We start from the raw sequence: 47,870 nt of genomic DNA, 5'->3' as shown, positions 1-47,870 counted from the left end.
GGAGGCCATTCGCCGGTTCATCGACTTCTGCGGTCCCGCAGTGTATGTGGTGATGTTCATGCTCTGCGGCTACCTGATCTGGAAGGCCGGCTGGAGTGCAATCGACCTCAACCTCGGTTCGGTGGAATACACCGGCTGGGACTCGGTGCCGATCATGCTCGGCGCGATCGCCCTGGTGGTCTCCTACTTCTCCGGACCGATGCTGAACTTCGGTGACTTCTCCCGGTACGCACGCACATTCGGCACTGTGAAGAAGGGCAACTTCCTCGGGCTGCCGGTGAATTTCCTCGTCTTCTCGCTGCTGGTCGTCGTCACCGCTTCACTCACCGTGCCGGTATTCGGCGAGTTGCTCACAGATCCGGTCCAGACAGTCGCCCGGATCGACAGCACGTTCGCAATCGTCCTCGGCGCATTGACATTCAGCGTCGCGACGATCGGTATCAACATCGTCGCGAACTTCATCTCCCCCGCGTTCGATTTCTCCAATGTCAGCCCGCAGCGGATCAGCTGGCGCGCCGGCGGCATGATCGCCGCGATCGGGTCGGTCCTCATCACGCCGTGGAACCTCTACAGCAATCCCGACGTCATCCACTACACCCTGGAAACACTGGGCGCCTTCATCGGTCCGCTCTTCGGGGTGCTGATCGTGCACTACTACTGGGTGCATCGTCAGAGCGTCGTGATCGATGATCTGTTCACGATGTCAACCGAGGGCAACTACTGGTACAGCAAGGGTTACAACCCGGCGGCTGTGATCGCGACCGCGATCGGTGCGGTACTCGCTGTGGTTCCGGTGCTGGTCGGCGGGCATATGTACGGCATGCACACCGCGGCGCAGTACAGCTGGTTCATCGGCTGCGGTGTGGCGGGCCTCGTGTACTACGCGCTGGCGCGCGTCGGGACCTTCACGGTCGCGATGCCGGTGGTCGCAGCGCCCGTCGCGGACCGGGTTGCCGAATCGCAAGCGGCAGTCACGGGCTAACGCGATGCGCCTGCGCGTCGTCAATCCCAACACCACCGCGGCGATGACGGCAAAGATCGAACAGTGTGCCCGGGCCGTCGCCGGTCCGGGCACGCTCGTCGAGGCGGTGCATCCCGAGATGGGCCCGCCGTCGATCGAGAGCCACTACGACGAGGCCCTCAGCGTGCCAGGGCTGTTGGCCGAGATCGCGTGGGGCGAGGAAGCCGGCGTGGACGGCTACGTCATCGCCTGCTTCGGCGATCCCGGTCTCGATGCGGCACGCGAGCTGGCCCGCGGCCCGGTGGTCGGCATCGCCGAGGCGGCCATGCACGCGGCGAGCTTCCTTGGCCGCCGGTTCGCCGTGGTGACAACTCTGGGCCGGACTAGCGGTCGGGCCTGGGACCTCGCGGAACGGTATGGCATGCAACGGTTCTGCGCGGGAGTCCATGCATGTGAGATTCCGGTCCTCGAACTGGACACCAATCCCGATGCGCGCAAAATCATCATCGAAGCCTGTCGGGAGGCACTAGCCGTCGACGATGCCGATTCGATCGTGCTTGGCTGTGCCGGAATGGCGGACCTGTGCCGAGCTATTTCGGCAGAGATCGACGCACCGGTGATCGACGGCGTCGCGGCGGCGACTCTGACGGTGGAGTCGTTGGTGCGGCTCGGGCTACGCAAGTCGGGGCGCGGGGAGTTCGCGACGCCGCCGCCGAAGGCGTACAGGGGGTTCCTGCGGGAGTTCGGGTTGTAAGCGAAGCGGATTCCGGTCAGGGCGAGCAGTGCGACATCTACACCGGGATGCCGAACTCGGTCCGAATCGAGTCGAGAAGCGAATCGACGTGCTCGGCATAGGTCGCGCAGGCGTGAGACAGCGCCTGGAACGCTGCTACTACCGGGCGCGGATCGGTGGCGCTGAACAGGGCGGGGATCGCGTAGTAGGGGCGGTTGATCGGTCCGTTATCGAATTGCTTTCTGGCCAGAGACCTTTCACCGCCGCCGTCAACTGCACTCGAAGGGCGATACACGCCACCCTTACCCTCGGCGGGAAGATCCTTCTTCCCGAGTCGGCGAAACGCGGAACCGAGCGTCTCGAATGGCACCGGCAACGGGTCACTGTCCCGGAGAGCCTCGAGCGCCGGTCGAACCCAATCGCAGTCGGCGAGTCCGGCGAACTCGAAGGCGCGGATCGCGGCAGACCTGGCCAGTTGACGTTGCGTCTGGGGATCCATGGCCACGATCGCGGCGGCTACGTCCGGGGCGCACGTGTCGAAAGCGCGCAGTCCGAGCAGTCCCTTCAGTTCGGGATGAGCATCGAAATCGATCGCCGACGTTCGTGTCTCAGGCGGGGTTGTCGGCGGGAGGGACTGAGCCGACACGGAGTCGGGAGCGGGTTCCTGGCGCGGAGTGTTCGCCGGGACGCCGAATCCGGGCATGTCCCACATCTGGGCCGGGAACGGGGCGATCCCGTCAGACGGCCACAGTCGGACCCGCCACACGTCACCCGGCCTCGTCGAACCGGGCCAGCCGTAGCTGACGAAACCTCGACCGGAAACGTCCACCGCGTACCGGCCCGGCGGTACCTCGACCTGTACAGCTTCGGCCGTGGGTGAGGACAACGACAGGATTCCGCTGTCGTCAATATCGAGGCGACCTTCGCTCACCTGTTGCCACTCTGCACGATCGGCAGGTGGGCGAGATCCCCATACCTGCACCGTCACCGGCATGTGGAAGTTGTTCTGGTGCGGGCACAGGACCAGCAGCATGGTGCCATTCCCGGCGCTCGGTTGGTCGGCCATGGCACGGTCGAGAAGGGCGAGTTCGGTGTCCGGGTCGCCGAGTCCGCCGTCGAGACAGAACTGGCCGTAGTCCATCGCCAACGTCACGGGGATTTCGCTGACCGGTTGTATGCCCTCATCCATGCAGTCATCTTGACACGACTCACAGCGGCCAGAACATTCATCGGTATATCTGTTGTGCGGCTTACGATTCCGAGATATACTCGCATGTATGTTCGAGACCCTGGCCGACACGACCAGCGACGCCGAGTTACTCGCGGCGTTGGCGGCGAACGCGCGGGCAGAGAACCGGGCCGCGTTCGCCAAAGTCGACATGGCCGGGCAGTTCTACGCGCGGTGGATGGAGCGGGTCATCCTGTGCGGTACCGATGTGATTCGCGGTGGCAACAATGGTCTCGCCGAGATCGCCGTGCGGCTCGGGGTATCCAAGACCACTGCCGAACATTTCGCCGAGCTCGGCGTAGGCCTTCAATCACGATTACCGCTGGTGCGCGCCGCGTTTGCCGAGGGCGACATCGATTATTCCAAGGCACTGCGCATCTCACATGCCACTGGCGGTTTCAGTGCCGATGTTGTCGCCCTAGTCGAGCCCGAAGCCATCGCCGCGGCACGACGTCTCGCGCCCGCCGCACTCGCAACCACGCTGGACACACTTCTCATCCGCACCGCGCCCGAAGAGTACGCCACACTTCGCGATGCCGAACATCAGATCTCGCGCCGCATCCGGACCCGCCGGCTCGGCTACTTGCACCGCGTCGAGGCCGACCTCGATCCCGCCGAAGCCGCCGCCGTCCTGCAACGCGTCCAGGAAGTCGCTGCCACAGTGTGCGAGCACGACCAGCGTGGGAAGCAGTACCGCCTCGTCGACGCCTACCTCGCGCTGATCCATGGCGAAGACGTGCTGCAGTGCACATGTGGGCGCAATACGTGCGCTGCGACCCGAACGGCGCCAAGCCGCGGAACGGCTGCTGCGGGAGACGCAGCCGCGAACGGCGGAGATAGTGACGCCCATCGCGAAGCGGGTCACTACGTCGCCGAGGGCGAGCCGGATCCGCCTGTCGGTTCCGGATTCTTGCGCCCCGCAGCACCTATCGCCCGACGTAAGCCGCTCGTCCAAATCACCGTCGATATCGCAACACTGCTCGGCCTGACTGCCGAACCTGCCTACCTGCCCGGCTTCGGACCGATCGACCCCGAGATGGCGCGAATGCTCGCGTCCGATGCCACCTGGCAAGCGATGCTCACCGAATTGCTCGACCTCGCCGGCCGGACCGTAACCAGCGCCCCGCCGACCGCTACCCGGGTGGCGAACTTCGTCGCACGCGGCACCCGCCGCCACGCCGGACTCGTACCGCCTATGTCACACCGCGAGAATCGGCCACACACTCAGCCACGAACGACCGAACCTGTCGGCGACACCGCTCTCCTCGACCACCTCACCGCGCTACTGGAGGGACAGCCCGACCTCGCCCGCGGCCAATACCCCGACGGGCACGGCGGATTCACCACTGCACCACCCGGTGCCCTGACCTATCGCCCCAGCGCCGACGTGACCGCACTGGTGCGCGCCCGCGATCGGCGTTGCCGATTTCCGTCCTGCACGGTGCCCGCCGACCGCTGTCAACTCGACCACGTCACCCCGTTCGATCACCAGCGCCCCGACAGAGGCGGATGGACGATTCCGTCGAACCTGCAGTGCCTCTGCCGTTTCCACCACCAACTGAAGACAGCGGGCCAGTGGACGGCGGCCGCCCTACCCGCTGCGGCGATGCTGTGGACGAGCAGTTACGGCACCTGCCACATCACCTTGCCCGAGGGCGGACTCAACGCGGTACCGGCAGCCACCCTCACACCGAAGGTCGGTGCCGGACCACAGACCTGGCGCCCGCCGCGACGTCGCGTCACCTACGAACCCGCACCGTTCTGAGCTACGCGCCGCTCGGCGCCGGATGCACCGTCCGCCAATGCTCGGCGATCTCTATCCGCCGCGCGATCCACACCCCATCACGTGACTGCACGTGGTCGAGGAAGCGTTCGAGCGCGGCCGTGCGGGCCGGCCGACCGACGAGTCGGCAGTGCAGTCCGACCGAGAGCATCTTCGGCGCGCCCGCCTCGCCCTCGGCATAGAGCACATCGAACGCGTCGCGCAGATGATCGAAAAAGTCTGTGCCGGTGGAGAACCCGGCGGGCGAGGAGAATTTCATATCGTTGGTGTCGAGGGTGTAGGGCACCACGAGATGATCCACCTGCCGGTCGCCGCACGGCACTCGCAGCCAGTACGGCAGATCATCGGCGTAGGAGTCCGAGTCGTAGACGAACCCACCGTGCTCGACCACCAGCTGCCGGGTCTGCGGCGAGTCTCGCCCGGTGTACCAGCCGAGCGGTGCCGCCCCGGTCAGCTCGCGCAGAATCTCCACGGCCTCGTTCATGTGCCCACGCTCGACGTGCGGGTCGATGAGCTGATACGACAGCCAGCGCAGGCCGTGGCACGCGATCTCGTGGCCGAGTTCGGTGAACGCCGCGACCGCCTCCGGATTGCGCTGCATCGCCCGGGCCACCGCGAAAATAGTCAACGGCAGACCGCGGCGCTCGAAAACCCTCAGCACCCGCCACAATCCGGCTCGCGAGCCGTACTCGTACAGCGATTCCATGCTCATGTGCCGGTTCGGAAACTTCTCTGCCGGCGTCATTTCCGACAGGAATGTTTCCGAGCCGCGGTCTTCGTCGAGGACGTTGTTCTCCGCGCCCTCCTCGTAATTCAGCACGAACTGCACCGCAATCCGCGCGTCGCCCGGCCAGTGCGGGTGCGGCGGATTCGGACCGTAACCCACCATGTCTCGGGGATAGTCGGTCACGTTGCACCCCAAGCCGTTTCGATATCGGCGCGGGCCCGGTCGGTGAGCTCACCGAAGAGTCGCAGCCGCGCCAGCCCACCGTCGGGATAGATGTCCAGCCGAACGTGGGTCACGGCCGCATCCGGGTCGATCACGAACCTGTGCCGAGTGTCGGGCTGTAATGCGGTACGCGGCAACAACTCCACCGCCGCGCCGTCCGATGTGCGGCCGGTCAGCTTGGCCTGCCCGGGGCTGTTGCCGATGAAGTACGACGTGTCGATCTCGGCGAGTTGCACGATCCCCTCGCCCGCGAGGCGCACCAGCACCCAGTCGTTGGCGTCGTCGCGGCGCCGCGCGGTCTCCCAACCGTCGCCCATCACCCGTGCAACACCGGGGAACAGCAGATTCTGCGGCGACGAGTAGAACCTGTTGGAGCAGTCCTCCACCATGCCACCGTTTTCCAGCGCCGCCAGGTCGAGCGAGCCGCGACCGAGGAAGTGTGGTTCGGGCCGGGCTTCGCCGTGCACGCGGAAGCGAGCGACACCGCCGTCGGGATACATGGTCAGCCGGATATGGGTGAAGCGCAGGCCGGAGTCGACATCGAACGGGTTGCGGGCATCGCCGTACACCTTGCTCCGCGGCACCAGCGTCACCCAATCCGCGCGGGCGGCGATCTCGCCCGCGGGTGGATACCCTCGGACGCAACAGCCTTCCACCGAGATCTCGGATGGAAAGTTGCCCTTGAACCACGCCGTGTCGACCACGACGCCATGCACCACACCGGACACGCCGAGCCGCACGATCGCCTCGTCATGGCCGGCCGCGCGGCGCCTGCGCGTCTCCCAGCCGTCGTAGATCTGGCCCTTGTGGCCGAAGGTGGCCGGTTGGTACTTCGCCGGTCCGGGCCGGATCAGATTCTCCTTCTCCGCGAACGTCTCATCGTTCGCCCAGATCACCGCGCCGCCGAGCGGGCGAAGCGCCAGATCGGGCAGCATGGTGAAGTCGGGCAGCGCAGAACGTTCGGGATTGGTCACAGTGCAGGTGTTGCCTTTCCAGTATCGGTATCCGCGGCGTCGGGAGGCCCCAGCGTGCGGTTTCGCAGTCGGCGCAGCACATCGACTCGACAGCCGGGTGCGAGCGCCAGCACATCGTCCGGCCCGAAGGCGCCACAGTCCAAGCCGCGCAGCACAACCGCCGACAATGCTTCCGCCGTGGCCGGCTCGTCTACCACCGACCCACCCCGGCGATCGAGATAGTTCTGCAGTCGCGGTGCGGCAGCGTCCAGCGCGGTACGGAAGAAGGCGAAGGTGGCCTGCCAGCGTGTCACCAGGTGGCCGGGATGCATGTCCCAGCCCTGATAGAAGCCGCGTTCCAGGGACCTGGTGACGAGCCGGAAGTGCCTGCGCAGCGCAGCGGCGACCTGCTCGTCACTGCCGACCGGCAGCACCTGTGTCGAGCCGTCGCACACCCACACGCCGGTCTGCGCGGCCGCCACCTGCAGCACGGACTTGGCGTGGTCGGCCACCGGATGGTCGAGCGCTTGATGCTGCGCGGCGATGCCGAGCGCGGCACTGTAGTCGTAAGTGCCGTAATGCAATCCGGAACATCGTCCCTCGGCGAACTGGATCGCCCGCGACACGGTGGCAACGCCGTCCGCGGCGAGAATCGCCTGCGGACTCTCGATCTGCAGCTCGAAGCGCAGCGCGGACTCCGGCAGACCGTACGCAGCCTCGATGCCCTCGCACAGCAGCACCGCGGCCCGAACCTGCTCGGCAGCACGGATTTTCGGGATCGTGAAGACGAATCCCTCGGGCAGGCCGCCCGCGCCGTGCAGGACGAGTTCCAGCGTCCGCAGCGCCCGCGACCGCTCGGCACCGGTGAGCCCCTTGATCCGAACTCCGCAGGATTGCGGCTCTCCGTTGGCGGTGGCGAACGCGGCCAGCGTCGCGCCGGCCCGGATCGCATCGTGGTCCTCGACGTCGTCCGCTCGTCGGCCGTAACCGTCCTCGAAGTCGATCCGCAGATCCTGCACGGGTTGGCGCGCCAGCACCGCCCGCACGGCGGCAACCGTCTCCGCGGAGGTGAGGTCCGCGAGCATATCGGCGTGCTGTTCCACGAGTTTGCTCGCAGCCGCACCCCACTGCCGTGGGGTCTCCGGGCCGGCCGAACCCGCACCGACGTAGACGGTGTGCACCGGCTGCGGCTGTGCGCGATCGCCCGGGTAGTGCCTGGCGAGGTCCGCGTCGACCGCCTCGAGGATCTCCTCGAACCGGGCGACTACGTCCGGCGGAATGCGGCGCGGCAGCGGCTTCGACACGCCTCCATCGTCACAGAACCGCGGCGTTCCGTCGCTTCGAAACGGCGTCGGCGAGGATATCCAGCTGTTCGGCTGTGGTGTCCCAGTCGATGCACGCGTCGGTGATCGACTGCCCGTAGGTCAACTCGTCGGCCTTGCCGAGAGTGAGGTCCTGACGACCCGCCTCGATGAAGCTCTCCAGCATCACACCGACGACCGCGCGCCCACCACCGGCAACGCGCGCGGCGACGTCGGCAACCACGACGGCCTGCTTGTTGTGGTCCTTGCTGCTGTTGCCGTGGCTGGCGTCGATCACGACCCGGCCGGGCAGACCCGCCTTGTCGAGTCGTGCAAGCGCGTCGGCGGTGGATGCGGCGTCGAAGTTCGTTCCGGCGCTGCCGCCGCGCAGGATGACGTGGCAGTCGGGGTTGCCCACGGTCCGGATCAGCGCGGCGCGGCCGTCGAGGTCGGTGCCGGGGAACACGTGGCTCGCGGCAGCGGCGCGGACACCGTCGACCGCGACCTGCACGTCACCATCGGTGCCGTTCTTGATGCCGACCGGCATCGACAGCGCGCTGGACAGCTGGCGGTGTACCTGGCTGGCGGCGGTGCGGGCACCGATCGCGCCGTAGCTGACCAGGTCGGCGATGTACTGCGGGGTGATCGGATCGAGGAACTCGCACGCGACCGGAAGCCCGAGCGAACTGACGTCGACGAGCAGCTGACGGCCGATCGCGAGACCGGTGTTGATGTCGAAGCTGCCGTCCAGGTGCGGATCGTTGATCAGGCCCTTCCAGCCGAGCGTGGTCCGCGGCTTCTCGAAGTAGACCCGCATGACGATGTGTAGCCGGTCGCCGAGATCGGCGGCCTTGGAGGCGAGGCGCTGCGCGTAGTCCATCGCGGCGGCCGGATCGTGCACCGAGCACGGGCCGACGATCACCATCAGGCGGTCGTCGCGGCCGTCGAGCACCTCGACGGTGTCGGCGCGGCCCGAGCGCACGGTGGCGATGGCGGCGTCGTCCGGGCGATGTTCGGTGCGCAGCTGCGCGGGCGAAACGAGGGGGCTGATGCTGATGGTCCGCTGATCGTCGAGATTGGCGGCGGACGTTGCCGTGGACATCTGTGCGGGGGTCATCTGTGCGGGTTCCTTTGGGTGTGGCCTTCGATGGTGGCCGGCCCGCATAAAAAAACCGAGCCGGTTGATCCGGCTCGGGGTGGTTGTGTCAGCGCGTCACAAAGCGGCGTCGCAGACCGACCCACCCAGGGCCGGCTTGCTAAACCAGAAATACGTGCGCTGCATGACGGGCACTGTAGCAGGTTGTCAGTGCAGGTGGCCGACCAGAGCGCCCTGTGCACCGAACAGGGCGGCAGTCCAGTGCTCCAACAGTGCCGTGTTGTCGGTGTCGTCGGGGTGGAAACCTGGCCGGTTGTAGGCGCGCAAGCGGCGAAGGACACGGCGGTTGCAAAACGGCGAGTGCCGCAACTCGGCAATGCTGTGTCCGAGTCGGATCGGGTTGTATGCCGCTCGGTCGCCGAGCAGCGAGGCGGCGGTAAACACGACCGCACCTGCCGTGAAGGCGATCGTGGCGTACCGCATTGCCCAGATGCGGCGGCGTTCGGTGCCGCCGGCCAATGTGTAGACGTCGAAGGCGACGGACCTGTGTTCGGACTCCTCGATGGCGTGCCACAGCAGCATCGAACGCACTTCGGTCGATCCGAGCAGCGCTTGTGCCCGGTCGTCGACGAGTAGCGTTTCGGCGAGCACGGCGGTGTAGTGCTCGAAAGCTGCCGTTATCGCCAGGCACGTGATGGCCGGCAATCTTCGCTCGTACAACGACAGAACACGACGAATCGCGCGGTCCGCGCGGCGGGTCGGGTAGCCCATCTGGTGCAGACGCTCATTCAGCGCTCGGTGCTCACGACCGTGGGTGACCTCCTGGCCGATGAATCCCTGGACCCGGGACCGCAATTCGGGATCGGTCACCTGGTCGGCGAAACGGCGGACGGAGCGGACGAAGAAGTCCTCACCTTCGGGGAAGGTCGCCGACAGGTAGGCGATGAGATGGCTCATCACCAGGTCGCCGCCCACATAGTGCCGGTCGAGCGACCCAGTGGGATAGTCGAATTGGATGCGGCGGGCGCGCACCACCTGCTTTGCGGTGCCGGGGATCGCGTTCACTGTGACTCCTTCGTGCCGGTATCCGATTGTGCGAGGGTGAGCCGGAGCATCGTTTTGAAGAGGTTCAGAACCGCTTCGGTGGGGTGCGGCTCGTAGCCGTCGATCGATCGCGACGTGGCCAACCCGTCGAGCAGCGCATAGATGACGTGCAGTCCGATTCCGTGATCGGACGGACTGTGGGCGCTTTCGTCGACCGGGAACAGTTCGACGTAAACCCGTTGGCTGGCCGCCATGAATTGCCGATCGATTTCGATGACGGCAGCCGCCAGGGCCGGATCGGTCCTCGCCGCCACCCACAACTCGTGCCACGCGGTCAGGGTGGGGCGCGAATACATCGACCACAGCAGATCGATCGCCGCGTCGAGTTTGTCCGCCGCTGCATCCAGACCCGCCATCAGGAGCCCGAATTCTTCGATACGGCGGTCGAAAGAGTGCACGACGGCGGCAGTGAGGAGATCGGCTTTCGTCGGGAAATGGTGCAGCAGCGCCCCCATCGACACTCCCGCGCGATGGGCGACCGCGGTGGTCGTCGTCCCCTTGAACCCGGCCTCAACCAGCGACTCGAACGTCGCGTCGAGCAGTAGCCGCCGCGTGGCGTCCGTTCGTTCGGCCTGAGTTCGTCGAGTTCGGGCGGGTGCCATATCGCGAGCATGCCAGATAAACCGTAAACCGTCACTGTTTCTTTTTGTTGACCTTCGAGGAACTCGATTGTGCACAACATTATTGTGAGCTATTTTCTAGTGGTGTACGCAGAACTCGCTCTCGACCGGCAGGTGTGCTTCGCCCTCCATGCCGCGGCGCGGGCGACGACTTCGGTATACCGCCCGCTGCTCGACGAGCTCGGGCTCACCTATCCGCAATATCTCGTGCTGCTTGCTTTGTGGGAGCACGACGGCCAGCAGGTCGGCGAGTTGTGCACGCGGCTGGCGCTGGACACCGGCACCGTCTCGCCATTGCTCAAGCGGCTTGCCGCGAGCGGCCTGATCGAGCGACAGCGGCTCCAGAGCGACGAGCGACGGGTCGCGATTCACCTGACCGAGGCCGGTCGCAACCTGCAGGATCGCGCCGTGCGGGTGCCGCGCTCGTTGGCGCAGGCGTCCAACCTACCTGCCGAGGAACTCGTTGCACTGCGCGAATCCCTTGTCCGGCTCACTAATTCGATCCGTGATTTCCAACAAACGAAAGAGGAACAATGAAGGTTCTCTACACCGCCGAAGCACTCGCCACCGGTGACGGCCGCAACGGCCACGGCCGCACCAGCGACGGAAAGGTCGACGTAGTGCTCGCGGCGCCACCCGAACTGGGCGGCAGCGGCGAGGGCACCAACCCCGAGCAGTTGTTCGCGATCGGCTACGCGGCGTGCTTCCACTCCGCGTTGCGACTGGTCGCCGGGCAGGCGAAGGCCGATGTCACCGACTCGGCGGTCGGCGCCCGGGTCGGGCTCGGTCCGACCGACGACGGCGGCTTCGGACTGACCGTCACTCTGGAGATTTCGTTGCCGAACGTCGGAAAGGACGAAGCGGCGGCACTGACGGACAAGGCGCATCAGGTGTGCCCGTATTCCAACGCCACCCGCGGCAACATCGACGTCGATCTCGTGATCGCCGAAGACTGAGTCGGGCTGGTTATCGCCGAAGACTGACGCCCGGCCCCTAGCCGAACGCGAAGGTCACGCCGGTGAGCTTTTCGGACAGCTCCCACAGTCCGCGGGCCACCGTCTCGTCCTTGGATGCCGACGTGGATTTCGAGGTCGTCGGATAGCCGCGCATCCCGCCAAAACCGCCGGGACCGTAGAACTCGCCGGCAACGGCATCCGGGGACGTCGCCGCGAACAGCGTGGGCAGCGCACCCATTTCGGCACTCTGCCCCAGGACCTTGTTGCCCAGCATCATCAGCGGGTCGTACCACGATTCGGTATGCGACTGCAGGTTCGTCGCCGCGTAGCCGGGATGGGCGGCGGTCGATGTCACCGTAGAACCCGACGCCTCCAGCCGCCGCTGAAGCTCACGCATGAACAGCAGGTTGGCAAGCTTCGACTGACCGTAGGCAGACCAGCGCTGGTATCGGCGGTGCTCCCAGTTCGGGTCGTCGAGATCGATCTTGCCTGCGGCGTGCGCCCCGCTGGACAGTGTGACGACGCGGTCGGCGATCTTGGGCAGCAGCAGCCCGGTCAGTGCGAAATGTCCGAGATGGTTTGTGCCGAACTGCATCTCGAAGCCATCTGCCGTCTTGCGCTGCGGCACCGCCATCACACCGGCGTTGTTGACGAGCACATCGGCCCGGTCGACGGATTCGGCGAACGCGCGCACCGAGGCGAGGTCGGCCAGGTCGAGCTTGGCCACGGACGCATTCGATCCGATCGACCGGGCGACCTCGTCGGCCTTGTCTGTGTTGCGGCACGCGAGCACGACGCTGGCGCCGGCGCGAGCGAGTTCGCGCGCCGTGACCGCACCGAGCCCGCTGTTGGCGCCGGTCACGATGAACGTCCGGCCGTCTTGCGCTGGGATGTCGCTGGCAGTCCATTTGGTCACCCGGGCGAGTCTAGTCACGGACAGCCCGGGTGCGGCCAGTCCGAATCAGATCGTGCAGGCCACCATCGCGTATCCGGCGATGTCGCACGAGCTCTGGTTGGACAACTTCCAGGTGCCGTCGACCCACGTCCAGGACAGTGGCAGGAACCGGTCGCCCATGCCGACGACCGACATCTTCAGCTGCGCATCCATCCGGTCACCGTCGACGGTGACCGGCCCGACGACCGCCCAGGAGAAGATCGGGCCTGCGGAGGCGAGCATGTTCGCGATCTGGCCAACCGTCCCCAGTCCCGCATTGCCGGATTCGAGTTCCGCGGCCCTGGCGTCCGGTGCAGAGTTCTGGTTGAGCAGCACCTGCAGCTTCCCGGTCAGCTGCTGCTCGGACAGCGGCGCGGGTGCGGCGATCGGCTCGGCGGTCGCCACGGGCGCCGGCTCGGGGGCAGGCGCGGCCACCGCGGGAGCGGGCGCAGCGGCAGGCGCTGCGGCCGGAGCCGGAGCGGGGGCCGGAGCCTTCGCGGGGGCTGGAGCGGGGGCCGGCGCAACAGGCGCCGCCGCAGCGACCGGAGCGGGAGCGGCAGCGGCGGGCAGCGCCACCACCGTCTGCGGGGCAGCCGGACCGTCGTCGACCAACATCACGCCGACCACACCGATCGTCACCACGATCGCCGAGACCACGGCGGACACGCCCGCCGATACGGCCACCGTCACCATCGAAGCCGAACCATCTCGTCCACTCATTGCATCCTCACCGATTCTCGATTTCCACCCCGGGCCACGCGTGCCGGCGATGGCGTCCCCAATGTTGATGCGCACAGCCCGGTCCACCCGGGACTGGACGCACGCTTAGTCTTAGCTTACTCAGGTAAGGCTATGCAAAGATAACCTCCGCCGGAGAGGTACAACGACACCCTCCTCGGAGGGAAATTAGGAGCAGTGTTGATGTCACGCGACCGCGGGCGAGGGTTTTTCCGTCGTCTGGCACTGGCGGCGATCGCCGCTTCGATGGCTGTCGGGCTCGTCGCCTGCAGTGGCGACAGCAGCGGTGAGCAGAGCGGATCCGGTGACGCCGTCACCATCGACCATGCCCAGGGGCAGACCACCATCGAGGGCGTGCCGGAACGCGTGGTCGCGCTCGGGAGTCAGTGGGCCGACGCCTCACAGGCGCTCGGCGTCACACCGGTCGGCTACCTCGACCTCGTTTCGATGAGCACAGGCGGTCGGGCCGCGCCGTGGGATCCCCCAGAAATGTCGCAGGCCGCGAAGATCGATCCACAGGGCGACATCGTCGAACAGGTCGCCGAACTCAACCCCGATCTGATCCTCGCGCCCGGGTTCGGTGCCGACAAAACGACTTTCGACAAGCTCTCGGCGCTCGCGCCGACGATTGCCAACCTGTCCACCGCCCAGATCGAGAAGTGGCAGGACCAGGTCAGCACGCTCGGCAAGATCTACCACAAGCCGGACGAGGCCACGCAGGTGATCAACGAGATCGAAGGCCGGATCACCGGAATCCGGGACGCCAATCCCGGCCTGGCCGGCAAGACCTTCCTCACCGCCTATCTCGCGTCGCCGACTCAGCTGATGGTGCTCGCGGATCCGAACGACGGTTCGAGCGCACTGTTCACCGAGTTGGGCATGGTGCTGCCGCAGCAACTCGTCGACGAGGCGGGGTCGATGGGCGGCCGGATCGCGCTGTCTCCCGAACGCGTCGCCGACCTCGATGCCGATCTGCTCGTCGCCACCGCAGCACCGGGGATGGAGCAGGCGTTCACATCGCTGCCCGGGTATGCGGACCTCCCGGCGGTCCGCAACGGTGGGCTCGCGTTCATCGACATCGTCACCGGCACTGGCATGAACATGCCGACGCCGCTCTCCCTGCCCTATGTGCTCGACCAGCTCGAGCCAACGCTGGTGAAGGTCGGTCGGCAACCGTGACCGCCTCGTCGGATCACGCCATCGTCGTCGAGGGACTGCAGAAGTCCTTCGGCGACCACGTCGCGTTGCGCGGTGTCGATTTCACCGTTCCGCGCGGCACGGTGCTCGGCCTGCTCGGCCCCAACGGTGCCGGCAAAACCACGACGGTGAGCATCCTTGCCACGCTGCGCAAACCCGACGCCGGTCGCGCGCTCGTCGCCGGCCACGACGTGGTCGGCGACGCTGCCGCGGTGCGCCGGTCGATCATGCTCACCGGTCAGTACGCCGCGCTCGACGAGATGCTCACCGGGCGGGAGAACCTCGAACTGTTCGGCCGGCTGCTCGGGTTGTCCCGCTCGGACGCGACCGCCCGCGCCACCGAATTGCTCGCGCAGTTCGAGCTCACCGACGACGGCGGCCGCCGGGTGGGGGCGTACTCCGGTGGCATGCGGCGACGCATCGACATCGCCTGCGGGCTGGTGGTGCGCCCCGAGGTGGTGTTCCTCGACGAGCCCACCACCGGGCTGGATCCGCGCAGCCGCCAGCAGGTCTGGTCACTGGTCTCCGAACTCAAGGCCGACGGCATCACGACCTTGCTCACCACGCAGTACCTCGAAGAAGCGGACGTGCTCAGCGACAACATCGTCGTGATCGATCACGGTGGCGTGGTAGCCGAAGGGACCGCCGCGCAACTCAAGGCACGCACCGGCGGCACCCATTGCGACGTCGTTCCCGTCGATCCGCGTCGGCTCGCCGAGGCCCATGCGTTGCTCGTCGATCTCGAGCCGACCGAACTCGTTTCCGGCTCGGACCGGTTCTCGCTGCCCGCCGCGCGCGGCGTGGCCACGCTCGGTGAGGTGATGACCCGGCTCGACGCCGCGGGAATCGAATTGGCCGACCTGGCGCTGCGCCGGCCTTCGCTCGACGACGTGTTCCTGGCACTGACCGGGCACCACAGCGAACCCGTCTCATGACCACCCTCGTGGACCGCGGTCCGGCGGCCACGAAGCTCAGCACCGGCCCGGCGTCGGCTGTGCGGCAGTGGCTTGCGCTCAGTGGACGGTCCATCGCGGGCGGGGTGCGCGACGGCGACCTGCTCTTCTCGGCCTTCACCCCGGTGGTGTTCTTCGTCTGTTTCTACGTGCCGCTGCACGAGATGTTCGAGTTCACCGGCGAGAGCTATTCGCAGTACCTACTGCCGGTCATCGTGCTGCAGTCGATGCTGTTCACCGCGATGTCCGCGGGTGAGCGCGCCGCGGGAGATGCCCTGAGCGGCATGGGCACCCGGCTGCGGGCGATGCCGGTGCCCGCACTGGTGCCGATGTTCGCCCGGATGAGCGCGAATATAACGCGCGCGGTCATCTCGCTCGCCGGTGGACTCGCGATCGGCTACGCCACCGGGTTCCGCTTCCACGGCGACGCCACGTTCGTCCTGGGATTCATCGGCATCGCCCTACTGTTCGCGCTGGCGATGGCATTCGGCGCCGACGCGCTCGGCTCGGTTGCGAAGGCGCGCGAGGCTACCGGGCAGCTGCTGCTGGTGCCGCAACTGCTGCTCACCATGGTGTCGACCGGAATCATTCCGGCCGAGGGATTTCCGGACTGGATCCAGCCGTTCGCCCGCTATCAGCCGGTATCCCAGGTGGCCGACGCGCTGCGCGGGCTCGCCAACGGAGCTGTGCCGGGCAGCACGGTCGCCTCCGCACTGGCCTGGACCGTCGGTCTGCTCGTGGCGTTCGGCGCGGTGGCGCTGCGACTTTCGACGAAGGAGCGCTGACATGGCAGTTCGCCCGGTATCGGCGGCGCGCTCGACTGTCGACGAGACCTCGATCCGCACCTTCGTCAATTCGACGCTGCTGCAGACCCGCCGGTTGCTGCGACGGTGGTCGCGCGAACCCGGCGTGCTCGTCCAGTCGCTGGTGTTCCCCACCTTCCTGCTCGTCGTCTTTCATTGGGTGCTCGGCAAAACGGTCACGTTGTTCAGTGGCCAGAACAGCCTCTACGGACAGTTGCCGCTGATCGCACTGCTCGCCGCGATGTTCGGCACCCTCACCACCGGAATCGCGTTGACCGCCGAACGCGACGACGGCCTGCTGGCCCGATTCTGGGTGCTGCCGGTGCACCGGGCCTCCGGGGTGGCCAGCCGCCTCGTCGCCGAAGCGGCCCGGACGCTGGTCAGCACGATCCTGCTGGTCCTGGTCGGCATCGCCTTGGGATTCCACTTCCAGCAAGGCTTCTGGTCAGCGATCGCGTTCGTCTTCATCCCCGTCGCGTTCACGGTCGGGTTCGCCACCATGGTGGTGGCGATCGCCGTGATCTCCTCGGGCAAGACCGTCCTGGAGCTGCTTTCGACGGTCTGCCTGCTGATGTTGTTCTTCAACACCGGTTTCGTGCCCGCCGAGCGCTATCCGAGCTGGCTGCAACCCGTTGTCGAGGCACAGCCGATGAGCCCGGCCATCGACACGATGCGCGGCCTCGCCGTCGGCGGCCCGGTGCTCACGCCGCTGCTGCAGACCCTCGCCTGGATCGTGGGATTCGTCGCGGTGTTCGGGGTGCTCGCGGTCCGCGGCTACCGTCGCGCCGCGTCGGAATAGCCGGTCCGCCCGCGCGGGCCGAGCACCCCCGCGCGGAGCACACGGTCCGAAAGTGCACCGATGACGAGCAGGGTCTGCGTGGCGGTCACAGTTTCGCCAGTTCCTCCACCGCGCGACGCCAGGCATCGATCACGTCGTCGATCTCCGGATCGGTGAACACGCCCGCAGGCCAACGCCATCCCACGGTGAATCGGGGACCATTGGCCGCCCGGGTCACCGAGATCGTCAACTCCAGCGGGTACTGCACGGCGAGGTCCGGCTCCGGCGCCACGGGCAGCGCCCCGGTGAGGTCGGGGTCGGTGACCAGTGACCAGGCGCCGGCGCCGAGCGGCACTGCGCCGGAGCGATCGAACCTGCCCAGGTAGTTGAGCAGCACCTGAGGTTCCACCGCGTCGGCGACTTGCTCGCGTAGCAGCCCATAGTCGAAGCCGCCGTTGGGCACTGCGGCAACGCGCGCCGTCACGTCCGCCAGCACGGCGGCCGGGTCGCGCGGTTTCGCGACGGCCCCGACGCGCACCGGGAACGCGGTGCTGAACCAGCCCACCGTCGCGCTGGTGTCCGTTCCGGCATCTCCGACGATGTCGTCGGCGCGACCGTGGTGTTCGAGCGCGATGGACAGCCCGCTCGTCGGGTCGGCGCCGAGCGCAGGTCGCCGCGATGTGATCGCCAATGCGGTTGCTGCGAGCAGGTATTCACGGACCTGCGCGTCACCACGGCGAGCGATGGTGTCGAGCAGTGCGGTTGCGTCGACGGCGACGGTCCGGCCGCGCGTGCTGCCCGCGGTATCCCGCGCCGGGTCGAGTGCGCGCGTCCCGAGCGGCTGCTCGCCCGCGGGCACCTGCGCAGACCAGAATTCGGCCCGGCTCGCCGGAGCCGATGACTGCGCGCGGCGCGCAACCAGTTCCGACCAATGCCGGAATCCGGTGGATTCCCGGTCGAGCCGAATCGCCTCTCCTGCAACAAGCTGCCCCCAGCCCAGCGCCAGATCGCCGAGCAGGATGTGCCAGGTGACCGCGTCGGCCGCGAGGTGGTGCACGGAAAGCTGCAGCAGGTCGGACTCACCTGCTGGGCGAACGTAGCGGACCGCGGCCACCATCGCGCCGGCGCTCGGGTCGATCCGGTCGATCGCCGCGCGGGACTGCTCACTCAGTACCGGTGCGAGCGCACCGGACACCTCGACGGTGTGCAGCAGTTCGCGTGCGGAGACGGCACCGGGTGGCCGGGTGTGCAGCTCGAAGTCGGCTGCGCTCCCGCGCAACTCGGCGCGCAACATGTCGTGGTTGTCGAGCACGGCCTGCAACAGGGCCACGAGGGTCTCCTGGTCGAGTCCGTCCGGCAGCTCGATCAGCTGGGTCAGACTGTGCCGGCGGAACTCGCCGCGGTGCAGCAACTCGGCCATCGCGGGCAGTAGCCGGACCGGGCCGCACTCGGTGGCTGCGTGGGTCTGCTCCGCGCTCACGGCATCAATCGCCGCCGCCAGGTCACGAATGGTTGTGTTGGTCAGCACCATTCGCGGAGTAATCCGCAGCCCGGTCGACCGTGCCCTACTCACCAACCCGATCGCAGCGATGCTGTCCACCCCGAGTTCGAAGAAGTCGTCGTCGATTCCCGGTGGCGCGGCGTCGAGCAGCTCACCGAGCGCGGTGCATAGCGTGCGTTCGGTTTCGGTGCGTGGCCCCACGGCACTGCCACGGCTCGCGAGTGCCTCGGTCGCCGCCGCCGCGAGCACGCGGTGGTCCAGCTTGCCGTTCGGGGTGACCGGCAATTCGTCGAGGGCGATGATCCGGCTCGGAATCAGGTACGCGGGTAGCTTTCCGGTCAGCTCGGTCCGCATTCCGGTGACGTCGGGCGCGGTCTCACCGACGACGAATCCGATCAGCACCGGACCGGTGGCGCGTCGCACCACGGTCGCGACCGCGGTCCGCACGCCGGGCAGCGCGGACAGCGCCGCCTCCACCTCGGCCGGCTCGATCCGTAATCCGCGGATCTTCACCTGTTCGTCGGCACGACCGAGATACTCGAGGGCACCGTCGCTGCTACGCCGGCGAACGAGATCACCGGTGCGATAGAGCTGTGCACCGGTGTCCATCGGACTCGCGACGAATCTGGTGGCGGTCTCCCCCGCGCGGGCGACGTATCCGCGGGTCAGCTGAGCGCCGGCCAGATACAGCTCCCCGACCGTGTCGTCGGGCACCGGGCGAAGCCGGGAATCCAGCACGAATGCCGTGGTTCCCGCCAATGGCCGACCGATGGCGGGGCGCTCGGTGGCACCGACCGCCGCGCACACCGCGTCGACTGTCGTCTCGGTCGGGCCGTAGAAGTTGAACACCCTGGTGCCGGGCAGCTCGCGCAATTGCCGCCAAGCACCGTCACCGATCGCCTCGCCGCCGAGCCCCAAAATCGCCAGGCGGCAACGGCGTGCCCCGGTCTCGTCGCGATAGACCAACCCGGCCGCGGACAACGCGGTGAACATCGACGGACTGGTCTCGAGCATGTCCACGCCGGTGGCGGTGATCAGTTCGACCAGCCGGTGCGCGTCGCGCTGGGTGTCGGCGTCGAACAGTTCGATCGAATGCCCGGACAGCAGGGCGAGTGTCGGCTGCCAGGACGCGTCGAACACGAGCGACCACGCATGCCCGACCCGCAGCGGGCGGTCGAGTTCGGCGGACACCGGACCGAGGATGTATTCGTCGTGGTGGCCGAGCAGTTGCGCGATTCCACGATGGGTCGCCATCACACCCTTGGGTTCTCCGGTCGATCCGGAGGTGAAGATGATGTACAGCCGCTGGTCGGGGTGAACCGCAATGCCGGGGTTCTCGTCGGACACTGGCGGCTCGTCGTCGCCGAGCAGCACGGTCCGCCGGCCGCCGACGAGCGCGGCGGACGCGGCGTCGGTCACCGCGTGCCCGGCACCGGAGCGGGCCAGGACGATATCGATCCGGCTTTGCGGCGCGGTGATGTCGATCGGCACCGACACCGCACCGGCCTTCGCGATGCCGAGAAGCGCGGCGATGAACTCCGGTGACCGTGGAAGCGCCAACGCAACAGTGTCTTCGGCACCGACGCCGTTCGCGATCAGCCGGTGCGCGATTATGTTCGCGGCGCGGTTGAGTTCGCCGTAGGTGAGCGAGCGCCCGTGGAATCCGATCGCCGGGCGGTCCGGTGCGCGGCGCGCGTGCCACTCGAAGATCGCGGGCACACTCTGCGCGACCGGCGCAGCACCCAGCGGCGTTCGGCCGGCCGCGAGGATCCGCTCTCGCTCGCCGGGTAGCAGCACATCGACCCGGTCGGGGCTGCGGTCGACGAGCGCCGGAAGCTGGCGCAGCACATGCAGAATTCGCTGCCCAACACGCTCCGCGTCGAGATCACCGAGCAGTTCGCGGCGGTATTCGATGCCGAGCACGAAGTCGTCGTCGAGCAGGTACGGGACGATGACGAGCGGGTAGTGCGTGAGGCTCTGCAGGTGGACGGGAATGAACCGGACACCGTCGGGCGCGTCGATGATGTCGGCGGCGGACGCGGAGCCTGCGGAGTGTCCCATTGGCGCGGTTCCTCGAGGCGCGTTCTGGAAGACCATGAGGGTGTCGAACAGGTCCGTCTGTCCGCTCGCCTTCTGCACCGCGGACAGTCCCAGGTAGCCGTGCCCGCGCAGCCGGGACGAGTCGCGTTGCAGCGCAGCGCAATGCTCGAGCACCGAACGGTCGTCGAATTGCACCCGCAGTGGGATGGTGTTGATGAACAGCCCGACCATCGATTCGATGCCGGTGATCTCGGTGGGCCGCCCGGAGATCGTGTTGCCGAACACCAGGTCTCGGCGGTCGGTCAGCCGGCCGAGCACGACGGCCCAGGCGAACTGGGCGAGCGTGTTCGCGGTGAGGTTGTTACGCCGGGCCCAGTCCAGCAGCGTCGCAGTATCGTTCGGACCGAGGCGTAACTCGGTGGACTGCGGGAACGGGTCCGCGACGACGTCCTGCGGCGACACCGCCGCGAGCTTCGTCGGTCCGCAGACACCGTCGAGATGCTCGCGCCAGACCTGTTCGGATTCGGCGTGGTCCCGGCCCGCGAGCCAGGCGATGTAGTCCCGGTAGAGCCGCGGAGCGGGCCAGTCCGCCAGCGACCCGCCGGACAGGTAGGCACCGACCAGTTCACGGACGAACACCGGCACCGACCAGCCGTCCATGATCAGGTGGTGGGCCGTGCAGATCAACCTGCGCCGGTCGTCCCCGGTATCGAGCAGCAGAAACCGCAGCGCCGGTCCGGCGGACAGGTCGAACGGCCGGCGCCGCTGCTCGTCGGCGGCCGCCTCGAACCCGGCCGGGGTCGCGGTGCGCAGCTCCCAACCGATTTCGAACGTGCTCGGCACGATCTGCACCGGCTTGGGTACGTCCTTGTCCCAGAACGACACCCGCAGGTTCGGGTGACGCCGCAACACCTCGTCCGCGCTGCGCTGCAGCAGCGCCAGGTCGAGCGGACCTTCGATGTCCGCGACGAACTGAATCACATACGGATCGCCCGCGCCGTCGCTCATCCGCGCCAGCGTGAACAGCCCTTCCTGGAGCGGGCTGAGCGCGAGCACGTCCTCGATTCCGGGCGGCGCCGGCCGACCCGTCACCGTCATCGCTGTGCGCCCCAGGAGGATTGCAGCGCGGCGAGGGCATCGGCGTCGAGTCCGGACGCGCTCATCGGCGCGGCGGTTTCCACCTCGGCGGCACCGGCTGCGTCGGCGCCGATGGTTTCCAGACTGTCGAGCGCCGCGGCGAGTTCGGCCACCGTCGGATTCTCGAACACCAGCTGCGGGGTGAGCTCGAGACCCGCCTCGCGTGCCCTGGCCGCGAACTGCACGGACACGATGCTGTCGCCGCCGAGGGCGAAGAACCCGTCCGAGCGGCCGACGCGTTCGACGCCGAGCAGTTCCTCGAGCACCCTGGCCACCACGCGTTCGGTCTCGGTGGCCGGCTCCTGGTGGTCACGCACGGTGGTCACCCGCGGCGCGGGCAGCGAAACCCGGTCCAGCTTGCCGGACGCGGTCAGTGGCATGGCCTCGAGCAGCGTCACCGATGACGGCAGCATGTACCCCGGCAGCGACGACGCCAGGTGCGCACGCACGGTCGCGACGAACACCGCCGCCACGACGTCGTCGTGCAACGCAGTGGCATAGCCGGCCAGCGCCGGACCATTCTCGGACTCGTACACCCGGGCCGCGGCGAGCGCCACGCCCGGCGCCGAACGCAGTGCCGCCTCGACCTCGCCGAGTTCGATCCGGAACCCGCGCAACTTGACCTGATGGTCGGTGCGGCCGGTGAATTCGAGGACACCCTCGGCATTCCAGCGCGCCCGGTCTCCGGTGCGGTAAATCCGCTCGCCGGGGTGCGCGGGGTACGGATTCGCGATGAACCGGGCGGCGCTGAGGCCGGCACGGCGCCAGTAGCCGCGCGCCAACTGCCTGCCCGCGACGTACACCTCACCGACCACACCGATCGGCGCCGGCGCCAGGTTCTCATCGAGCACCAGCACCCGCGTGGCAGGCACCGGGCGGCCGACCTGCAGGCGGTCGCCCTGCACACCGCGCACGATGCCGCCAGCGGTTTCGGTGGCGCCGTAGGAGTTCACGATCTCACTGTCCGGGGCCACCGACCGCAACCGGTCGAGCAGCATCGGGGTCAGCGGCTCGCCGCTGCTCACCCAGCGGCGCACCGACCCGACCGCCTGCGGGTCGACGTCGATCAACGCCGACACCGTGGTCGGCACCGCGGTCACCTGGGCGATCGGGTTGTCCCGGATCAGCCGGGCGATGGCCTCGATGTCGCGGGCCTCGGCATCGTCGGCGAGCACCAGCGTGCATCCGGACGCCAGGCCCGCGATGAACTCCAGGCACGGGTCGAGGAAGCTCAACGCGCCCTGCGCAAGCCGAACGTCCGGTGTCTCGATCGGGAATCGCACCGGCTGCCATGCCAACCGGTTCGCCATCGCCGCGTGCGTACCGAGCACGCCCTTGGGCACCCCGGTGGATCCGGAGGTGAACATGAAGAACGCGGGGTTGTCGCCGTGCGGCATCGGCAGTACCGGAATATCGATCTGGGCGAGTTCATCCCGGACCGCGGGATCGTCGAGTAGCACCGCGCGCTGCTGCGCCGGCTCGGGCAGCGCCGGGCCGGTCGACGAATCTGCCAGCACCACGACGGGATTCGCATCCGCGACCATGAGCTGCAGGCGCTCGGCCGGGTAGCGCATGTCGAGCGGCAGGAAACCCGCGCCCGATTTCAGCACCGCGACCAGGGCGACGATCATGTCGATGGAGCGCGGCAACGCGATCGACACGAACGTTTCCACGCCCGCGCCGCGGGCTTGCAACAGCGCGGCGAGCCGGTCCGAACGCCGGTGCAACTCCGGGTAGTCGATGCTGCGCCCCGCGCAGACGATCGCGGTGCCGGTGAACTCGCGGCTAGGCTCCAATAGTTCCGGAATCGAGGACACCGCAGCACCTTCCGCGGGACCGCCGTCGCTCCATGCACCGAGCAATTCCACCCGCTCCTGCGAGCCGAGCACGTCGATCGTGCCGAGCCGGACATCGGGTGACAGCGCGAATGCCGAAAGTACGCGCTGCAGACGATCGGCGAGCAGTTCGACGGTGGAACGATCGTAGAGATCGGTGCGGTAACTGATGCCACCGCCGAAACCGTCACCGTCGGCGAAGAAATCGAACGCGAGATCGAACTTCACCGTGTCGAACTCGGGAACGATCATGGTGAACCGGCCGCCGCCCGCGATCTCCTGGCTGTACTCGCCCGATTCGCGCAGGTGCACCAGCACCTGGAACAGCGGGTGCAGCGCGAGCGAGCGCTCGGGATTCACAGCGTCCACGAGCCGCTCGAACGGCAACTCTTGATGCTCGTAGGCCTCGAGCGCGGCGCTCTTCGCCCGACCGACGGCGCCGCGCACGGTCGGATCACCGGCGAGGTCGTTGCGCACGACGAGCGTGTTGACGAAGAAGCCCACCATTTCGGCGAGCGCGTCGTCGGTTCGTCCCGCGATCGGGGTACCGAGCGGAATGTCGCTGCCCGCACCGAGTTTGTGCAGCAGCACCGCGACCGCGGTCTGCAGCACCATGAAGTCGCTTGCCCCGGTCGCACGGGCCAACTCGGTCAGTCCGGCCCGCACCCGGGGCGAGATCGTGAGCGCAACGGTCGCACCGCGGTTGGCGGCGACCTGTGGACGCAACCGGTCCTTGACCACGGTGGTGTCCTCCGGGACACCGGCGAGCTTCTCGCGCCAGTATGCGACCTGGCGGGCACCGATGCTCTCGTCGGCGTCCGCGGCGCCGGTGAGCCCGAGCAGCTCACGCTGCCACAGCGCGAAGTCCGCGTATTGCACGGGCAGTTCGGACCAGCTCGGTGCGTGCCCCGCCAGCCGGGCCGTGTAGGCGGTCAACAGATCGCCGAACAGCACGGGGGTGGACCATTCGTCGGCCGCGATGTGGTGGATCACCACGGACAGCACATAGTCCCGGCCGGCACGGTGGAAGATCTGCGCACGCACCGGCAGGTCCACGCTGAGCTCGAAGCAGTGGTTCATCGCCTCGATCAGCGCGTCCTCGACCGTTCCGTCTGCGCCGAGTTCGACGATCGGCACCTCGATCGGGGTGGGCTCGTGAATGTGCTGATACGGGGTGCCGTTGCGGTCCGGGTAGCTGGTGCGCAGGATCTCGTGCCGGCCAACCAGATCCGACAGCGCCGACGCCATGGCGTGCACGTCGATGGTGCCTTCCAGGCGCGCGGCGAACGGGATGTTGTAGGTGGGGTTGGCCCCCTCCAATTGGTACAGGAACCACTGCCGCAGCTGTGCATAGGACAACGGGAGCTCGGCACCGCGATCGGCGCGGCGCAGCACCGGTCGGTTGCTGCGCTGTGGTGCGGCGAGCTTCTCGTCGATCAGGGCGGCCAGGCCGGCCACCGTCGGGGACTCGAAAGCCTCGCGGACATTGACCTCGGCGCCCGTCTCGGCGCGCACCCGCGAGATCAGCTTGGTCGCCAGCAACGAGTGGCCGCCGAGGTCGAAGAAGGAGTCCTCGGCGCCGACCCGGTCCACACCGAGAGCGGTGGCGAACAGTTCGGCGAGCATGATCTCGGTGGGCGTTTCCGGATCGCGGGTAGCGGCCCGCTGCGCGAGCACCGGCTCGGGCAGCGCCGCACGATCCAGCTTGCCATTGGCCGTGATCGGCACCTCGTCGATCACCGTGAACGCGGCGGGCACCATGTACTCCGGCAGCGCCGCGGCGACCTGTGCCCGGACCGCGTCGAGGTCGATTTCGACGGCCGCGTCGGCGCCGTCGCGAGCGGCGACGACATAGGCGGCAAGGATCTTTCCGACGCTGGGCACCTCGGCGGCGACCACGACCGACTGCGCGACCGACGGGTGCGCGGTGACCGCGGACTGCACTTCGCCGAGTTCGATCCGGAAGCCGCGAATCTTCACCTGCTCGTCTGCGCGACCGACGAACTCGATGTCACCCTCGATGTTCCAGCGCGCCAGGTCACCGGTGCGGTACAGCCGGCCACCCGGGTTGAACGGATCGGCGACGAATCGCTCGGCCGACAGGCCTGCTCGGCCGAGATAGCCACGGGCGAGCTGGGATCCGCCGATGTACACCTCGCCGACCGCACCGACCGGCACCAGTTGCAGCGTCGAGTCGAGCAGGTAGGTCTGGGTATTCGGCTTCGGCGACCCGATCGGGACCGTTCGCACGCCCTGCGGCTGTTCCACCTTGTAGCGCGTTGCGGCGAGCGTTGTCTCGGTGGGGCCGTAGAAGTTGTGCAACATCGCGTCGAAGGTCGAGGTGAACTTGTCCGCCAGCTCGCCGGGTAGCGGTTCGCCACCGATCGGGATGCGACGCAGCGATTTCCACTCCGACACCCCGGGCAGCATCAGGAAGAGCCCGAGCAGCGACGGAACGAAGTGCATCGAGGTGATGTTGCGGCGGAGCAGCAGATCGGTCAGGTACGGAATGTCTTCCAGACCATCGGGCTTGGGGATTACCAGCCGGGCACCGGCGGAGATGGTGCCGAACATTTCGCCGACCGACACGTCGAAGCTCGTCGAGGCCACCTGCAGGAGCGCGTCGTCCGCACCCACCGCGTACTCGGCGGCGAGCCACTCCAGGTACTCCACAATCGCGCGGTGCTCCACCGGAACGCCCTTGGGCAGACCGGTGGATCCGGAGGTGTAGATGACGTAGGCGAGATTGCTCAGCCGCAGCGGCCGGACCCGGTCGGCATCGGTCGGCGCCGTCGATGGGTATTCGCGCGCAACGTCTTCCGCGCGATCGTCGGCGCTCAGCGCGATCTTCGGCGCCGAGTCGGCCAACATGTAGGCGATGCGGTCCGCGGGGTAGGTCGGATCGATCGGCACGTACGCCGCGCCCGCCTTCATCACGCCGAGCGCGGTGATCACCATGTCGGGACTGCGGCCGAACGAGAGTGCAACCAGGTCGTCCGGCCCGATGCCCTGACCGATCAGCCAGCGCGCCAACCGATTTGCCCTCGCATCGAGTTCAGCGAAGGTGATGTCGGCTTCGTCGGTGACGAGCGCGACGGCATCCGGGGTACGCGCCACCTGCGCCTGCACCAGAGCGGGGATGGTCGCCGATGCGGTGGGGGCATCGGCACCGGTCGAGTAGCGCAGCAGCATGGCCCGATCGGCCTCGCCGAGCGTGTCGAGCTGCCACAGCGCGGTGTCCGGGCGGCGAACAGCCTCGGTGAGCAGTCGGACGTAGTGACCGAGCAGGTCGGTGACAATCGCCTCGTCGAGTACGTCGACGAGGTATTCGACCTCCAGCGTGCCGCCGGCGGGTGACATCTCCGCGATCATGCTGAGCGGTACCTGGGCAACGCCGGCGTGCAGCGGTGCCCGGACCGAGGTGAAACCCGCTGCTGCGAAGGCATTTCCGGTACCGGTCCGGGCGGCGAAACTCAATCTGGCCAGCGACTGCAGACCCGCGCTGCGGTCCGGGTTGAGCTCGGCGACGAGCCGGTCGAGCCCGACGCCCTGATGGGCGAAGGCGCCGGTGCACTCGGTGCGGGTCGCGCCGACCAGATCGCGGAAGGTGTCGCGTGGCCCGACCTGCGCGCGCAGCGCAAGGGTGTTGCCGAAGTAGCCGAGCGCGGTCTCCGCCCCGGCTCGGCGCTGCACCACCGGGGTCGCGACGAGGAACTCGTCCGCGCCGGTGTACCGGTGCACGACCGCATTGAACGCGGCCAACAGGACCATGAAGGTCGTCGCGCCCTCCGCGCGCGCCAGCTCCGCCACGGAACCGAGGAGTTCGCCGGGCAGCTGAGCCTCGGCCCGCCCGGCCGCGGGCGACGGCGTGGTCGCGATGCCGCTCTCACCGGGTAGTTCGAGCGGTTCGGGCAGTGTGGTGATGTGGCCGCGCCAGTATTCGAGATCGGCGGCGTCCGCACCCGACGAATCGGGTCGTTCGAGTACCTCGAGGTCCAGGTAGTGCGCGACCCGCGCACGCGGCTCGGCGGTGCCGGTGTCGTCGGGGGTGGTGTCGTTCGTGCCGGCGTTCTCGTCGTAGGCGGCCGAGAGTTCGGCGAAGAAGGGATCCCAGCAGTCGTCGTCCCAGGCGATGTGGTGGACGACGAGCACGAGGACGTGCCGGTCGGCGGATTCGCGAACCAGGCCGGCGCGCAACGGGAGGTCGGTGCTCAGGTCGAATGCGCGCGCGAATTCGCGGCGGGCGAGGACCTCGAGCCGGCGGACACGGGTCGTCTCACTCAGGTCGGCAAGATCGTGCACGGCGAAGTCCGGTGCGGCGCTCCCGGCCACGGTCTGGTGCGGCTCACCGGCCTCGTCGGCGTGGTAGGTCGTGCGCAACACATCGTGGGTGGCGACGACGCGGCCGAGCGCACGTCGCATCCGGTCCGGATCGAGCGGGCCTTCGATCGTGAAGCCGACGCAGATGTTCAGCGTGGTCCCCGCGGGATCGACCTGCTGCAGGAACCACATTCGGCGCTGACCGGCCGACAACGGGTAGCGGTGCGCCGGGTCGCGCGGCGGTGCCGCCGTGGCGGGCGCGCCGGCGGCGAGCCCCTGCTCGGCGAGGCGGCGGCGCAGCAACGCTCGTTTGCGGTCTTCAATCGAGGCGGGGTTCTGGGTGGCGGCGCCCCCGGGCGAATCGGCGTTCGACGGCGAATCGGCGTTCGGCCTGGTTTCGGTGTTCGTCACGATGTTCCGCGGACCCTTCTGGCGAGCGTGTTTCGGGGCACCCGTACTGCAGTGTGGGCAGGCTCGGCGGAGTAAGGGATGGCTACCCTAATCTCGCGTCGGCTTGTAAGCGTAGCCTAAGCAGCCGGATCCGTGGCCGCGGGTCAACTCGCACCGGGGGCGCTCCGATCCGGGCACTCCCAGCTGCGGTTTCCCACCATGTCAGGCGTCGGCGAGCAGGTCCGCTTCATCCATATCGGCGATCTCGAGGTAGATCCGTGCCACCTGGTCGAGCCGTCCGGCGGTCGCGTCCTTGTCCGCGAGCCGCGTGGCCAGCGCGGCGACCGTACGGGCGGCGAAGATGTCGGACACGATCGCCTGTGGCGCGTCGAGCCAGTCCCTGACCCGCGCGATCACCGTCGTCGCGAGCACGGAGTCGCCGCCGAGAGAGAAGAAATCGTCCGCCACCCCGACGCGCGGCCGCGCGAGCACGTCGCCGACGATCCGCGCCAGTGCAGACTCGAGTTCGGTGCGCGGGGCGACGAATCCGCCGTCCTCGTCCTCGATTTCGAGCAGTGCCCGGATCGCCTTACGGTCCAGCTTGCCGTTCGAGGTCAGCGGGAACCGGTCGAGGATCTCGATTCGGCTCGGCACCATGTAGGACGGCAGCAGCTCGGCAAGCTGCGCGGCCAGCGGCGCACTCCCGCCTTCAGCCTGCGCCATCGTGACCGCCGCCGCGAGCTTGGGCGCGCGACGACCGACCAGCGTGGCGACCGCGGCCTGCACCCCTGGCAGCGATCGCAGCCCACCCTCGACCTCGCCGAGTTCGACCCGATAGCCGCGAATCTTCACCCGATGATCCGCCCGGCCGAGGAACTCGAGCGTGCCATCGGACTGATAGCGCGCGAGATCTCCGGTGCGATACCAGTTTTGGGCATCGTGCGGGACGAACCGCTCCGCGCTGCGTGCCGGGTCGTTGCGGTAGCCCAGCGCTACCCCGCGCCCGCCGATCCATAGTTCGCCGGTCACCCAATCCGGGCAGTCGTTGCCGCGCTGGTCGACGACCCGGCAGGCGACGTTGCGCAGTGGGGTGCCGTACGGCACCGCCGGCCAATCCGCGGGCGGGTCGAGCACCTCGCACACCGTCGAGTGGATCGCGGTCTCGGTGGCACCGCCGAGGCCTGCGAACCGGCACCCCGGCACCTGACGCGCGAGGCGACGGGGCAGGTCCGCCCCGACCCAGTCGCCGCCGAGCAGCACGGTACGCAGCGAGCTGCCCAATTCGTCACCGCCCGCGGTGAGCAGCATGTCCAGCAGGCCCGGCACGCAGTTCACCACCGAAACACGTTGCCGGCGAACCAGTTCCACCCACGCCGCCGGATCGGCCCTCGATTCTTCGTCGAGGGTGACCACCGCGCCGCCCGCGGACAGCAGACCGAAGATGTCGTACACCGACAGGTCGAACTCGAGCGCGGACAACGCGAGTGCCCGATCCGTGGAACCGACCTCGAAGCGGTCGTTGAGATCATCGATCGTGTTCATCGCCGCCCGATGCGGCACCTCGACGCCCTTGGGCGTGCCGGTCGAGCCCGAGGTGAACAGCACATATGCCGGTGTCTCCGGGTCGATGAGCACAGGCCGCGCCAGCGGCTGCGGCCAGCTGATCGCGGCACCGATCTCGACCACCGGAAGGCCCGTGTCACCGAACTGGTCCGCAGTCGCACCGACCGCGGCGACCGCGTCCGCCGTCTCGAAGATCCTGGCGCGCCGGGCATCCGGCTGATCGAACCCGATCGGCACGTAGGTGGCACCGCAGGCGAGAATGCCGAGCGCCGCGACGATCTGATCCGGCCCCTTCGGCAACTGCACCGCGACGGCGTCGCCCGCTCTGACGTTGCGGTCCCGCAGTGCGCCGGCGAGCGCGAGCGACTGCCGGGCCAGCTCGCCGTAGCCGATTTCGCCCAGCTCGCCCCACAACACTGCCGGCGCGTCCGGATCCGTGGCCGCGTTGGCGAAGAAGCCTTCGTGCAGGCATCGGCCGCTGGTGGGTCCGGCGGTCGCATTGACCCGGTTGCGCACGGCGAGTTGGTCGACCGGCAACTGCGGCGTCGCCTGGGCGGTCCACCCCGCCGGGCCCTCGGTCAGTCGCTCAATCGCGGATTTGTAGTGGGTGAACATCGCGGCGACCACGCCGGGACCGAACGCCGTCTCGCGTACGTCCCAGTTCAGCAGCAAACCGCCCCCGACCTCGGTGACCTGGGCGTCGAGTAACACCTGGGGACCCTGCGAGACGATCCACACCGGCTCGCCGAACGCCGCGGTGACGCGGTCGTCGAACAACTCGCCGAGGTTGAGCGCACTGGTGTAGACGATCGGCGCGAGCACCTGCTCCCCGCGCTGCCGACCGAGGTCGCGCAGCACCTCGAGCCCCGAATAGGCAGCGTGGGAGCCATTGGTGTGCAACGACTTCTGCAGCGCCAGGGCCCGGTCGAGCACGCTGGCGGGGTGTCGCACGTCGACGTCGAGCAGGACCGAGGAGGTGAAATCGCCGACGATGCGGTCGATTTCGGGGTGCACCGGGTCGCGATGGAACAACGGCAGATTCAGCAGGAAGCGCGACTCCGCGGACCAGCCGCCGATGGTCTCGGCGAACACCGAGGCCAGGGCCATCGCTGGGGTGACGCCGCGCTCGTGGGCCGAATCGTGCAATCGCTGCTTTGCCGCGGCGTCGATCCAGTGGTGCATCCGGACGGTCCGGTGCGGCGCCGCATCGGACGACGCGGTGAGCACAGGAAGGACCGGGGCGGAGGGAAGGTCGTCGAGTCGCTCGTGCCACCACGCCCGGTCCCGTACGTGCGCGGCAGTATCGGCCTGCGGCTGCTCGGTGCGGTAGCGCCGGTAGCTGTAGGTCGCGGGCGCGATCTCCTCGCCGGCGTACAAGCGCGCCAGATCGGTCATCGCGACTCGATAGCTCATCGCATCGGCAGCGAGCATGTCGACGTCGACGTGCAGCCGCGACGCACCACTTGGCAGGCGGGTCAGGGCGATATCGAGCACCTGCCCCTGCGCGACGTCCATCCGCTGATGGGTCTTCTCGTCGCGCACCTGCGCGAGCCGCTGCGCCACCGTGTCCGCGATCTCGTCGCGCAGGTCGATGACCGAAAACACCGGGACCACCGGCGCGGGCAGGATCTGCTGCGTGCCGTCCGGCAGGAAGCGCGCCCGGAACATCGGATGCAGCTCGACGAGTCGCTCGACCGCTTGCTCGAGCGCGGTGGCATCGACGTCCGCGCCGTCGAACTCGACGTAGAGATGGGCCGCGACGCCGCCGAGCTCCTGCCCCTGGGCGCGGCCGATCCAGTAGGCGTGCTGCATCGGCGCGAGCGGGAAGGGCGCGAACTCGTCACCCGAGGCGGCCTCCGTCGCGGGCGTGGTCGACACCTCGGCCGGTACTTCCTCGGTGGCGAGTGCGGCGTACCAGCGTTCGATGGTCGGCTCCGCGGCGAGCTGGGCGAAGTTGATATCGAAACCGCGCTTGCGCCAGCGGCCCGCCAGTTTCATCATCCGAATCGAATCGAGCCCGAGCGAGATCAGATTCTCGGCGTCGCCGATGGCCGGACCCGGCTGGTTCAGCAGCTGCCCGACCTCGTCGCGGATCGCGGTCCTGCTGATCGAGCTCGAATTCGTCAACACTGCTCCTCAATTGACCACGGGGCACCGACAGCTTAGCCACCTGAGTAGGCTTGCCTTACCTTAGTACACACAGATGGTATTTCCGTACGCGAACGTGAGGCGTCATGCACCAGGAATCCGTGACCGCCACCGCTGCTGCCACCACTGGGCGGCCGCACCGGGACGGGTTCGTCCCGTTCCGCGACGACCTGGCGGCGGTGTACCGCGAGGCCGGCTACTGGCGCGGCACGACGCTCGGCTCATTGCTGCGCGACGCAGCAGCGCAGCGACCCGATGCGACCGCCTTGCTCACCGCGGACGGCGCACACAGCTACCGCGCACTCGACGATGCGGCCGACGAAATGGCCGCCGGATTCGCCGACCGCGGCATCGCGCCGGGCGACCGGGTGGTCGTGCAGCTGCCGAACCGGCCCGAGTTCGCCGTGGCGCTTTTCGGCCTGCTGCGCGCCGGCGCGATACCGGTGCTCTGCCTGCCCGCCCATCGCGCCGCAGAGATCGGCCATCTCGCCGAGGTCGCCGAGGCCATCGGCTATGTGATCGCAGACAGCCATGCCGGCTTCGACTACCGCGAACTCGCACAGACCGTTCGCGATCGCGTGCCGACCCTCGAGCACGTCTTCGTGGTCGGCGATCCCGGCCCCTTCACCGCGCTGTCCGAGGTCCCCCGCCCGGCCCGTGCGCTCGCCGACCCCGACCCGTCGGACATCGCGGTGCTGCTCGTCTCGGGCGGCACGACCGGACTGCCGAAGCTGATCGCGCGCACCCACGACGACTATGCCTACAACGCCAGGGCCAGCGCCGAGGTGTGCGCGCTCACCGCCGAGGACGTGTACCTGGCGACACTGCCTGCCGCACACAACTTTCCGCTCGCCTGCCCGGGCATCCTCGGCACCATCACCGTCGGCGGTGCCATCGCGTTCACCGACGACCCGAGCCCGGAGAGCGCGTTCGCCGCGATCGAACGCCACCGGGTGACCGTGACCGCGGTGGTGCCACCGCTGGCCCAACTCTGGTGCGCCGCAACGGAGTGGGAGGACGCGGACCTGAGTTCGCTGCGGCTGCTGCAGGTCGGCGGGGCCCGGCTGGCGGACAGCAACGCCGCCGAGGTGACACCGGCGCTCGGCGCCCGGCTGCAGCAGGTGTTCGGCATGGCGGAGGGCCTGCTCAACTACACCAGGCTCGACGATCCGGACGAGTTGGTCCTGCGCACCCAGGGTCGTCCGTTGTCGACGCACGACGAAATCCGCATCGTCGACGAAGGCGGCCGCGATGTCGCCGCGGGCGCGGAGGGTGAACTGCTGACCCGTGGGCCGTACACGATCCGGGGTTACTACCGGGCGCCCGCACACAACGAACGGGCGATCACCGCCGACGGGTTCTACCGCAGCGGTGATCTGGTGCGCCGGTTGCCGAGCGGGCACCTGGTGGTTTCCGGTCGGGTGAAGGACGTGATCAACCGCGGCGGTGAGAACATCTCGTGCGACGAACTCGAAGACCATCTACTCGCCCATCCCGCGGTACGCCATGCTGCCGCGGTCGGTATTCCCGACGAATCACTCGGCGAACGGGTATGCGCGGCAATGGTTCCCGCGGCGGATACGCTTCCAACGCTCGCCGAGCTCAAGGCGTTCCTGCTCGATCGCGGGCTGGCTACCTACAAGCTGCCCGACCTGATCGCGCAGCTGGACACGCTGCCGGTGACCGCGGTCGGCAAGATCGACAAGCGCACGCTATCGAAGCAGATCGCGCCGTAGCGAAAGCGTTCTCTGCGCGGTCCTACCGTGCCACCAGGTAGGGGCTCACGCTGCTCAGCTTCTCGCAGGTCTCCTCGAATTCGCGTTCCGGGCGCGACTGCCCGATGATGCCTGCGCCCGCCCTCAGCCACGCACCCTGCGGCGTCTGGTAGGCCGCGCGCAGCACCAGCGTCGCCTCGAAGGAACCGTCGGACCCGACCGAAAGCACGGCACCCGAGTACAGCCCGCGCGGTTCGCCGTCGAGCCGGAAGATCGCATCCACGCAGTCCCGCTTGGGAATTCCGGAAGCGGTCACCGACGGGAAGAGCGCATCGAGCGCTTCCCAGCCGGTGTGGTCCGCGGCGAGGCGCCCGCGCACGGTCGAGGCGAGGTGCTGCACGCTGCCGCGCTCGCGCACCGTCATGAATTCCGAGACGGCGGTGGTGCCGGGCTCCGCGACCGAAGCAATCTCGGCGAACGACGTGCGCACCGACACCGCGTGTTCGACGATCTCCTTCGGATCCGATTCGAGGTCGATCCGCGCGGCGGTGTCGACGTCCGCACCCCGCCCGAACGCCCGTGTCCCGGCGAGCGGCTCGGTGGTCACCTCGCCGAGCTCGTCGACGGAGGCGACCAGTTCCGGACTGAAGCCGGTGGCCTCGAGGTCGCCGAGCCGGAACAGGAACGATCGCGCCGGAGTGTTGTGCCGACGCCCCAGTCGATAGGTCGCCGGCATGTCGACCGGGAAACCGATATCGACCTTCCGCGACAGGATCACCTTCTGGTAGCTGCCCCGTTCGATCTCGGCGACCGCCGTGGCGACTCGTTCGCGGTAGTTCGTCGGATCGATGCGGATGTCCAGTTCGGCACCCCGAGGCAGCTCGTCGGCCGCGGCCTGCAGCGCCAGTGCCCGGATCGCCTCGTGCTCGTCCGGTGTCCCGCCGCTGATCTGCACGCCGGTATCGGTAACCCGGACTTCGATCCGCGGAACCATCAAGTGTGCCAGCGGGATCCGGCCGGTGAGGTGTCGCTCGGCGCCGAGTGCGTAGGCACAGGACTCGAAGCCCAGCCAGCCGATAGCGCGGTGGCCGCTCGCCTCCGGCGCGATCTCCTGCAGCTTCGCCAACGCGGCGCCGAGCACGTGCGCAGGCCGACCGGACCAGACGTCGGCCTCGGTCGTTGCCGCCCAGGAGATCCGCACCTGCTCGGTGTCGAGCAGGACGCTGCCGATCGCGTCGCCGGCGAACAGCCATTCCCCGTGCCGCTCGTACACCGCATAGTCGGCGAAGAGCCCCGACGCAGCCAGTTTCGCGACCACGGCGGCAGGGTCGAGCGCGACGTCGATGCGCAGATGTTCGTCCGTGGGCGACAACTGTCCTCCAATTAGGGCGACCTTAGTACCTGGGTTCTGAGGTTAGCATTACCTTCCCTGGTGTTGATATGCGAGCGATCAACTCGATTCGAAGGGCACCGCGGTGCGGCAATATCGCTGCGCCGAACCGGCGCGCAACGGGAGAATGGAGACCTCGACTTACTCGGAGGCGCCAGATGACCCAGGAACTCACCGATCGCCCCTCGGCCGACCGGTCCGGTTCCGAACCACCTCCGGTCGTTGTGCTCGTCGACGTGTCGACCACGGTCGAACGCGACGTCATCGCACAATGGCTGGCCGGCGACGGGCTGCGCGCCCAGTTCGACCTGCCCACGCCCGACGATCGTCTCGACCTCGACCCCGACGACGTCGCCGAACGGCTCATCCGGCGCGCCGACGATCCCCTGGTGCTGCCGGTCCGGGTGCTGTGGCTGCCGCCCGAACGGGACGGCATACGCCGAGCACATTTCTCCGACCTCATCTTCTCCAATCCACGCGCACCGCATCGCCTGATGCAGCGCTGGATCGTGCGCAACGCACCCGACCGGCATCGGGTGCTCACCGGACAACCGGCCAGACTCAGCGAACTGCGCGCCCGCTACAGCGAGGACGGCCGCGAGCTCACCAAGTCCGCGCTGGCCCGCTCGATCATTCGCGCGGCCCGGCTCGCGCTCGACCGTGCCGAACGCTCCGTGATCGGCGATCGGTACAAGGTCCCTCAGCACGTCGCCGAGGAAATCATGGAGTCCACCGAGTACCGTGCCCAGCTCGACGGAATCGCCGACGAGATCGGCATCGATCACGGCGAGGCCTACCGGCGCGCGGAGAGCAATCTGCGCGGCATGGTCGCAACCCAGACCGCGCTCATCTCCGACCTGTTTTCGCAGGCGATGCGTCCCCTGCACGCCGCGGCATGGCAGATCGAGGCGGACGAAACCGGCCTGGCGGAGCTGCGCCGGCTCAACACCCGCCACCCGCTGGTCTTCCTACCGTCGCACCGGTCCTATGTCGATCCGTTCGTCCTGGATGAAGTGCTGGCGCGCAACGATTTTCCGCCGAGCCATCTGATCGGCGGCGCGAACCTGAACTTCTGGCCGATCGGCACCCTCGCGCGGCTGAGCGGGGCGGTCTTCATCCGCCGCAGCTTCGGCGACGATGAGGTCTACAAGGCGTCGGTCGCGGAGTACCTGGCATATCTCCTGGGCAAACGGTTCAACCTGGAGTGGTACTTCGAGGGCGGCCGCACCCGTACCGGCAAGCTCCGGCCGCCGCGCTACGGACTGCTCAATTACCTGGCCTCGGCGGTGCGGACCCGCAAGGTCGACGACGTGCTGCTGGTGCCGGTGTCCATCACCTACGAACGGCTCAACGAACTCGGCGCGATCGCGTTCGAGCAACTCGGCGGCGACAAGCGTGCGGAGGGCATCAGCTGGTTCGTCAATTACATTCGTAGCCAACAAAAATCGGCGGGCAAGGTTTACGTCCGATTCGGTGGTGCCCTGTCTGCCCGCGAACGCCTTGCCGCGCACGGAGATCCGTTCGAGTCCGTGGACGAGCGCAGCGCCACGCCGGACCCGGAAAGCGAGGAAGCCCGACTCGCGGTGCAGAAGCTGGCATTCGAGCTCGCCGTCGGCATCAACAACGTCACACCGGTCACGGTGAATGCCGTCGTCACCCTCGCGTTACTCGGCGTCAAGGATCGCGCGCTCACCGGCGAGGAGGTTCGCGCCGCGGTGGTCCCGGTCCTCGACTACATCGAGAAGCGCGGTATCCCCAAGGGTGACCTCGACCTGTTGCGCAGCAATGCCGGCATGGTCAGCGTGCTCGAGGAACTCGCCGCGGCCAAGGTCGTGACGATCTACGCCGGCGGCGACGAACCGGTGTACTCGATCGAGCCCGGCCAGCATCTGATCGCGGCCTTCTACCGCAATAGCGGCGTGCACTGGTTCGTCAACCGCGCCCTGCTCGAACTCTCCGCGCTGGCCGCCGCGGAGAATCCCGGCGTCCTACCGTTCGAGCAGGGTTGGGCGGAAGCCGAACGATTGCGCGATCTGCTCAAATACGAGTTCTTCTTTCCCGACCGGGAGACCTTCCGCGAGCAGATGAAGGCCGAGATCGACCTGATCGACCCGGACTGGGAGACCGACTCGTCCCCTGCGCTCGAGTTGCTCGACCGCCTCACCGCGACCGGGTTCATGATGGTGCATCGCACCTTGCGGTCCTTCTTCGACGCGCAACTCGTCGTCGCCGAGCGATTGTGCCTGCGCGGCGACGACGCCGTGACCGATCGCAAGGCGCTCATCAAGGAGTGCGTCGGCGTCGGTCGGCAGATGCTTTTGCAGGCGCGGCTGCATAGTCCCGAATCGGTGTCGTCCGAACTGTTCGCGGCGGCGGTCCGGCTCGCGGGCAATCGCGGGCTGCTCGGCCCGTCGAACGACGTGTCCGCCGCGCATCCGGACGGGCTTGCCGCGCGGCGGGACGAATTCGCGGCAGACCTGCGTGCCATCTCCGCTCGAACCGTCCGTGCCGCGCTGCTCGATCCGTCGAACCGGAGGCTGACCCGTGGAATTGGCTAGCGCAATCGACCGGGTCCGCAACGGCCCGCAAGGACCGAAAATCGGTGCGTTCTTCGACTACGACGGGACGCTCATCGATGGCTTCTCCGGCGCTAACTTCTACAAAGACCTGATCCGCTCCCGCAAGGTCAGCCCGCTGCAACTAGCCGAGACGGCCTACGCGGGCATACGCGGGACGTCGACGGAGAAGGACTTCGAGCGGTTCGTGCACGCCGCGCTCAAAGCCTATGCGGGCCATACCGAGGAGGAGCTCGCGACGTTGTCCCGGCGGCTGTTCATGCACGAGATCGCCGGGCAGATCTACCCGGAGGTGTGGCAACTGCTGCGCGCGCACGAAGCCGCCGGCCACACCCTGGTCGTTGCCTCGTCCGCGACCTGGTTCCAGATCGCCCCTGCTGCAGAGGAACTCGGCATTCCGAACGTTCTCGCCACGCCGGTCGAGTTCCGCAACGGGATCGCCACCGGACGCATCTCCGGGCGCACCCTGTGGGCCGAGGGCAAAGCGGCCGCGGTGGGCGAGTTCGCCGACGAGCGCGATATCGACCTCGACAGCAGCTACGCCTACGCCAACGGCACCGAGGACGAAGCGTTCCTCGGTATGGTCGGCACGCCGACCGCGCTCAATCCGGACAAAGGCCTCACCCGGATCGCGAGCGAAAAGGGTTGGCCCGCAATTCGGTTGCGTCCCCGCGGATCCGCCGGTCCGATCCAACTCGCCCATACCGCCGCCGCATATGCGGGGCTGTTCGGTGGTGCCGCGCTCGGCATTACGGCGAACCTCGGCCGCAGTCGGCAAGACATGGCGGACGGCATGATCGCGAACGGCTCGACATTCGCGTTGCTGGCGGCCGGGGTCCACATCCACACGATCGGGAAACTCCACACCCGCACACCTCGGCCTGCGGTCTTCATCTTCAATCATCAGAGCGAGTTCGACCTGCTCGTGCTCGGCCATGTGCTCGGCGGTGGGTTCACCGGTCTCGTCAAGAAGGAGATGGCAACCAATCCGCTGTTCGGCCCACTGCTGCGTTTCGGTGGCGCGACATTCATCGACCGGCAGCACTCGGAGAAGGCCCGCTCCGAACTCGGCCCGGTCGTCGACACGCTGAAATCCGGGGTATCGGTCATCGTCGCGCCGGAGGGCACCCGGTCGCTCACGCCGCGCCTCGGCGAGTTCAAGAAGGGCGCGTTCCACATCGCCATCCAGGCCGGCGTCCCGATCATTCCGGTGGTGATCCGCAACGCGGGCGAAATCTATTGGCGCAATGCCAGAGCGGTCCGTCAAGGCACCATCGACGTTGCGGTTCTCGAACCCATCGATGTGAGCGACTGGGACCCCGCTCACCTGGACTCCAACGTGGCCGAGGTCAGGCAACTGTTCGCCGAGGCGCTGCTCGACTGGCCGAAGGACTGACCCGTGCTGCCGGTGCGCGACGGGCTCAATCCGAGCCGCCTCCGGTTGCCGCCGGGCGAATGGCAGACCGTGCTCGACTACCTACTCGACCGCTTCCCGACCGATACCGTGCGCCTGCACGAGAAGGTCGACGCCGCGGAGGTCGTGGACGGCAGAGGTGCCCCCATATCTGCGCAAACCCCTTACCGAAGTGGAGATTTCGTCTACCTGTACCGCGATCCACCCATCGAGGCGCGGGTGCCGTTCGAGGTCGAAATTCTATATCGCGACGACAACCTGCTCGTAATCGACAAGCCACACTTCCTGGCAAGTACCCCGCGTGGCAGCTTCATTGCCGAGACGGCGCTGGTCCGGCTGCGCCGCGAACTCGACCTGCCCGAGCTCTCACCCGCGCATCGGCTCGACCGGCTGACCGCCGGGGTGCTGTTGTTCACCGTGCATCGCGGGGCGCGGCGCGCGTACCAAATGCTGTTCGCGCAGCGGGGCGTCGACAAGGAGTACGAGGCTATCGCCGGGTTCGATCCGGACCTGCGGCTGCCGACGACGGTGCGCAGCCACATCGTCAAACGACCCGGTGTGTTGCAGGCTCTCCAGATTCCGGGCCAGGCCAACAGTGCGACCCGGGTCGAGCTGGTCGAATCACGCGGCGCCGTGGCCGGCTACCGGCTGCTGCCGACCACCGGCAAGACCCATCAGCTGCGCGTGCATTTGAACTCCCTCGGCATCCCGATCGTCGGCGACCCGCTGTACCCGACGGTGCTCGACATCGCGCCGGACGACTACCGCAACCCGTTGCGGCTGCTCGCCCGCTCGATCTCCTTCGATGATCCGCACACCGGATCTCGCCGGAGCTTCGCGAGTCGGCGCGAGCTCGCCTGGCCGGACTGAGCCCGACCACCGACAGCAAATACTGTCTTGACAAATCTATTAGTCGGTAGCAGTCTGGTGGCATGCACGAGATCGCAGCCATCGAGGATGGCGCCGCCGCCGAGGTATCGCTGCACCCCATTCGGGCCGGGCTGCTCGCCGCGCTGTCCACACCGGGCTCGGCGTCGAGCCTCGCCTCATCGCTGGGCCTGACTCGGCAGAAGGCGAACTATCACCTGCGCGCGCTCGAAGAGCACGGGCTCGTCGAACTCATCGAGGAGCGCAAGAAGGGCAATATGGTCGAGCGCGTACTGCAGGCCACGGCCGCGTCGTACGTCATCTCGCCGGCGGCGTTGCCCGCAGTCGCGCCCGATCCCTCGCGCCGACCCAACCAGCTGTCGGCGCGCTGGCTACTCGCGGTCGGCGCGCGAATGATTCGCGAGCTCGGCACGCTCATCACCGGAGCCGACGCCGCCGGAAAGCCGTTGGCCACCTATGGCATCGACTCCGAGATCACTTTCGCGACGGCCGCCGATCGGGCCGCCTTCGCCGAGGAACTCGGCAGCACCATTGCCGCACTGGTCGGCAAGTACCACCGGGAGAACGCGAGCGGCGGGCGCAGGCACCGGCTCGTCGTCGCACTGCATCCCACCCCGAAAACCCCTGATCCGAATCCCACTGATCCAAAAACCACAGGTCCGAAGGAGAACTGAGATGTTGAAGCCATTCGAGCTCGATCGCGTCGTCGACCTACCTGCCGATCCGGCCACCGTCTTCGAGGCGGTCAGCACCGGCACCGGCGGGTGGATGTTCCCGAGCGAGATCGAGCCCGCGGTCGGCGGCGACAACGGCGACGCCAAGACTGCGCGATGGGTGCCGGGCCGGCGGCTCACCGTCGCGGTCGGCGACGAAAGCGCCTGGTACAACACGCTGGACTACGAAATCGAGCCAACCGAGACCGGCAGCCGGCTGCGCTACCAGCACCGCAGCGTCCTCGAGGACGACGTGTGGGACGTGCAGTTTGCCGCGTGCGACAGACACACCGATTTCTACCTGCACACGCTCGGTGAATACGTCGACCACTTCCCCGGCCGCGCCGCCACCTACGTCGATGTCAACGCATCCGAGGCCTCGGCCACGCCGGACGGGTTCGCGAAACTGCGCTCGGCGCTGGGTGTCGAAGCAGTCGGGCAGCGCGTGCGCATCGACGTCACGGGACTCGGGGTCCTGGACGCGACGGTCGATTTTGCCAATTCCAATTTCATCGGCCTACGCACCGAGGACGCGATGTACCGTTTCTTCGGACGCAACGCCTGGGGCGGCCCGGTCGGGATGTCGGCTCATGTTTTCGCCGAATCCGACCCGGACACAATCGAGAAGGCGCTGCAGGCTTGGCTGGACGGCATCTACGAATGAGCGAGGGGTCGATGGCACACGAATTCCGTATCGAACGCGAGGTGGTGCTGCCCGCAACGCCGGAACAGGTCTTCGCGGCCGTGACCGAGGGCACCGCGGGCTGGATGTTCCCCACCCCCGCGGTAAACCCCGCCGACCCCGATCCGGCGAACCCGGTGCGGACGTGGGACCCACCGCATCACCTTGCGGTGCGCCAGGACGGTCCCGACGGCTGGTTCAACGCGCTCGAGCACATCATCGAGGCACATGACGGCGGAACCGCGGTGGTGCGGTATGTCCATTCGGGGATCATGACCGACGACTGGGAGGCCCAGTACGACGGCGCCAGCAAGCACACCGACTTCTACCTGCACAGCCTCGGCGAGTACCTGGACCACTTCGCCGGGCGACCGGTGACCTACATCGCCGCGGACGGTCCCGAAAGCTCCGGAGCACCCGGGTCGTTCGATCGCCTGCCTCCGGCGTTGGGCATCTCCGCGGCGGCCGCCCCCGGCGCCCCTGTCGCACTGGACATTCCCGGCCTCGACCACATCGACGCCGTGATCGACTATCGCAACGAGTGGTTCCTCGGACTCCGCTCGGCGGACGCGCTCTACCGCTTCTACGGTCGGGACAGCTTCGGCGCCACCGTCGATGCCGCGCACCATCTGTTCGGTGCCCGGACCGACGGCGATCGACAGCAGACCGCGTGGCAGAACTGGTTGGACGCGCTCTACGCCTGAGCCGTCTGCTCACGCACCCGGCGCGATCGTTGGGCTGATCCGAATAGGGCTCAGCTGCGCAGGAATTCGACGGTCCGCTGCCACGCCAGGTCGGCCTGCTCCTTGTCATATGTGCCCAGCGGGTTTTCGTCGTTGACGAACGCATGCCCGGCCGGGTAGAACTCGATCCGCACGTCGCGGCCCGATTCGTCGCGAATCTGCTGCGCGACGGCGTCGACATCGGTCCGGTCGAGCCACGCATCGTCGAGCGCGTAGTGCCCGAGCACGTCGGCGCGCAGGTCCGAGTAGTCCTGTGGGACGCGCGGGAGTCCGTAGAACGGCACGGCTTTTGCGATTCTTTCGCCCTGTTGCGCGGCGAGCACGAGCACGAATCCGCCACCCATGCAAAAACCGACTGCCGATACCGAATCCCCCTGTACGGCAGGGTTGTCCAGCAGAAAGTCGACGGCGCCCGCAAGATCGGCCGCGGCGCGCTCGACCGGCAACGCCTCGAGCAACCCGGCCGCCTCGGCGGAGTCGTGCGTGGTGCGGCCACCGAACAGATCGGGCGCGAACGCGACGAAGCCCTCCTGCGCGAAGCGCCGGGCGAGGTCCGCAATATGGGTGGTCAGGCCCCACCATTCCTGGATGACGATGAGCCCGGGTCCCGACCCCGCCGGTGGCAACGCGAGGTAGCCGTGCACCTCGCGTGCGCCGCTGGGGAAGGTGACGTTGTGCTCGCTGTCCTCGCCGGTAACGGCCTTGGCGCGCAGTTCCTCGGTCAGGTCACTCATAGTGTGATGCGGCTCCTGTGCTCAGCGGTCGAAGGTCTCGAGCGCAACGAAATTCGGTGATCCCAGCGTCGCGCGGATCGTGTCCGGTGTCGGATTGTGCAGGACGCCGGCCGCGACATCGCGATAGAGCCGCTCGATCGTCGAACCGTGGTGCAACGCACGGCCGCCGACGAGTTGCAGGCTCGCATCGACGACGCGCTTGGCGCCGATGGTGGCGTGCTGCTTCGCCGACTGCAACCTCCGCCCCCAGGCGATGCTCCCGTGCGGGTGCTGCGTCCATTCGCGCGCTGCCGTGTCCAGATGCGCCTCGATACTGTCGAGTTCGACGACGGCATCGGCAAGCGCGGCCTGCACCAGCGGGTCTGTGGCCCGCGCCGCGCCGCCGAGCTTGGCCGAGGGCCGCGCCGTCGCGGCGACCGCTGTGTCGAACGCGCGCTGACCGATGCCGAGGTACACATTGGAGGTCAGCGTCAGCGCCCAAGCGGCCACGCTTGCGAGGTAGGCGCTCTCGGGTAGATCGGGACCCGTCCGCGCGATCACCCGGTCCGCCGGCGAGTACGCGCCGTCGAGTGCGGTGTCGTCGCTGCGAGTCGCCCGCAGCGCGAAGGTATTCCAGTTCTCCACTGTGCGCGCACCGGGATCGGCTCGGTCGAGGAAGGCGTGCACGATGACCGCCGGATCGGACGTATCGCGGCCGTGCACACCGAGGTGGGTCCACACCGGAGACAGCGAGGTGAAATGCTTGTGCCCGGTGAACCGGTACCCACCGTCGGGCTGTGGCTCGGCCTTGGTCGTCGAACCGCCGAGTCCCAGGTCGTTGCCGCTCTCGCTGTGGCCGGCGGCGATGATCGCGCCGTCGGCGACAGCCTCGAGCAGCCAGTCTGCCGAATGGTCACCGGCGCGGTGCAGATCGGCCGCGGCACCCACCCAGAACAGATGCATCCCCGACGCCAGCGCGGTCGAGGACGAGCGGTAGGCCACCCGCCGATGCCACCGGGCCAGTTCGGCAAGGCTCAGGCCGGCTCCGCCGAACTCGGCCGGCACCGGCGCGCGGTAGTAGCCGGCGTCACGCAGTTCGGTGAAGTCGTCGATGAAGAACTCCCCGGCCTGATCGTAGCGGTCGGCCCGATCCGCGATCCGGGCCAGCAGTTCCTCATCGAGCGCAAACTGCGTCTCGGGTGCGGGCAGCGATGTGGTGGTCATGATTTCCTTCTGGAGGGGTGTGATTCGCCGACTGGTGCAATGCCTGGGGTTACGAGTACCAGTCCACCGCCGGCGGCGCCTCGCCGCGCAGCAGGTACGCCCCGACCTGGCGGCGCTTGTAGGCAACCGGGTCGTGCAGGCTCTGGGTCCGCAGATCGCGGAAGAACCGGTCGAGTTCGTAGCGGTGCGCGGTCGCGCGAGCACCGACCAACTCGAAAATTGTCGTGGTGACCTCGATTCCGGTCTCCACCGCGACGGTCTTGACCGCGGACAGCAGCGCAGCGAGTTCGGCCCGGTACTCCGCGGTGATGTCGTCGGGATGGTCGAGTGCGGCCGACACTTTCGCCGACGCCTCGCGCAGGAACGCCTCGGCGGCGAGCAAATGTGCTTGCAGCTCGCCGAACCCGTCGACGACGTGCGGTTCGTCGACCGCCCGTTCGTACTCCGAGTGCAACCACGAACGCGAACTGGTCCGGACGTACTGCACGGCCCGGTCGAGGGCGCCGCGCGCGAGCGAAACGTAGAAGGTCGGCATCAGCGTCTGCGAAGTGAGGCCCGGCGTCAGGTTCGCCCCTCGCGGTTGAAACTGCTTGTCGGCGAAGCCGATTGCCTCGCTCCACGGGACCGTTACCGCCTCGACGCGGGCACTGCCGCTCCCGGTGGAGCGTTGGCCGAGGGTGTCCCAGTCGTTTCCGTAGATGATGCCCGGTTGCTTGGTGTCCGCGAGGACGAAGAACACATCGGTGGTCCCGGCGAGCGCCACGCCGATCACGATCCGGTCCGAGACCGGCAGTCCGGTATTGAACTGCTTTCCGCCGTTGAGCACGAGACGATCGCCCTCGTCCACAGCACCGATCGGATCGTCGCGGAAGTTGGCGATGCCGGCGAGCAGCAACCTGCCCTCGGTGACCTCGCGCTCCCACCGCAACTGCTGCTCGGGGGTGCCGAACGAGCGGAACAACCAAAAGTAGGCGTAATGCCAACCCAGGATATTGGCCAGCGATCCCTCGACCTTGGCGAACTCCGCGACCACGTCGAGGACTGTCGCCCAGTCGGCGCTGCCGCCGCCGTACTCGATCGGACCTTGCAGCCCAAGCAGACCGGCCTTCTTGATGACGTCGATCTCGGCGACCGGATCGGCGGCGGCGCGGTCGCGCTGTAGCGACGTCGTCGCGACGATCGCGGCGACTTCGGCCGCTCGAGCGACCCATTCATCGTGCCCGGCAGGGACATTCGTCCATTCCGGGGTCGCCAAAGGCGCGGTGAGAGTAGCGGCCGACGAACCAGCGTCTCGCTGGTTTGCTGTCTGTACAGACATGGGGGTGAGCCTCCTCGGGAGGACAGGGTCTGGTCACGCTCACCGTGGTCCCGGTACAACCGTTCGTCACGCATTTGGATTGCGGTGATTCGATATCTCGGCGGACACCCCGGCCCGACGCACACTTGCTGTCGCCGCGCACAGGCGCCGGCATGCGGAAGCGCATGCGGCGCACCGGAAACTGTGCGACCCGGGGTTGCCTTCGCCGGCCGCGGTGCGGCTCGTGGCTGTCTACGCCCGAGCCGTCAGACGAATGCGTTCCAGGGCCGGCGAGCCGGCCGCACCGGAAACCTCGTCGATGAGTTCGATGGTCGCGCCGGCGAGCAATTCGGGATGCGAGAACGGCAGCCAGTGCCCGCCCCGGACCACTCGCAGCCACACCCGGTCCGCCCACAATGCTTCGTCGGCGTAGCAGGACTGCCGGACCGCCGGATCGCGCTTGCCGATGATGCACTGCACCGGAACCTTAGTGGAAAGCCCTTCCGCGGTAAGCGGATTGGTGCGCCGAGCGAGCAGCACTGTGCGATAGATACGCAGCCCGCTGACGATGTCGTGCTTGAAGGTCGGGGCCAGCGCAATCCGATCGCGCGGGACCCGCTCAACCCGCGAGACGAAGCGCCGCCATCGCCATTCGGCGTTTCCGCGGCCGAGTACGACCTTCGGCAATACCGGCAGCGCGAAGAACGCCGAGTAGGAGAACGACAGCGCCGCGGCGAGCGGCGGGGCGAGGTTGCGCGGCGTGGGCCGGCGCAGGCGGGTCCGCGCCCACGCGGCGACATGGCCGAGGCTGGGCCCCGACACCGAGTTGAAGGAGGCGACGCGGCGCACGGCGTCGGGACCGGTCACCACCTCCCAGAACGCGACGCTGCCCCAGTCGTGCGCGAGCACGTGCACCGGGCGGTTGGGGCTGACCGCGTCGATCACCGCCGCGTAGTCGGACGCGAAGTTGTCCACCGAGATGGACCGCGTACCGGGCGGGTCGGTCGACTCACCATGCCCCCGGTTGTCGACGCTCACCACGCGGAACCGATCGGTCAGGTAGGGGACGACGTTGCGCCACAGGTGATGGCTGTCCGGCCACCCGTGCAACAGCAACACCACCTCGCCGTCCGGGTTGCCTTCTTCGAACACCGCGATGTCGACGTCCCCGTTGCGCACCGTTAGACGTGTGACCATCTCGGCTTCCTCTCCAGAGTCCGTGCGCACCGCACAATTAGCGGTACCGAAAGTAACATATATCCTTCCCGTGACCGCAGATGTGACGGGAACGACAGACCATACAAACCACGCCCGGTGTATGTTCGCGATCAAGATCGGCCCGAAGAACCGCCCCCAGAATCGAATCGAGCCTATGCAGACGACCACCGCACCAGCGAGCAATCGGCTCGACTTCGCCACCGTGTGGCTGGTCGGCGTGGCCTGCGCGGCGTTGAGCATCGTCGTCGCTGCGATGGCCGCGCTGAATACCGCGTTGCCCGATATGGCTCCCGAACTGCACGCCAGCTCGAACCAGCTGACCTGGATCATCGACGGCTACACCCTCTGCTTGGCCGCGTTGCTGCTGCCCGCCGGGGCCATCGGGGACCGCTTCGGCCGGCGGGAGATCCTGGTCGTCGGGCTTGTGGTGTTCGCGATCGCGTCGGTGCTGCCCCTAGGCACCAGCGATCCGACCATTTTCATCGCGACGCGCTGCCTCGCCGGCGTCGGCGCGGCAATGGCGATGCCCGCGACTCTCTCACTGATCTCGGCAGGCGTACCCGAGGACAAACGACCTATCGCGATCAGCATCTGGGCAGGCGTGGGCGGCGCGGGCGCGATCGCCGGATTCTTCGTCACCGGCCTGCTGCTCGAAGTCTTCAGCTGGCACTCGGTCTTCATCACCTTCGCGATCTCCGGGTGCCTGGTTGCCGCACTCGCATGCACCATCCCGACATCGAAAGACCCGAACCCCGCCGCCTTCGACTGGCTCGGTTCGACAACGTCGGCCCTCGCGATCGCGGTGTTCGTGTGCGGACTGATCGAAGCCCCGCAACGCGGCTGGCTCGACCCCCTCGTGCTGACCGCACTGATCGGCGGACTCGCGCTCGCCGTCGTGTTCGTCCGACTGCAGCAGCACGGTCGGCGCCGCCTGCTCGATGTCGCACTGTTTGCCAACCGGTCGTTCTCGGCGGGTGCGCTCTGCATCTCGCTGCAGTTCTTTGCTTCGCTCGGCGCGTTTTTCCTACTGCTGCAACGGTTCCAGCTCGTGATGGGCTATTCACCGCTGAAATCCGCGGTCGCGTTGCTGCCGATGGTGGTCGTGCTGATGTGCATGGCGATCGTCGGCAACTGGCTCGCGGAGCGGTTCGAACTGCGAGCGATCCTCGCGAGCGGCATCCTCCTCGCCGGGATCGGCCTGCTCCTGCTCGGCGTGTTCAATCTCGGCGAGTACTGGCAGATCTGTGCATCGTTCGGACTGACGGCGGTCGGAATC

The 47,870-nt window shown here is 67.9% G+C and carries 34 protein-coding genes (1 of these 34 cut by a window edge); 17 read left to right on the top strand and 17 right to left on the bottom strand.

Going from position 1 to position 47,870, the window contains the following annotated elements; all coding sequences use genetic code 11:
• Together OG921_RS10165 and OG921_RS10160 are read left to right on the top strand one after the other, a co-directional pair.
• Nucleotides 1–982 (top strand): cytosine permease (locus tag OG921_RS10165; protein ID WP_266112259.1); only part of this gene is annotated, 982 nt, incomplete at its 5' end.
• 4 nt (nt 983–986) lie between these two features.
• A complete protein-coding gene (locus OG921_RS10160; RefSeq protein ID WP_266112258.1) occupies nt 987–1,715 on the top strand; it encodes an aspartate/glutamate racemase family protein in 729 nt (242 codons plus the stop codon).
• Between the two features lie 37 nt (nt 1,716–1,752).
• Here OG921_RS10160 and OG921_RS10155 read toward each other — a convergent pair whose 3' ends face one another.
• On the bottom strand, nt 1,753–2,883 hold the full coding sequence (locus tag OG921_RS10155; RefSeq protein WP_266112257.1) for a hypothetical protein: 1,131 nt from the start codon (nt 2,881–2,883) through the stop codon (nt 1,753–1,755).
• Nucleotides 2,884–2,971: 88 nt separating this feature from the next.
• Here OG921_RS10155 and OG921_RS10150 point away from each other — a divergent pair, with 88 nt between their 5' ends.
• Nucleotides 2,972–4,687 carry an HNH endonuclease signature motif containing protein gene (locus OG921_RS10150; protein WP_266112256.1) on the top strand — a complete coding sequence of 572 codons (1,716 nt, stop codon included), beginning with the start codon at nt 2,972–2,974 and terminating at the stop codon, nt 4,685–4,687.
• 1 nt (nt 4,688) lies between these two features.
• On the opposite strand, the gene puuE is transcribed toward OG921_RS10150, so the two are convergent.
• The 6 genes from puuE to OG921_RS10120 form a co-directional block, all read right to left on the bottom strand.
• Nucleotides 4,689–5,594 carry an allantoinase PuuE gene (gene puuE / locus OG921_RS10145; RefSeq protein WP_266112306.1) on the bottom strand — a complete coding sequence of 302 codons (906 nt, stop codon included), beginning with the start codon at nt 5,592–5,594 and terminating at the stop codon, nt 4,689–4,691.
• Between the two features lie 17 nt (nt 5,595–5,611).
• Complete coding sequence (gene alc / locus OG921_RS10140) at nt 5,612–6,589, bottom strand: allantoicase (RefSeq protein ID WP_266112305.1); 978 nt, start codon at nt 6,587–6,589, stop codon at nt 5,612–5,614.
• A gap of 35 nt (nt 6,590–6,624) precedes the next feature.
• The gene (locus OG921_RS10135) at nt 6,625–7,911 is read right to left on the bottom strand and encodes an aldolase/citrate lyase family protein (protein ID WP_266112255.1); all 1,287 of its coding nucleotides are present in this window, start codon (nt 7,909–7,911) and stop codon (nt 6,625–6,627) included.
• Nucleotides 7,912–7,921: 10 nt separating this feature from the next.
• On the bottom strand, nt 7,922–9,025 hold the full coding sequence (locus OG921_RS10130; protein WP_266112254.1) for a 3-deoxy-7-phosphoheptulonate synthase: 1,104 nt from the start codon (nt 9,023–9,025) through the stop codon (nt 7,922–7,924).
• A 186-nt stretch (nt 9,026–9,211) separates the two neighbouring features.
• Nucleotides 9,212–10,069 (bottom strand): metal-dependent hydrolase, encoded by an 858-nt coding sequence (locus OG921_RS10125; protein WP_266112253.1) that lies wholly within the window; start codon nt 10,067–10,069, stop codon nt 9,212–9,214.
• Nucleotides 10,066–10,710: a TetR/AcrR family transcriptional regulator gene (locus tag OG921_RS10120; protein WP_266112252.1), complete on the bottom strand. Its 645-nt coding sequence runs from the start codon at nt 10,708–10,710 to the stop codon at nt 10,066–10,068. The genes OG921_RS10125 and OG921_RS10120 overlap by 4 nt, the downstream gene beginning before the upstream one ends.
• 102 nt (nt 10,711–10,812) lie before the next feature.
• Here OG921_RS10120 and OG921_RS10115 point away from each other — a divergent pair, with 102 nt between their 5' ends.
• Both OG921_RS10115 and OG921_RS10110 read left to right on the top strand, forming a co-directional pair.
• A complete protein-coding gene (locus OG921_RS10115; protein ID WP_266112304.1) occupies nt 10,813–11,265 on the top strand; it encodes a MarR family winged helix-turn-helix transcriptional regulator in 453 nt (150 codons plus the stop codon).
• Nucleotides 11,262–11,684: an organic hydroperoxide resistance protein gene (locus tag OG921_RS10110; RefSeq protein ID WP_266112251.1), complete on the top strand. Its 423-nt coding sequence runs from the start codon at nt 11,262–11,264 to the stop codon at nt 11,682–11,684. Before OG921_RS10115 ends, OG921_RS10110 begins: the two co-directional genes overlap by 4 nt.
• Before the next feature lie 37 nt (nt 11,685–11,721).
• Here OG921_RS10110 and OG921_RS10105 read toward each other — a convergent pair whose 3' ends face one another.
• Both OG921_RS10105 and OG921_RS10100 read right to left on the bottom strand, forming a co-directional pair.
• Nucleotides 11,722–12,600, bottom strand: coding sequence for an oxidoreductase (locus OG921_RS10105; RefSeq protein ID WP_266112250.1), 879 nt, complete (start codon nt 12,598–12,600; stop codon nt 11,722–11,724).
• Between the two features lie 45 nt (nt 12,601–12,645).
• Nucleotides 12,646–13,338, bottom strand: a complete 693-nt coding sequence (locus OG921_RS10100) for a hypothetical protein (protein WP_266112249.1) — start codon at nt 13,336–13,338, stop codon at nt 12,646–12,648.
• A gap of 201 nt (nt 13,339–13,539) precedes the next feature.
• Between OG921_RS10100 and OG921_RS10095 the strand changes: the two genes are divergently transcribed.
• From OG921_RS10095 to OG921_RS10080, 4 genes are read left to right on the top strand one after another with little or no spacing between them, the layout of a single operon-like run.
• Nucleotides 13,540–14,535, top strand: a complete 996-nt coding sequence (locus OG921_RS10095) for an ABC transporter substrate-binding protein (RefSeq protein ID WP_266112248.1) — start codon at nt 13,540–13,542, stop codon at nt 14,533–14,535.
• A complete protein-coding gene (locus OG921_RS10090; protein WP_266112247.1) occupies nt 14,532–15,488 on the top strand; it encodes an ATP-binding cassette domain-containing protein in 957 nt (318 codons plus the stop codon). The genes OG921_RS10095 and OG921_RS10090 overlap by 4 nt, the downstream gene beginning before the upstream one ends.
• A complete protein-coding gene (locus OG921_RS10085; protein ID WP_266112246.1) occupies nt 15,485–16,291 on the top strand; it encodes an ABC transporter permease in 807 nt (268 codons plus the stop codon). The genes OG921_RS10090 and OG921_RS10085 overlap by 4 nt, the downstream gene beginning before the upstream one ends.
• A 1-nt stretch (nt 16,292) precedes the next feature.
• Nucleotides 16,293–17,108 carry an ABC transporter permease gene (locus OG921_RS10080; protein ID WP_266112245.1) on the top strand — a complete coding sequence of 272 codons (816 nt, stop codon included), beginning with the start codon at nt 16,293–16,295 and terminating at the stop codon, nt 17,106–17,108.
• Nucleotides 17,109–17,193: 85 nt separating this feature from the next.
• Here OG921_RS10080 and OG921_RS10075 read toward each other — a convergent pair whose 3' ends face one another.
• The 3 genes from OG921_RS10075 to OG921_RS10065 form a co-directional block, all read right to left on the bottom strand.
• Nucleotides 17,194–21,726 carry a non-ribosomal peptide synthetase gene (locus OG921_RS10075; RefSeq protein WP_266112244.1) on the bottom strand — a complete coding sequence of 1,511 codons (4,533 nt, stop codon included), beginning with the start codon at nt 21,724–21,726 and terminating at the stop codon, nt 17,194–17,196.
• Nucleotides 21,723–28,244, bottom strand: coding sequence for a non-ribosomal peptide synthetase (locus tag OG921_RS10070; protein ID WP_266112303.1), 6,522 nt, complete (start codon nt 28,242–28,244; stop codon nt 21,723–21,725). Before OG921_RS10070 ends, OG921_RS10075 begins: the two co-directional genes overlap by 4 nt.
• 288 nt (nt 28,245–28,532) lie before the next feature.
• Entirely contained in the window at nt 28,533–31,982 is a 3,450-nt protein-coding gene (locus OG921_RS10065) for an amino acid adenylation domain-containing protein (protein WP_266112302.1), read from the bottom strand.
• Nucleotides 31,983–32,107: 125 nt separating this feature from the next.
• Here OG921_RS10065 and OG921_RS10060 point away from each other — a divergent pair, with 125 nt between their 5' ends.
• The gene (locus tag OG921_RS10060; RefSeq protein WP_266112243.1) at nt 32,108–33,757 is read left to right on the top strand and encodes a (2,3-dihydroxybenzoyl)adenylate synthase; all 1,650 of its coding nucleotides are present in this window, start codon (nt 32,108–32,110) and stop codon (nt 33,755–33,757) included.
• Nucleotides 33,758–33,779: 22 nt separating this feature from the next.
• Here the strand turns inward: OG921_RS10060 and OG921_RS10055 are convergent, their stop codons facing one another.
• Nucleotides 33,780–35,108, bottom strand: a complete 1,329-nt coding sequence (locus OG921_RS10055; RefSeq protein ID WP_266112242.1) for a salicylate synthase — start codon at nt 35,106–35,108, stop codon at nt 33,780–33,782.
• A gap of 176 nt (nt 35,109–35,284) precedes the next feature.
• Between OG921_RS10055 and OG921_RS10050 the strand changes: the two genes are divergently transcribed.
• From OG921_RS10050 to OG921_RS10025, 6 genes are all read left to right on the top strand, one after another.
• Nucleotides 35,285–37,684: a glycerol-3-phosphate 1-O-acyltransferase gene (locus OG921_RS10050; RefSeq protein ID WP_266112241.1), complete on the top strand. Its 2,400-nt coding sequence runs from the start codon at nt 35,285–35,287 to the stop codon at nt 37,682–37,684.
• Nucleotides 37,671–39,098 carry an HAD-IB family hydrolase gene (locus tag OG921_RS10045; protein ID WP_266112240.1) on the top strand — a complete coding sequence of 476 codons (1,428 nt, stop codon included), beginning with the start codon at nt 37,671–37,673 and terminating at the stop codon, nt 39,096–39,098. Before OG921_RS10050 ends, OG921_RS10045 begins: the two co-directional genes overlap by 14 nt.
• Nucleotides 39,099–39,101: 3 nt before the next feature.
• The gene (locus OG921_RS10040) at nt 39,102–39,986 is read left to right on the top strand and encodes a pseudouridine synthase (RefSeq protein ID WP_266112239.1); all 885 of its coding nucleotides are present in this window, start codon (nt 39,102–39,104) and stop codon (nt 39,984–39,986) included.
• Between the two features lie 62 nt (nt 39,987–40,048).
• Nucleotides 40,049–40,678, top strand: coding sequence for a helix-turn-helix domain-containing protein (locus tag OG921_RS10035; protein WP_266112238.1), 630 nt, complete (start codon nt 40,049–40,051; stop codon nt 40,676–40,678).
• 1 nt (nt 40,679) lies between these two features.
• Nucleotides 40,680–41,381, top strand: coding sequence for an SRPBCC domain-containing protein (locus tag OG921_RS10030; RefSeq protein WP_266112237.1), 702 nt, complete (start codon nt 40,680–40,682; stop codon nt 41,379–41,381).
• An 11-nt stretch (nt 41,382–41,392) separates the two neighbouring features.
• A complete protein-coding gene (locus OG921_RS10025; RefSeq protein ID WP_266112236.1) occupies nt 41,393–42,103 on the top strand; it encodes an SRPBCC domain-containing protein in 711 nt (236 codons plus the stop codon).
• Between the two features lie 50 nt (nt 42,104–42,153).
• Here the strand turns inward: OG921_RS10025 and OG921_RS10020 are convergent, their stop codons facing one another.
• From OG921_RS10020 to OG921_RS10005, 4 genes are all read right to left on the bottom strand, one after another.
• The gene (locus OG921_RS10020; protein ID WP_266112235.1) at nt 42,154–42,876 is read right to left on the bottom strand and encodes a dienelactone hydrolase family protein; all 723 of its coding nucleotides are present in this window, start codon (nt 42,874–42,876) and stop codon (nt 42,154–42,156) included.
• A 21-nt stretch (nt 42,877–42,897) separates the two neighbouring features.
• A complete protein-coding gene (locus OG921_RS10015) occupies nt 42,898–44,079 on the bottom strand; it encodes an acyl-CoA dehydrogenase family protein (protein WP_266112234.1) in 1,182 nt (393 codons plus the stop codon).
• Between the two features lie 49 nt (nt 44,080–44,128).
• Nucleotides 44,129–45,397 carry an acyl-CoA dehydrogenase family protein gene (locus tag OG921_RS10010; protein WP_266112233.1) on the bottom strand — a complete coding sequence of 423 codons (1,269 nt, stop codon included), beginning with the start codon at nt 45,395–45,397 and terminating at the stop codon, nt 44,129–44,131.
• Nucleotides 45,398–45,628: 231 nt separating this feature from the next.
• The gene (locus OG921_RS10005; RefSeq protein ID WP_266112232.1) at nt 45,629–46,573 is read right to left on the bottom strand and encodes an alpha/beta fold hydrolase; all 945 of its coding nucleotides are present in this window, start codon (nt 46,571–46,573) and stop codon (nt 45,629–45,631) included.
• Between the two features lie 175 nt (nt 46,574–46,748).
• Here OG921_RS10005 and OG921_RS10000 point away from each other — a divergent pair, with 175 nt between their 5' ends.
• On the top strand, nt 46,749–47,870 hold the 5' portion of the coding sequence (locus OG921_RS10000; RefSeq protein ID WP_266112231.1) for an MFS transporter. It continues 486 nt past the right edge of the window; only the first 1,122 of its 1,608 coding nucleotides appear in the window; the start codon lies at nt 46,749–46,751; its stop codon lies off the right edge, out of view.

The sequence above is a fragment of the Aldersonia sp. NBC_00410 genome, assembly GCF_026342035.1.
Lineage (GTDB): Bacteria > Actinomycetota > Actinomycetes > Mycobacteriales > Mycobacteriaceae > Aldersonia.
Note: the sequence above shows the minus strand (reverse complement) of the source record. Positions and strands in the feature narration are given on the sequence as shown.

What these genes read in the sequence shown, in the direction of transcription:
- OG921_RS10095 (WP_266112248.1), top strand. Translation starts at nt 13,540, where the DNA reads ATGTCACGCGACCGCGGGCGAGGGTTTTTCCGTCGTCTGGCACTGGCG.
- OG921_RS10025 (WP_266112236.1), top strand. Translation starts at nt 41,393, where the DNA reads ATGGCACACGAATTCCGTATCGAACGCGAGGTGGTGCTGCCCGCAACG.
- OG921_RS10030 (WP_266112237.1), top strand. Translation starts at nt 40,680, where the DNA reads ATGTTGAAGCCATTCGAGCTCGATCGCGTCGTCGACCTACCTGCCGAT.
- puuE (WP_266112306.1), bottom strand. Translation starts at nt 5,594, where the DNA reads ATGGTGGGTTACGGTCCGAATCCGCCGCACCCGCACTGGCCGGGCGAC.
- OG921_RS10120 (WP_266112252.1), bottom strand. Translation starts at nt 10,710, where the DNA reads ATGGCACCCGCCCGAACTCGACGAACTCAGGCCGAACGAACGGACGCC.
- OG921_RS10020 (WP_266112235.1), bottom strand. Translation starts at nt 42,876, where the DNA reads ATGAGTGACCTGACCGAGGAACTGCGCGCCAAGGCCGTTACCGGCGAG.
- OG921_RS10060 (WP_266112243.1), top strand. Translation starts at nt 32,108, where the DNA reads ATGCACCAGGAATCCGTGACCGCCACCGCTGCTGCCACCACTGGGCGG.
- OG921_RS10100 (WP_266112249.1), bottom strand. Translation starts at nt 13,338, where the DNA reads ATGAGTGGACGAGATGGTTCGGCTTCGATGGTGACGGTGGCCGTATCG.
- OG921_RS10085 (WP_266112246.1), top strand. Translation starts at nt 15,485, where the DNA reads ATGACCACCCTCGTGGACCGCGGTCCGGCGGCCACGAAGCTCAGCACC.
- OG921_RS10130 (WP_266112254.1), bottom strand. Translation starts at nt 9,025, where the DNA reads ATGACCCCCGCACAGATGTCCACGGCAACGTCCGCCGCCAATCTCGAC.
- OG921_RS10050 (WP_266112241.1), top strand. Translation starts at nt 35,285, where the DNA reads ATGACCCAGGAACTCACCGATCGCCCCTCGGCCGACCGGTCCGGTTCC.
- OG921_RS10155 (WP_266112257.1), bottom strand. Translation starts at nt 2,883, where the DNA reads ATGGATGAGGGCATACAACCGGTCAGCGAAATCCCCGTGACGTTGGCG.
- OG921_RS10005 (WP_266112232.1), bottom strand. Translation starts at nt 46,573, where the DNA reads ATGGTCACACGTCTAACGGTGCGCAACGGGGACGTCGACATCGCGGTG.
- OG921_RS10150 (WP_266112256.1), top strand. Translation starts at nt 2,972, where the DNA reads ATGTTCGAGACCCTGGCCGACACGACCAGCGACGCCGAGTTACTCGCG.
- alc (WP_266112305.1), bottom strand. Translation starts at nt 6,589, where the DNA reads ATGCTGCCCGATCTGGCGCTTCGCCCGCTCGGCGGCGCGGTGATCTGG.
- OG921_RS10075 (WP_266112244.1), bottom strand. Translation starts at nt 21,726, where the DNA reads ATGACGGTGACGGGTCGGCCGGCGCCGCCCGGAATCGAGGACGTGCTC.
- OG921_RS10010 (WP_266112233.1), bottom strand. Translation starts at nt 45,397, where the DNA reads ATGTCTGTACAGACAGCAAACCAGCGAGACGCTGGTTCGTCGGCCGCT.
- OG921_RS10110 (WP_266112251.1), top strand. Translation starts at nt 11,262, where the DNA reads ATGAAGGTTCTCTACACCGCCGAAGCACTCGCCACCGGTGACGGCCGC.
- OG921_RS10080 (WP_266112245.1), top strand. Translation starts at nt 16,293, where the DNA reads ATGGCAGTTCGCCCGGTATCGGCGGCGCGCTCGACTGTCGACGAGACC.
- OG921_RS10015 (WP_266112234.1), bottom strand. Translation starts at nt 44,079, where the DNA reads ATGACCACCACATCGCTGCCCGCACCCGAGACGCAGTTTGCGCTCGAT.
- OG921_RS10160 (WP_266112258.1), top strand. Translation starts at nt 987, where the DNA reads ATGCGCCTGCGCGTCGTCAATCCCAACACCACCGCGGCGATGACGGCA.
- OG921_RS10035 (WP_266112238.1), top strand. Translation starts at nt 40,049, where the DNA reads ATGCACGAGATCGCAGCCATCGAGGATGGCGCCGCCGCCGAGGTATCG.